The organism is Pantoea sp. S61 (assembly GCF_016625145.1).
In the GTDB taxonomy this organism is placed as follows: Bacteria; Pseudomonadota; Gammaproteobacteria; order Enterobacterales; family Enterobacteriaceae; genus Pantoea; species Pantoea rwandensis_B.
Genome location: NZ_JACVUO010000014.1, coordinates 114,813 through 165,209, shown reverse-complemented (window position 1 = coordinate 165,209; position 50,397 = coordinate 114,813). Strand labels below are relative to the sequence as shown.

Annotated in this window: 32 protein-coding genes; 6 read left to right on the top strand and 26 right to left on the bottom strand. The window is 56.4% G+C overall.

Annotated elements, in window-relative coordinates; genetic code table 11:
* Window positions 1-126: 126 nt before the first annotated feature.
* Window positions 127-1,362, bottom strand: coding sequence for an N-acetylmuramoyl-L-alanine amidase AmiC (gene amiC / locus IAE30_RS22320; RefSeq protein WP_200681040.1), 1,236 nt, complete (start codon window positions 1,360-1,362; stop codon window positions 127-129).
* 232 nt (window positions 1,363-1,594) lie between these two features.
* On the opposite strand from amiC, the gene argA reads away from it, so the two are divergent.
* The gene (gene argA, locus IAE30_RS22315; RefSeq protein WP_034823094.1) at window positions 1,595-2,923 is read left to right on the top strand and encodes an amino-acid N-acetyltransferase; all 1,329 of its coding nucleotides are present in this window, start codon (window positions 1,595-1,597) and stop codon (window positions 2,921-2,923) included.
* 166 nt (window positions 2,924-3,089) lie between these two features.
* On the opposite strand, the gene recD is transcribed toward argA, so the two are convergent.
* The 13 genes from recD to IAE30_RS22250 all read right to left on the bottom strand — a co-directional run bounded on the left by recD (window position 3,090) and on the right by IAE30_RS22250 (window position 22,084).
* On the bottom strand, window positions 3,090-4,940 hold the full coding sequence (gene recD / locus IAE30_RS22310; RefSeq protein WP_200681039.1) for an exodeoxyribonuclease V subunit alpha: 1,851 nt from the start codon (window positions 4,938-4,940) through the stop codon (window positions 3,090-3,092).
* Window positions 4,937-8,482, bottom strand: a complete 3,546-nt coding sequence (gene recB / locus IAE30_RS22305; RefSeq protein WP_200681038.1) for an exodeoxyribonuclease V subunit beta — start codon at window positions 8,480-8,482, stop codon at window positions 4,937-4,939. Before recB ends, recD begins: the two co-directional genes overlap by 4 nt.
* The gene (gene ptrA, locus IAE30_RS22300) at window positions 8,479-11,376 is read right to left on the bottom strand and encodes a pitrilysin (RefSeq protein ID WP_200681037.1); all 2,898 of its coding nucleotides are present in this window, start codon (window positions 11,374-11,376) and stop codon (window positions 8,479-8,481) included. Before ptrA ends, recB begins: the two co-directional genes overlap by 4 nt.
* 104 nt (window positions 11,377-11,480) lie before the next feature.
* Window positions 11,481-14,861 carry an exodeoxyribonuclease V subunit gamma gene (gene recC, locus IAE30_RS22295; protein WP_038645095.1) on the bottom strand — a complete coding sequence of 1,127 codons (3,381 nt, stop codon included), beginning with the start codon at window positions 14,859-14,861 and terminating at the stop codon, window positions 11,481-11,483.
* 79 nt (window positions 14,862-14,940) lie between these two features.
* Window positions 14,941-15,279 (bottom strand): prepilin-type N-terminal cleavage/methylation domain-containing protein, encoded by a 339-nt coding sequence (locus IAE30_RS22290; RefSeq protein WP_346421441.1) that lies wholly within the window; start codon window positions 15,277-15,279, stop codon window positions 14,941-14,943.
* A complete protein-coding gene (locus IAE30_RS22285) occupies window positions 15,215-15,643 on the bottom strand; it encodes a DUF2509 family protein (protein ID WP_038645093.1) in 429 nt (142 codons plus the stop codon). The genes IAE30_RS22290 and IAE30_RS22285 overlap by 65 nt, the downstream gene beginning before the upstream one ends.
* Window positions 15,640-16,179, bottom strand: a complete 540-nt coding sequence (locus tag IAE30_RS22280) for a prepilin peptidase-dependent protein (protein WP_038645092.1) — start codon at window positions 16,177-16,179, stop codon at window positions 15,640-15,642. Before IAE30_RS22280 ends, IAE30_RS22285 begins: the two co-directional genes overlap by 4 nt.
* Complete coding sequence (locus tag IAE30_RS22275; RefSeq protein WP_370585631.1) at window positions 16,170-16,703, bottom strand: prepilin-type N-terminal cleavage/methylation domain-containing protein; 534 nt, start codon at window positions 16,701-16,703, stop codon at window positions 16,170-16,172. Before IAE30_RS22275 ends, IAE30_RS22280 begins: the two co-directional genes overlap by 10 nt.
* Window positions 16,704-16,820: 117 nt before the next feature.
* The gene (gene thyA, locus IAE30_RS22270) at window positions 16,821-17,615 is read right to left on the bottom strand and encodes a thymidylate synthase (RefSeq protein WP_038645091.1); all 795 of its coding nucleotides are present in this window, start codon (window positions 17,613-17,615) and stop codon (window positions 16,821-16,823) included.
* Window positions 17,612-18,493, bottom strand: coding sequence for a prolipoprotein diacylglyceryl transferase (gene lgt, locus IAE30_RS22265; protein WP_034823111.1), 882 nt, complete (start codon window positions 18,491-18,493; stop codon window positions 17,612-17,614). Before lgt ends, thyA begins: the two co-directional genes overlap by 4 nt.
* Window positions 18,494-18,608: 115 nt before the next feature.
* Entirely contained in the window at window positions 18,609-20,855 is a 2,247-nt protein-coding gene (gene ptsP / locus IAE30_RS22260) for a phosphoenolpyruvate--protein phosphotransferase (RefSeq protein ID WP_038645088.1), read from the bottom strand.
* 12 nt (window positions 20,856-20,867) lie between these two features.
* Entirely contained in the window at window positions 20,868-21,398 is a 531-nt protein-coding gene (gene rppH, locus IAE30_RS22255) for an RNA pyrophosphohydrolase (protein WP_034823115.1), read from the bottom strand.
* Between the two features lie 512 nt (window positions 21,399-21,910).
* Window positions 21,911-22,084 carry a hypothetical protein gene (locus tag IAE30_RS22250; RefSeq protein WP_156102778.1) on the bottom strand — a complete coding sequence of 58 codons (174 nt, stop codon included), beginning with the start codon at window positions 22,082-22,084 and terminating at the stop codon, window positions 21,911-21,913.
* On the opposite strand from IAE30_RS22250, the gene mutH reads away from it, so the two are divergent.
* From mutH to IAE30_RS22230, 4 genes are all read left to right on the top strand, one after another.
* Window positions 22,083-22,769 carry a DNA mismatch repair endonuclease MutH gene (gene mutH / locus IAE30_RS22245; RefSeq protein WP_038645086.1) on the top strand — a complete coding sequence of 229 codons (687 nt, stop codon included), beginning with the start codon at window positions 22,083-22,085 and terminating at the stop codon, window positions 22,767-22,769. The two genes, IAE30_RS22250 and mutH, sit on opposite strands and share 2 nt — an antisense overlap.
* Before the next feature lie 59 nt (window positions 22,770-22,828).
* Window positions 22,829-23,539, top strand: a complete 711-nt coding sequence (locus IAE30_RS22240) for a TerC family protein (protein ID WP_034823125.1) — start codon at window positions 22,829-22,831, stop codon at window positions 23,537-23,539.
* A gap of 117 nt (window positions 23,540-23,656) precedes the next feature.
* The gene (locus tag IAE30_RS22235; RefSeq protein ID WP_034823127.1) at window positions 23,657-23,875 is read left to right on the top strand and encodes a YgdI/YgdR family lipoprotein; all 219 of its coding nucleotides are present in this window, start codon (window positions 23,657-23,659) and stop codon (window positions 23,873-23,875) included.
* A gap of 143 nt (window positions 23,876-24,018) precedes the next feature.
* The gene (locus IAE30_RS22230; protein WP_045816396.1) at window positions 24,019-25,059 is read left to right on the top strand and encodes an NADP(H)-dependent aldo-keto reductase; all 1,041 of its coding nucleotides are present in this window, start codon (window positions 24,019-24,021) and stop codon (window positions 25,057-25,059) included.
* A 201-nt stretch (window positions 25,060-25,260) separates the two neighbouring features.
* On the opposite strand, the gene lplT is transcribed toward IAE30_RS22230, so the two are convergent.
* The 12 genes from lplT to IAE30_RS22170 form a co-directional block, all read right to left on the bottom strand.
* Window positions 25,261-26,451 carry a lysophospholipid transporter LplT gene (gene lplT, locus IAE30_RS22225; protein ID WP_038645081.1) on the bottom strand — a complete coding sequence of 397 codons (1,191 nt, stop codon included), beginning with the start codon at window positions 26,449-26,451 and terminating at the stop codon, window positions 25,261-25,263.
* On the bottom strand, window positions 26,448-28,598 hold the full coding sequence (gene aas / locus IAE30_RS22220; RefSeq protein ID WP_200536774.1) for a bifunctional acyl-ACP--phospholipid O-acyltransferase/long-chain-fatty-acid--ACP ligase: 2,151 nt from the start codon (window positions 28,596-28,598) through the stop codon (window positions 26,448-26,450). The genes lplT and aas overlap by 4 nt, the downstream gene beginning before the upstream one ends.
* 527 nt (window positions 28,599-29,125) lie before the next feature.
* Entirely contained in the window at window positions 29,126-30,520 is a 1,395-nt protein-coding gene (locus IAE30_RS22215; RefSeq protein WP_038645077.1) for an efflux transporter outer membrane subunit, read from the bottom strand.
* Between the two features lie 3 nt (window positions 30,521-30,523).
* A complete protein-coding gene (locus IAE30_RS22210; RefSeq protein ID WP_200681036.1) occupies window positions 30,524-33,625 on the bottom strand; it encodes an efflux RND transporter permease subunit in 3,102 nt (1,033 codons plus the stop codon).
* Complete coding sequence (locus tag IAE30_RS22205; protein ID WP_200681035.1) at window positions 33,625-36,798, bottom strand: multidrug efflux RND transporter permease subunit; 3,174 nt, start codon at window positions 36,796-36,798, stop codon at window positions 33,625-33,627. The genes IAE30_RS22210 and IAE30_RS22205 overlap by 1 nt, the downstream gene beginning before the upstream one ends.
* Window positions 36,795-38,039: an MdtA/MuxA family multidrug efflux RND transporter periplasmic adaptor subunit gene (locus tag IAE30_RS22200; protein WP_038645071.1), complete on the bottom strand. Its 1,245-nt coding sequence runs from the start codon at window positions 38,037-38,039 to the stop codon at window positions 36,795-36,797. Before IAE30_RS22200 ends, IAE30_RS22205 begins: the two co-directional genes overlap by 4 nt.
* Window positions 38,040-38,181: 142 nt before the next feature.
* Window positions 38,182-39,582, bottom strand: a complete 1,401-nt coding sequence (locus IAE30_RS22195) for an efflux transporter outer membrane subunit (protein ID WP_038645069.1) — start codon at window positions 39,580-39,582, stop codon at window positions 38,182-38,184.
* Complete coding sequence (locus IAE30_RS22190; RefSeq protein ID WP_200681034.1) at window positions 39,572-42,706, bottom strand: efflux RND transporter permease subunit; 3,135 nt, start codon at window positions 42,704-42,706, stop codon at window positions 39,572-39,574. Before IAE30_RS22190 ends, IAE30_RS22195 begins: the two co-directional genes overlap by 11 nt.
* Before the next feature lie 9 nt (window positions 42,707-42,715).
* Window positions 42,716-43,852 carry an efflux RND transporter periplasmic adaptor subunit gene (locus IAE30_RS22185; RefSeq protein WP_200681033.1) on the bottom strand — a complete coding sequence of 379 codons (1,137 nt, stop codon included), beginning with the start codon at window positions 43,850-43,852 and terminating at the stop codon, window positions 42,716-42,718.
* Between the two features lie 303 nt (window positions 43,853-44,155).
* Complete coding sequence (locus IAE30_RS22180) at window positions 44,156-44,344, bottom strand: hypothetical protein (protein WP_038645063.1); 189 nt, start codon at window positions 44,342-44,344, stop codon at window positions 44,156-44,158.
* Between the two features lie 425 nt (window positions 44,345-44,769).
* Complete coding sequence (locus tag IAE30_RS22175) at window positions 44,770-46,500, bottom strand: penicillin-binding transpeptidase domain-containing protein (RefSeq protein ID WP_038645061.1); 1,731 nt, start codon at window positions 46,498-46,500, stop codon at window positions 44,770-44,772.
* Window positions 46,501-46,786: 286 nt separating this feature from the next.
* Window positions 46,787-49,048, bottom strand: a complete 2,262-nt coding sequence (locus IAE30_RS22170) for a molybdopterin-dependent oxidoreductase (protein ID WP_200681032.1) — start codon at window positions 49,046-49,048, stop codon at window positions 46,787-46,789.
* Between the two features lie 197 nt (window positions 49,049-49,245).
* Between IAE30_RS22170 and galR the strand changes: the two genes are divergently transcribed.
* Window positions 49,246-50,247, top strand: coding sequence for an HTH-type transcriptional regulator GalR (gene galR / locus IAE30_RS22165; RefSeq protein WP_038645057.1), 1,002 nt, complete (start codon window positions 49,246-49,248; stop codon window positions 50,245-50,247).
* Window positions 50,248-50,397 lie beyond the last annotated feature (150 nt).

Below are 50,397 nucleotides of genomic sequence, written 5' to 3'. Positions count from 1 at the left end.
GGGCTCATAACCCGAAGGTCGTCGGTTCGAATCCGGCCCCCGCAACCAATTACAGATAAGCACCTTAACGGGTGTTTTTTTGTTTTTGGCTTCCCGTAAAAAAGCGGCACAGCGGCCGCCCTCTTCTTAGCGACGCGCCAGCACCGCACCCTTATCAAAATACGCTTTAATCCCATGCAGAATCGCCTCAGCCACCTGATGCTGATAACGCGGTGTGCGCAGCTTTCGCTCCTCCTCGACGTTGCTGATAAACGCAGTCTCCACCAGAATCGATGGAATATCCGGGGCTTTGAGCACCGCAAACCCCGCCTGATCCACCGTGCGTTTATGCAGATGATTGATGTGACCCATACGCGATAACACCTCTTTGCCGAATTTCAGGCTATCGCTAATGGTCTGCCGCTGCACCATGTCGAACATGGTGTGATCCAGATAGCGGTCACCGCTCATGCTTACACCACCAATCAGATCTGATTCGTTCTGGGTCTGCGCCAGGAACCGTGCAGCCGTAGACGTTGCACCGCTGGTCGAGAGCGCAAACACCGACGAACCCCGCGCCGCACGGCTGGTAAAGGCATCGGCATGAATCGAGACAAACAGATCGGCACGCTGTTTACGCGCTTTCGCTACCCGCACGCGTAGCGGGATAAACACATCCTCGTTACGCGTCATATACGCTTTCATGTTGCGCTCTTTGTCGATCAACGCCTTCAGGTAGCGACCAATCTTCAGCACAATGTCTTTCTCACGCGTTTTGTATTTGCCATGCGCGCCGGGATCTTCGCCGCCGTGGCCAGGATCGATCATGATGATGATCGGACGATCGCGCCCCGCTTTGCCCGGTAAAGGCGCTTGCGCCGGCTGATCGCGCTCAAGGTCGCCCTGGTTGTAATCGTTCAGTAACGCCAGTAGCGGATCCTCTTCCGGCGAGGGCTGGCTCGGATAGAGATCGACCACTAAGCGATGTTTGATGCCCGCAACCGGTGCCAGCGTGAAGATCTTCGGTGCAACGTTGCGCTTCAGTTCCAGCACCACGCGCACCGTATTGGCATCAAACTGGCCAACTCGCGCATGTTTGATATAGGGATCGTCAACGCGCACTTGCTTATCCACCCCTTTCAGAACCGGATTGATATGCAGGTTATCGATGTCGATCACCAGGCGATCGGGATTGCTCAAAGTGAACTGTTTGTATTTGAGGGGAACATTCGATTCCAGCGTCACGCGGGAGTATGTTGACGAAGGCCAGATGCGCACCGCCACAATATGCTGACTGGTCGCCAGCCCGGTTCGCGTTACGCTTAATAACATGAGCGCACCCGCGCCCTGCAATAATCGTCGTCGTGTAAAAGCCTGAGACATGCCGCTCCAACTGCCGTGTAGTGTCTAAAATATCGTCAATTGACGAGAGGAAGGCGAAAACTTTGCTTAGCAAGCCGTGGGTTGTTTTGCCAGAAAAACCAGATAATGCAGGCTGTTAGCATGGGTTGCATCAGGAAAATCGTAAAGTAACGTCAGGCCCGGCGCTTGCAATAGCCGGCAAAAGAGCATAAAAATACACAAATTACGAATAAACATTCACAGAGGGTTTGCCGTGAAGGAACGTAGTACTGAACTGGTTCAGGGTTTTCGCCATACCGTTCCCTATATAAATGCCCACCGTGACAAGACCTTTGTCATTATGCTTGGCGGCGAAGCTATCGAGCATGAGAACTTTTCCAACATCGTTAACGACATTGGCTTGTTGCATAGTCTCGGCATTCGCCTGGTGGTTGTCTATGGTGCCAGACCGCAGATTGATGCCAGCATGGCGCAACAGCAGCTGGAACCGATTTACCACAAACATACGCGCGTTACTGATGCTCAATCACTGGAACTGGTGAAGCAGGCCGCCGGACGTTTGCAACTCGACATTACCGCGCGACTGTCGATGAGCCTGAATAACACCCCACTGCAAGGCGCGCACATCAACGTGGTGAGCGGTAACTTTATTATTGCCCAGCCGCTGGGCGTCGATGATGGCGTGGACTACTGCCACAGCGGCCGTATTCGTCGTATTGATGAAGAAGCCATCCATCGTCAGCTGGATAATGATGCCATTGTGCTGCTCGGCCCAGTCGCGGTGTCGGTGACGGGTGAAAGCTTTAACCTGACATCCGAAGAAGTGGCCACGCAGTTGGCGATCAAGCTAAAAGCCGAGAAAATGATTGGCTTCTGCTCTGAACAAGGCGTCACCAACCGCGAAGGCACCATTATCTCTGAGCTGTTCCCCAACGAAGCGCAGGCGCGTATTGATGAGATGGAAAACGACGGTGATTTCCTGTCGGGCACCGTGCGTTTCCTGCGTGGCGCGGTGAAAGCCTGCCGCAGCGGCGTACGTCGTAGCCACCTGATCAGTTATCAGGAAGATGGCGCATTGATTCAGGAACTGTTCTCGCGTGACGGTATTGGTACGCAGATTGTGATGGAGTCCGCTGAGCAGATTCGTCGCGCCACCATCAACGATATTGGCGGCATTCTCGAATTGATTCGCCCGCTGGAGCAACAAGGCATCCTGGTGCGTCGTTCGCGCGAGCAGTTGGAAATGGAGATCGACAAATTCACCATTATTCAGCGCGACAATCTGACCATCGCTTGTGCCGCGCTCTATCCTTTCCCGGATGAGCAGATTGGTGAAATGGCCTGCGTGGCGGTGCATCCCGATTACCGCAGCTCTTCACGCGGCGAGCTGTTGCTGGAGCGTGTGGCGCTGCAGGCACGCCAGATGGGACTGAAGAAGCTGTTTGTGCTGACCACCCGCAGTATTCACTGGTTCCAGGAACGCGGCTTTACGCCGGTTGATATTGAATCACTGCCGGAGAGTAAGAAGCAGATGTATAACTATCAGCGCCGTTCGAAAGTGCTGATGGCGGATTTGCGCTAATGGCGGTGAATGCGGCAGAAGAGCAGAGAATGTCAGACTGCGCTCGAAGGTCTGGAATTGCCCAACGCATTTGACTGATAACGTTATTAGGATGCGCATCCACGCGCATCCAATAAAACACCCGCACTGAGCTGAGGTCGGTTTCTATACCGGCCTCAACCCCGGCTCAGAATGACTCCCCGCCCAATCGATCCAGCAATCCGCTCCGGCGCTGGGTGCGTAACTGCACCGCACGGCGAAACACGCTTTCATCGCTGTAGAGCGTTAACTGCTTACGCGCACGGGTAATGGCGGTGTAAATCAGTTCGCGAGTGAGCACCGGTAAAAACTGTGCCGGCATCACCAGTGCAGTATGGTCGAACTCCGACCCCTGCGATTTATGCACCGTCATCGACCAGGCCGTATCATGCGCCGGTAACCGGCTCGGCTGCACCGCTTTAATGCTGCCATCGGGTAACGGGAAGAAAACCTTCAGTAGCCCTTCATCATCTAACAAAGTCATCCCGATATCGCCGTTAAACAGCCCAAGTGCACTGTCATTGCGTGTCACCATCACCGGGCGCCCCTGATACCAGCGGCTGCCACCCTGTGGACGACGAATCAGCTGCAGCTGCATCAGTTTTTGCTCAATACGCTGATTCAATCCCTGCACGCCAAACGGCCCTTCTCGCAGTGCGCACAGCAGTTGATATCGCCCAAATGCGTGCAGAATCTCTGCGGGCTGTGCTCGCTGGCTCACCAGCCGCAGGAACGGACGGTAGCCTTCCGCGATATCATTCAGCATTGCCTGATAGGCCTCGCCATCATTGAGTGGCTGGCGTGATATATCGCTGAAGCCCGCGTTAAATGCGGCCTCAACCGCCTTTGGCTCGCCTGCATTGACCGCAGTCGCCAGCTTGCCGATGCCCGAGTTAGCATCGAAGCGATAGCTCTTGCGTAATAAGCAGATGGCGTCGCGCACGGCTGGCGCGCTGTCATCATCGTGGCCTTCAACCTGGCAACCGGTTAACGCACTCAACTGGGCGGCACGCGCGACGCTGTATCCCGCTTCCGCGCAGCGGCAAATATCGCCCAGTACCGCACCGGCTTCTACTGACGCCAACTGGTCGCGGTCACCAAGAAAAATCACGCGCGCCTGAGGTGGCAGTGCGGCGATGAGATTGGCCATCATGCCCAAATCAACCATTGAGGCTTCATCCACCACCAGCACATCCAGATGCAGCAGGTTACCGGCGTGATAGCGCAAGCGCTGGGTTTCGGGCTGGGCACCGAGCAAACGGTGCAGCGTGGTAGCTTCCGCAGGGAAGCGTTGGCGCTCAATGTCGCTGACCGGCAGTTTTTGCAACGCTTTACCGAGCGATTCGGTTAAACGCGCCGCCGCTTTTCCGGTCGGGGCGGCCAGCTGAATGCGCAGCGCGCCGTGGCTCAGGCGAATCAAGGACGCCAGCAGTTTTGCCACGGTGGTGGTTTTCCCGGTGCCGGGGCCGCCCGAGATCACCGCTGTTTTCTGCGTTAGCGCCACCGCCGCCGCGATTTTTTGCCAGTCATCTGGCTCAGTACCAAACAGGTTATCCAGTACAGTACGCACCTCTCCATCAGGAAATGCCTGCGGAGCAGACTGCGCCTGAAAGAAACGCGCCACCTGCCCTTCGTGGTGCCAGAGACGATGCAGATAAAGACGGCCTTCGGTTAGTACAATCGGTGCTGCCTGCTCGTTTTTGCTGTTGCTCAGAGCAGGCCAGCCAGCCAGAATTTGCGTCCAGTCCTGCGGTTCGCCCGCCGCCAGCCAGATGGCCTGCGCCAGTTCAGGGTGACGGCCCTTGAATAACCCTTCACGGCTCAACTGTGACAGCGGTAAACAGACGTGCCCCTCACCCGCTTCCGCACTGAGACAGGCAGCCGCAAGGAGGCGTGCTGGCTGCGTGTCATCCGCCAGTAACAGTGCGAACTGAACATCCAGTGAACGCAGTAAACGTAGCTCAACCGCCTGTTGCAATAGCGCTGCAATGCCATTCATGCCGTGGCTCCCTGCCCGCGAAACAGGCTATCCAGTTGTGAAACAAAATCCAGAGTTGGCCGTGTGTGGAATACGCCGTTGGCCGGTGAAGTGCCATCCATGCCACGCAGGAACAGATAAAACACGCCGCCAAAGTGCTGCTCATAGTCATAATCTGCCAGGCGATGTTGCAGATAGCGATGCAGCGCCAGCGTGTAGAGCTGATATTGCAAATCATAGCGGTGGTCGATCATCGCCTGTCTCATCGCTGCTGGCGTATAAGCTTCGTGGCTGTCGCCCAGCCAGTTAGATTTGTAATCCAGCAGGTAGTATTTGCCTTGCCAGCGGAACACCAGGTCAATGAAGCCTTTCAACATCCCCTGCACCTGACGAAAATCGAGCGGCGGCGCATCGGACGATAAAGCATCCTGACGGATCAGCGCATCCAGATCATTCGCGGTCAGCAAACCGTCAATCGGCAAGTAGAAGCCCATCTCCACGAGTCGATCGCTGGCCTGTACCTGACCGAGCTGTATCCCCTGATCGTTGAGCGGCGTGCTCACCACGCGCGCGATCCAATCAGTCAGCATCGGTTGCCAGTACAATGGATACCCATTCTGCTGCAGATGCTGCTCCAGCAATGCCGCCGTTGGGGGCTGAGGGAAATCGAGTGATTCGAACAGTTCATGCAGGAAAGTCCCTGGTGCGGCGCCGCGTGGAAAATGGTGCGGCGTCAGTGCGGCTTCAGCGATCTCTTCCTGCTGCTTTTCGCCTGCGGCTTCCAGATCGAAACGCGGCATCACATCAAGTAGTCGCTGGCTACCGTGCTGCTGCAAGCCGGAGTAGCTGGTGACGCGCCAGGGTTCCACCAGCGTGCGGCTAACGGTGCGGGCAGCCAATCTGTCATGAGCGGGATCAGGCGCTTGCCAGCGTTCGGCCCCCAGATCCTGCACGTACATCACCTCGGTACCCGCGACATTGTGCTGATTGAGTAAAGCGCCCAGTTGTTCCGCTGTCGCCGCTTCACCGCGCTGTAATAGATGGCCCAGAGCGCTTTTGTGCAGATCGCTCTCACCTTCTTTTTTACGCGTACCGCGAAACAGCGGCGCCACGCCGACGCTGCAGTGATACACCGAACGGGTGAGTGCCACGTACAGCAAGCGCAGATCTTCGGCCAAACGCTCCTGCTCGGCCATCGCCAGGCTTGCATCATCGGCCTGCAGATCCAGCACCGCTTCAAAGTTGTCGCGATCGTGATACAGCGCGGTATCCGCCTCGCGGAATCCGGCGGCGAACGGCAGCCACACTAGCGGATATTGCAGTCCTTTGGATTTATGGATGGTGACGATCTGCACCAAATGGCGATCGCTTTCCAGACGCAACTGCTGGCTGGACGATTGACTGTCCGGGCTGGCTATCTGCTGCGCCAGATAACGCACCAATGCATGCGGGCTATCGAGCTGTGCCGCCGCCTCCTGCATCAATTCGCCCAGATGCAGCAAATCGGTCAGGCGGCGTTCGCCATTTTCTGAGGCAAGCAGATTTTCTGCCAACTGACGTTCCTGCATCAGCTGGCGCAGCATCGGTAATACGCCACGCTGTTGCCACAGCAGTTGCCAGCGGGCAAAGGTCTCTACCAGTTCATCCCAGCCGCGCGCATCTTGATCCAATGCATCCAACTGTGCCGCATCAAAGGCAAACAGCGAGGTGGCGAGCGCCGTGCGCAGCATGCGCTCCTGTTCGGGTGCCAGCACCGCCTGCAATAACCACAGCAACTCGCGCGCTTCTGGCGTGGTGTACACGCTGTCGCGATTCGATAAATAGACCGAGGGGATGCCAAGCTGGTTGAGTGCTTCACGGATGAGATTGGCTTCGTTGCGGCTTCGCACCAGCACCGTAATATCCGATGCCTGCACTGGGCGCTGCGCGGCCGCTTTACCCAGCAATGCACGCTGTTGCTGCCCTGCCTGTAACCAGTGGCTGATATCAGCCGCACACTGTCGTGCTAACGCCTGCTGATAATCGCCTACACTGCACCCGTCTCCCGGCAACAGCCAAAAACGCAGTGCCGCTTGCGCCTGGTGATCAAGGGTTAGTGAGAGCGTCTGATTCGGTTCAGCGAAGCGCACCGGCAAGAAAGGGATGGCATCAAAGACAAAGGGCGAACCGAGCCGAGTGAACAGCTGATTGACGCTCTCCACCATCGCTGGCGAAGAGCGCCAGTTTGTGTCCAGGGTGTAATGTGCGCTCACTTCATTGCGCGCGCGAATATAGGTAAAGATGTCTGCGCCACGAAAGGCGTAAATAGCCTGTTTTGGATCGCCAATTAAAAGCAATGCATGGTCAGGCTGATTGCCGTAGAGCGTACGGAAAATGCGGTATTGCTGCGGATCGGTATCCTGAAACTCATCAATTAACGCCACCGGGAAACGCTGACGAATCGCCTGCGCCAGCATATCTCCTGCTGGCTGCTGTAAAGCATCATCCAGCCGACTCAGAAGATCATCAAAACCCAGCAGCGCCTGTTGGCGTTTCTCTTTCCGCACGGCGGCGCGGATGTCCACCAGCGCGCGCGCAATCAGCAAATCGCGCAGTGAAATGGGCTGGGACAGAAACAGGTCGATGGCCGCAAACAGGGCATGGTGCGGAGGATGGCCTTTTTTGGTTTTCTCCTCCAGCACCCGTTGACCAAAGCGCGCCAGCTCTGCGGGTACCTGGTAATCCAGGGTTTCACTCTGTGCCCAGAAACTGATTTTACTCACCCACACCGGCAGATTTTTACTGCTGTAGCTGCGTTTGTCCGCGTCGGACTGCCCCACCAGCGTCAGCACCTCTTCACCCACCGCGCGCCACTCGGCTTTCATCGCGTTAATGCGCGCCAGGTTTTCGTTGTGGCGCGTCGTCAGCGTTTCGTCGTCAGCGGGCGCTAAACGTAGGTGAGGTGATTCGCCTTGCAGCCATGGCCGCAACGTCGCCAGCAATTGCTCCGGGCCACTCCACTCACTGACAATCACGCGGGCGATATCCAGCGAGAGTGGATAACAGTGGCGACGCCAGAAATCGGCAGTGGCCTGACGCAGCAGTTGCTGTTCATCTTCAATCAGCTGCTGTTCAAACAGCATGCCGGATTCAAAGGCGTTGAGATTGAGCATGCGCTGACAAAAGCCGTGGATGGTAAAGATCGCCGCTTCATCCATCTGCCGCTCTGCAGCCAGCAGCAGCGACGCCGCTTCTGCAGGTTGCGGCATCTCCTGTAGCAACTGCATCAGCATCGGATTGAGGCTGGTACCGCGAATGCAGGCCAGCCGCAGCTCATGGATGTTGGCACGGATACGTCCGCGCAACTCTGCGGTGGCCGCCTCGGTAAAGGTCACGACCAGAATTTCTTCGACCGACAGTGGCCGGGCATAGGCATTTTGCCCGCCCAGCCCCAACAAAAGCCGCAGATAAAGCAGACCAATAGTGAAGGTTTTGCCGGTTCCGGCAGACGCCTCAATCAGCCGCTCGCCACGCAACGGCAGCGTCAGCGGATTAAGCGGTTCTGGCGGCTGAATCAGGCTCATTGCGCGTCACTCTTAACCGGCAGGGATTGCTGTAGCTTCTCCACCTGATCCCAGGTCGTGAAGCTTGGCAGAGGTGCATAATCATCTTCGGTGGCGCCATCGTGGCTGCCGCCAATCTGCGAAATCATCGCCATGCCCTGCTGTTCCAGCACCGCTTTATGGAAGAAATCGGCCACGCCCTGCGGCGTGAGCTTTTGAATCTGCTCGATGGCTTTTTCACGCGTATCGAAAGCAAAATTCTGCCGGTTGAAGTCACGGCTATAGCGATTCGCTTCTTCATCCAGAGTTTGCGGGCGCTGTTTTAAGTCGTTGATCAGCGCCTGCTGATACTGGGAAAAATCTTCCGGTTTCATGTCGCGCAGGCGTTGTTCAGCCTGCGGATAAAACGCCTCAAAACGCTGCATCAGATAGGCCGGCTGCTTGCTGTTGCTTTGCAGCAGGAAGCCAATCCCCCACTGGCGACCAATCGGCATCTGATACGAGAACACCGCATAGCCTAGCTGTTCCTGGGTGCGCAGTTGGTTATAGAACCAGGGTTGGACAATCTGGCTCAACATGGTGCTGTTGGCCATGCTTTGATACTCGTCGTAACCCAGTGGCACGTAGAGGGCTGCCAGTGCAGAATCCGTGCTGCTTCCTGCGGTTTGCAGGTTGGCCTTCATGGCTTTATCGATCACCACGTAATCGCTGTGCCAGTAACTGTGACCATCACTGTGCAACTGATGTTGCAGATCGGTGCCCAGCTGTTTAACGCGATCGGCGGAGAGGTTGCCCACCACCATCATTTCCGGCGTGGCGTTGCGCAGTAAGGCATCACGGTAATCCGTCACGTCTTTCAGCGTCAGGTCTTTCACCAACTTGCGGCGCGTCTCACGCTGGGTATACGGCAGCTGTGACAGCATCTGCATCGGCTGAATCGCCTGCTCGAAGGCTTTGCCCTTCTCGGCTGCTTCCAGTCGATCCAGATACCAGGATTTCGCCTGTTCCAGTTGCTGTGCGTCCGGCTGGAAGCTGGCATAGCCCTCAACCAGTTTTTTCAGTAACTCCGGCAGACGCTGGGTAAAACCACTGGCGCTGAACACAATGCCGTCATCTTCACCGGTAGAAAAACTGATCCCCCCCACTGACGCTTGCGAGTTCAACTCATCCAGCGCCACGCTGGAGAGATAATCATTCAGACCAAACAATACCTGCTGACGCGCGTCGCTTATTGCCGCTTTGTTGCGCAGTGCCAGAGTAATGGCTGCCTTTGGTTCACTGGCGTAGAACTGGCTTGGCATCCAGTAGATGCGCATGCTGTCACCGTCGGTCAGCGCCACCGGATGCGTATACGTTTTGCCATCGCCAGGCATAATGGAGAAATCAGAAGGGATGTACGGATTCAGCGTCGGCATCGACAGTTGGATCTGCGCGCCGCGCTGCTGCCAGTCACTGAACTGTGCATCACTGATTTTATCGACCTGATAAGGCGCATTCACAAAATAGGCTTCTTTGTTGTGCGGCTCATTTGGGCTGATATACCAGATGCGGGCATTTTGCGGTGTCATCTCATCCAGACGAGATTTGATCGCCGCCGGATCAAAGTTATCCGCGAGATAAGGGGCATCCAGCGTATGATCCACCGGCACGCGCAGCATGGTATCCACTAACCATTCAATGTAATCCATGTCACGGGTGATCGACGGATAGCGGAAATCCAGCGCCAGCACATGCGATACCTCATCGAAATAGTCCTTATCGATGCCTTTACTACGCAGCATGTCGAGGTAGCTAAAGATCGCCGCCACCACTTCATCACGCTGTGCCAGGCCTTTGTCGGTCAGGGAGACCGTGATGGCAAACACGCCACTATTGCGGTCCGTCATCGGATCGGCACCGGCATTCACACCGTCGGCCAGCCCCTGCTTTTGCAGCCAGTCGTTAAGGGTGTTTTTACTGCGGTTGCCCAGGATGTAACTGATCAACGTATCGGTTTTGCTGCGGAACTGGTCGCTGTTGTTGGCGATGCGGAATTCAACTTTCAGCTGTTTACGCGGTTGGGCGGGCACGTAGTGGATGATGATGCCTTTCTGCGCATCGGTTACCACCGGCACTTCGATTTTCGGCACGATGGCCTGATGGTTAGCCACTCGTCCAAAAGTCTGGACCGCAATGTCGGCCATTTCTGGCAGCGATTTGTTGCTGTATATCACCGCTTTCATCAGATTGGCGGAATAGTGGCTGTGATAAAAATCCGTCAAGGCCTGATGCAAATTGCTGTCTGGCTTATCGCGCAGCGTATCAAGGTTGCCGCCTGAGTAGCGGGAAGCTGGATGCGCTGGGTTCAGGGTTTCCGCCCCAACCTGCGCCATACGCAGGCCATCGCGCGAACGCGCCATAGTGAGTTCTGCATTCACTGCATGACGCTCTCTATCAGCGTTGACCGGATCGAGCAAAGGCTCTGCAATAGCATCGGCCAGGCGATCCACCGCCGGTTGCAGTGCATCATTCTCCACTTCCAGATAGAACGCGGTGCGATAAGACGCGGTACTGGCATTGTGACTGCCGCCGTGCTTTTTCAGGAATTCGGCCAGATTATCTGGTTGCGGATAACGTTTTGAGCCCATTAACACCATATGTTCGGTATAGTGCGCCAGCCCAAGCTGCTGATTGGGATCGTCCAGCGAGCCGATAGGCAACGTCAGTGCGGCCAGTGATTTAGGCGCTTCTTTGTCAGACACCAGCAACACCGTCATACCGTTAGTCAGCGTGATGGCCTGATAACTGCGCGGATCGTGATCGCTTTTTCGAATCGTTTCATTGATGGGCTGCCAGCCGCGATCGCTATCAGCAAAGGCATTCAGCGCCAGCATGCTCAGCAGCAGCGCTCCAATCCAGCGTGCGTAAATCCGCATTTAAACCCCTTTCTTTACCCTTTACCGCTGGCTGTGTGCCCAGCGGCGCAATAGACAACTTTTATGATTTTGAGAACACCCGCAAAAGCGGCGTTACCCGATTGCTATTCATCATCTTGATGCGCAAGGCGCACCGGTAAATACCACTGGCGAGCGGCGGCAACAATCAGCTGCACCGCCTCATCATCCAGCGTACGGCTCAGGCGCTGCAAATAAGGATCGCTGCCTTCGCCCTCCACCTGAAAACCACCCTGCCAGGCTTGCAGCAATTTGTTAAATGCCTTTTTCTGCGTGGCGTCATCATCCAGCAACTGTCCGGATTTTCGATCAAAACTGGCATCCAGCCAGGCACCACCCGATTTGTTCAACAACATCAGCGGTTCCATCATCCCCGCCTGATAAGCCGCCACGTATTCACTCAACAGGGAGAGCGCGGGTTCAGCGTCGATGGCTTTAAAACGCCAGCGGCTCTGTTTGCGCCCGTACATGCGGCTTTCTCCTTTGCCGCCTAACGCGCAGTACACCAGATGCTCCAGCCACAATAGCAGGCCATCGTTCATGTTCAGCACACCCGGACGCCAGCGTAACAACCCATCAGCTTGTACCTGGGTTAACCAGCCGGTCAACTGCACCCCATTCAGCGGCAGATTGATTTCCCAACTCTCTGCGGGCTGGCGCTGTCCACTCACTTCGGCGGCCACTTCCTGCATCTCTTCGGTCTGGCTCTGCCAGAAAAGTTCCCCAAAAGCACCATATGGCAGATTGCCTGCTGCACGATGACGTGCATAAAGCTGCGCGGGATCCTCACCGTTGACCAGGGTATTCAGTAGCTGAGCATTGATTTGATAACGCTCCAGACTATCTGGGGCAAACGGCTCGCTGTCCGGCAATTCGCTCTCTTCCATCCAGAAAGCCACGCCCAGCCGCTGCTGGAACCAGGCCCGTACCGGATGACGCCAGAAGCGCAGCAATTGCTCCAGCGAGAGCGTTTCCAGCGGCAGTGGCGGCAACCGTTGCACAAAGTCTGGCTGCGCCACGCCACTGCCGGTGGCAGCGGGCAACCATTCTGCCGCGAAGCTCTGGCCGTAAGCGTCAGGGCGGAAGTTCTCCGCTGCAAAGGGCATGCGGCTGTGGAGCTTCTGTAAATGTTCACGAACACGCTGCTCGCTGACGTCGGGTTCGTACGCTTCGTCGCCTGGCAGACAAAAACTCTGACCTAGATAATCCACCAACTCCGTCACCAACACGGAGGGATAACGCTCGGTGTTGTCCTGAATCGCACGACCGATATAGCTGATGTAGAGCTGATGCTGTGCAGAAATCAGGGCTTCCAGGAACAGGTAGCGGTCATCATCACGGCGGCTACGATCGCCTTTGCGTGCCTGCTGCTGCATCAGGTCAAAACCGAGCGGCGCTAACGTGCGTGGATAGACGCCATCGTTCATCCCCAGCAAACAGACGACTTTGAATGGAATTGAACGCATTGGCATCAGGGTACAGAAGTTAATCGGCCCGGCAAGGAAGCGCTGGCTAATACGTTGCTGATCGAGGCGCGAGCGCAACTCGTCACGTAATAAGGTCACAGGAATCGGCTGCTGATAGTCAGCCTGCATGCCCTGTTCGATAATTTGTTTCCACTGGGTTTCAACCAGCAGTAACGCCGCGTCACTTTCAGCATCGCCGTTGAAAAAGTTGTCAATCAGCTCGCGGCACAGCGGCAGCCATTCTGGCAGCGTACGCTCACCGGCTAATCGGGTGCGCCATGCTTCGAGGCGAGAGAGTAATTCGGCCAGATGTCCGGCAAGTTCGGCAATCAATCCACTGGATTCGTCGTAAGGCAGAATGCCCTGCCAGTCACCGTTACGACTTTCCAGTGCATAGCCCAATAGCATGCGCTGCAGACCAAAGCGCCAGGTATGTTGGCCGGTGGCGGGCAGTGCCAATGCTTCGACGCTGGCATCATCCAGCCCCCAGCGAATACCGGATTCCATCACCCAGCGACGCAGCAGGCGCAGACCGCTTTCATCCACCGAAAAGCGCTGCGCCAGCGCAGGGACTTCCAGCAGCGCCAGTACCTCTTCAGAAGCGAAACGGCTGTCCGGTAATGCCAGCACGCTCAGCAGGGCCAGAATCGCCGGATGTGCCTGGCTGGCGCGGCGATCCGAGATGGCAAACGGCAGATAACGATCCGCAGGCGCACTGGCAAACGCCGCCTGAATGAATGGCGCGTAGCTATCGATATCCGCCACCATCACGATGATGTCGCGCGGTTTAAGATCGGGATCGGCCTCCATCAGCGCCAGCAGATGATCCTGTAACACTTCCACTTCACGCTGAGCGCTATGACACACCTGCAGCGTGATGGTGCGATCGTCAGGATCGAGCACTCGTTTTTTGTGGCTGTTACCCAGTTCATCGGCGTGCAAACCGATCACGGCGTGGTCATCCAGGTTGAGCAGATCGGCTTGCAGACTGTGTAGCAGGCTGTCCTGCGGCATCTCAACAAAGGCATCAATATCGTTGGCGGCGGATTCCATCTGACTGAGCAGGAACAGGTTATCGCGCCCGAGTTTGCCCCAGGAGGCCAATAACGGATTGGTGAGTTGTTGCTCGCCGAGTTCGTTGAACAGCGTCGGTGCTGCTTCGGGATCGCGGAACAGCGGCTGTGCCTCTTCAGACTGCATGCGGCGACGCTTGCGGCTCTGCAATTTCGCGAGGAACGCGTAATCCTGAATATCGCCCCAGTAGTGGCGGCAGGGATTGGTAAACAGCAGATGAATATCGATATGGCGGCCGAGCGCTTCCAGCGCCTGCAAATACACGGGCGGCAACGCAGAGATACCACAAATAAACACGCGCTGCGGCAACCCCGCTGGTGCCGTCGTTGCCTGCTCCAGCGCGTGGATAAAGCGCGCATACAGGTTGGCACGGTGCCACATCGGCTGGCCCAATTGTTCGGTGAACGCCACCAGATCGCGCCACAGCGGGGCCTGCCACTGCTGGGCATCGCTCAAGCCGTCGATGAGTTCTCCGCGCTCCCAACTGTTGAGCCAATCAGAACGATACACCAGATACTGGTCAAACAGATCGGCAACGCGGGCGCTGAGTTGATACAGCTTGCGCTTGTCATCGTCTTCATTGAGGTAGTGACGCAACGGCTGAAACGCCTCCTGCTCCAGCAAGGTGGGCAAGCGATGCATCAATTTCCAGCTCATGCTGGCTTTGGTGAAAGCGCTCTCCTCTGGAATGCCGGGCAGCACTTTGACAAACATGTTCCAGATAAAGGTCGCAGGGAGCGGAAAGTCGATGTTCGCTGCAATACCAAAACTGTTTGCCAGTTCCATCTGCAGCCACTGCGCCATGCCGGGGCTCTGCACCAGCACCTGTTCGGCCGCGAACGCATCGTTCAGCGGCTGGTTTTCAATCAGAATACCTGCCAGATTTTTCAACAGATCAAGCTGATTGGAGTGGTAAACCCGGAACATAAATCTCCTTGAGAGGGAAAACAGCGCAGCCTGGTCACTCTACCCTGTATCGCTAACGATGCCTATCGCCGAGGTCACCTTAGTGACAATTGAGCTGAGCCAGGCTGGCGCTGCGCTGTTGCGAGCCCGTCACCGTGATGCGCTCCAGCACGCATCCTATGCCCACACTCTGCTGCTGACGCTCGATGTGCCAGCCCGCCACCTCACGCCCCAGCAAGGCTTGCCCGGCAACCTGCCACGCCTGGCGCTGCTGCCACTGTTGACTAAACCCTAAGGCCAGCGCTTGATGGTATTGCAACAGCGTGCTGATGGTCATCGCCAGCAGCAGCATCGCCACCAACGTTTCAGCCAGGCTAAAGCCCTGCTGATCCTTCCTGCGGCTGGCAGTGCTCCGGTTTAGACAATGGACAGTAGTCAATCCAGCCGTGCGCCTGGGGATGCAGCCGATGGCTGCGTGGCGAGACCCATTGCCAGAGGCGGAGTTCACTCTTTTCATCCTGACCCGATAACAGCGCATTACCCTCCTCCGTATATAATAAGCAGCTTAACCACTGGTGTAGGGACTGTTGCTGACATTGCCAACCGGACGCTGCAGGCCAACTCTGCATCAGCCCCCATTGCAGCGCAGCCTGTGCTTGCGCAAAATCTTGATGATACTGCTGTGTATCGGCCACCAGCACCATGCCCTGTGACAACTGCGTGCGCGTGGCATGAAGCGTCAGGCTGCCGAGCAGTAACAGCATCAACACCATGCCCAACGTACTGTTGCCGTACTGACTCATAAATTTCGTCCTTCAACCCAGTGCTCAACCTGCAGGCTTTGCGCACCCGCTCGACCCGTCAGATGGAGAACTAACCGGGTTCCCTGCCGCACCACGTTGAAATGCTCAATCGTGAGAAAAGCGGGATCGGTCAGGCGCTCCCAACCGTTGCCGTTGCAGCTATCCACCGCGCGCTGCATTTCCAGTTGCCCACTGCGCAATCGATAGCCGTAAAAGTCACTGTCACTGCTGCCCACATCTTCCCAGCGTCCATTGCTGTTTTCATCCCAGCGCAGCAGGACACAGCTGCCACCAGCAGCGAGCGTGAGCGCCGGTCCACTGCATTGCCCGCGACAATATCCCGCGCGCTGTAACGCCTTTTGCAGCGTATGGGAAAGCTGCTGTAGCTCCTGTTGCAACTGCACACGCTGCTGCAGGCGCAGATTTTGTTCCAGCAGCAGCGGCAAGAACCGGCCCACGCTGACCATTAATATTGCCCCTACCGCCAGCGCAATCAGCATCTCCAGCAGGCTGAAGCCGGCCTCCGCTATTCGCACCCTTTTTCTCCCGCCTGACAGGCGCGAAGGCGTGCTCGTGAAGAGATAATCACCCGCCAGCGACCGACCGCGCTTTCAACCTCAATGCTGCCAGGCCGCGCCACGTCACGCCGCCCAAAGAAACCCGGCTCACCGATGATCGCGCTGAAGCGCACCCCGGTGTGCGGCGGCGCTAACCTCCAGCGTGAAGGCAGCTCACAGCCCTCCGGCGGTTTTACCCCCACGCCGAGGCAGCCGCGTTCGCCGGGAATCAACCACAAATTGAGATCGCTATTATGCCAGTTCGCATGGGCGCGCAGCCGTAACAGAAAACCCTGTAATTGCTGCACGCTATCGCGCAGCTGCTGATGCTGCTGCCAGCGCTGCCAACTGTGCAGGGCGCCGAGGCTGAGTATGCCAGCGATCACCATCACCAATAGCAGTTCCGGCAAGGTGAAACCGAGGTTTGCGTGTTTGTTCATGGCGATAAAGATGCGCATCTTCACGGCGGGTAACAAGGCAACATCAAGCAGGATGGAAAGCATTGCGCAGGCTATTTTCGCGCGGTACATGAAGAGACAAATTTTTGTGAGGCGGAGGCAGATAACAGAGATAAAAAAGCCCCGCACAGTGGCAGGGCTTCAGGGTTGATGCGAGTCAGTTTACACCGCGACTGGCGCTTTAATGGCCGGATACGGGTCGTAACCTTCGATCTCAAAATCTTCGAAGTTGTAGTCGAAGATAGAAGCAGGCTTACGCTTGATCACCAGCTTCGGCAGCGGGCGCGGCTCGCGCGTTAGCTGTAACTGCGCCTGCTCCAGGTGGTTGCTGTACAGATGAGTATCGCCACCGGTCCAGACAAAATCACCCACTTCCAGATCGCATTGCTGCGCCACCATATGCACCAGCAGCGCATAGCTAGCGATATTAAACGGCAGGCCGAGAAAGATATCGCAGGAGCGCTGATAGAGCTGGCAAGAGAGCTTGCCGTTCGCCACGTAGAACTGGAAGAACGCATGGCACGGTGCCAGCGCCATCTGGTCCAGCTCGCCCACGTTCCATGCCGATACAATGATGCGGCGTGAATCGGGATCGCGCTTCAGCTGCTCAATCACTTTGCTAATCTGGTCGATCTCTTCACCTGACGCACTGCCCCAGCTGCGCCACTGCTTGCCGTAAACCGGACCTAAATCGCCATTCTCATCAGCCCACTCGTCCCAAATCGTCACCTTGTTATCTTTCAGGTAGCTGATGTTGGTTTCGCCTTTCAGGAACCACAGCAGCTCATGAATGATGGAACGCAGGTGCACTTTCTTGGTGGTGACCAGGGGAAAACCGTCCTGCAAATTGAAACGCATCTGGTGGCCGAAAATCGACAGGGTGCCCGTACCGGTTCGGTCGGCTTTCTCTGCGCCTTCATTCAGCACATGTTGCATTAAATCCAGATACTGTTTCATTTTACCTCACGAGTTTGTTGCTGCGGACGACGACGGAACGCCCAGATCATCATAATCACACCGGCCAGAATCATCGGGATGGAGAGAATCTGCCCCATGCTGATGCCACCTTCAAACAGGCCCAGTTGGGCATCCGGCTGGCGGAAGAACTCAACGATGATGCGGAAAGCGCCATAGCCAATCAGGAACAGGCCAGAGACGCTGCCCATCGGGCGCGGCTTGCGAATAAACAGGTTGAGAATGATGAACAGCACGATGCCTTCGAGGAACAGCTCATACAGCTGCGAAGGATGACGCGGCAACACACCGTAAGTGCTCAGCAGCTGCTGATATTGCGGATTGTTCGCCGCCAGCGCGATATCTTCACTGCGCGACCCCGGGAACAGCATGGCGAATTTGAAGTTGGGATCGACACGGCCCCACAGCTCGCCGTTGATGAAGTTGCCGAGACGACCGGCACCCAAACCAAACGGAATCAGCGGAGCAATGAAATCGGACACCTGGAAGAACGTGCGTTTGGTACGGCGCGCAAACACCAGCATCACCACGATCACCCCGATCAAGCCACCGTGGAACGACATACCGCCATCCCAGACTTTGAACAGATAGAGTGGATTATCGAGGAACAGCGGCAAGTTATAGAACAGCACGTAACCAATACGGCCACCAAGGAACACGCCAAGGAAGCCCGCATACAGCAGGTTTTCCACTTCTTCTTTTTTCCAGCCGCTGCCGGGTTTGTTGGCACGGCGCACCGCCAGCCACATAGCAAATACAAAGCCCACCAGATACATCAAACCGTACCAGTGAAGCGAAATCGGTCCGATGGAGAAAATTACCGGATCGAATTGGGGAAACGAAATGTAGCCGTTAGTCATCTTTCACCATCGTTTTTTCTGCCCTGAAACGGGTCTGGCTAAGGGGTCATACCATAAAAGGCTGCGCATGATAGCACAGCCGCATTTCACAATTGCCGCGGAAATGTAAACGCTGTTAACGACCGCCGCGAATCAAACCGCCCAGTCCACGTCGCTCCATGAACGCGGATACCAGATGGCGCACTTCAGAAGCGGTATGCGCCGCCACGCCATTTTCACTGAGCTTTTGCGTTTCCTCGTGATCGAGGTGACGCAACAGATACTTCACGCGCGGAATGTTTTTGCCGTTCATGCTGAGATGGTGATAACCCATGCCCACCAGCAGCGCCACGCACATTGGATCACCCGCCATTTCACCACACAGGCAGAGTTCCAGTTTGGCCTGGCGGGCTTCATGGGCAATGCTTTGCAGCGCGCGCAGCATCGCCGGATGCAGAGGATCGTAGAGATTCGCCACCCGGGTATTGTTGCGATCCACCGCCAGCAAATACTGCGTCAGATCGTTGGTGCCAACGGAGATAAAGTCCACACGATCCGCCAGATGCGGGATCATAAATAGCATGGAAGGCACTTCGATCATCACGCCAATACGCGGCTTCGGGATCACATAACCCAGCATCTCTTCCACTTCACGACCGGCACGATCGATCAGACGACGCGCATCGTCGATCTCATCGATATGGCTGATCATCGGCAGCAGAATGCTGAGATTGCCTGATGCCACGTTCGCACGCAGCATGGCGCGCACCTGCACCAGGAAGATTTCTGGCTGGTCGAGCGTCAAACGAATGCCACGCCAGCCGAGGCAAGGATTCTCTTCACTGATCGGCATGTAAGGCAGCTGTTTATCCGCGCCGACATCCAGCGTACGCAGCGTCACCGGCTTATCGTAGAACAGTTGCAGCATGCCTTGATATTGCGCGACCTGCTCCTCTTCCGACGGGAAGCCGTTGTGCAGCATAAACGGAATCTCTGTGCGGTACAGGCCGATGCCATCCACCCAGTTATCCAGCTTCTGTTCATGCTCAGGGCTCAGGCCCGCGTTCAGCATCACCTGCACCCGTTCGCCGCTTTTCAGCTCGCCGGGTTGCTCCACCACACCTTCAGCCATTTTGCTCAGCGCGTTTTCTTCGCTGATCAAACGCTGATACTCCTGCACCAACACAGGTTCAGGATCGATTAACAGCTCGCCGCGGTAGCCATCGACAATCAGCAGGCGTTTGTTGAGCTGTGCAGGGATGATATCCGCACCCATGACGGTGGGAATGCCCATCGCGCGCGTCAGAATGGCCGCATGGGAATTGGCCGCACCGTCGCGTACCACCACACCGGCTAAACGCTCTGGTGGCAGCTCTGCCAGCGTGGTCGCGGTGAGTTCATCCGCCACCAGCACGAAGCGTTCAGGCCAGGCATTCGTCCCCACCAGCGTATCGTCGAGGTGAAACAGCAGACGTTGCCCGAGCACGCGCAAATCACCCGCGCGCTCACGTAAATATTGATCCTGCAGGCTGGCAAACTGTTCAGCGAACTTCTCGATCACCGTTTTGACCGCCCACTCGGCAACCGATCCGCGATCGATCTCGGCAAACAGATCTTTTTTCAAACGGGCATCGGTTAACAGGTGTGAGTAGAGATCGAAGATCGCCGCACTCTCTTTTTGCACACTGGCAGTAAAGCGTTTGCTGAAGCGGCGAAATTCATTGCCGGCCTCGCCCATCGCCAGCACCAGACGCTCGCGTTCACGCTGCACATCCAGCGTCGAGGCCGCAGAGACCTGATCCAGCAACGGCTGAGTTTCATCAACCCAACCGGGGGCGACCGCCACGCCAGGCGCCGCTGCGATGGCTTTGACCCGAGTCTGACGGAACTGACCAAACAGTTGGCCAAGTTGCGATTGCGATAACAAGCCCGCCATTTGCGTGGCCAGCGTCACCAGGAATGATTCTTCACTCTCGTCGAACTGACGATGTTCGCGCTGTTGTACCACCAGCACGCCAAGCAGTTGGCGGCGGCTGATGATCGGCACGCCGAGGAAGGAGCGATAGCGCTCTTCTTTGACCGAGGGAATGTATTTAAAGCTGGGATGGCTTTGCGCGTCGGCAAGGTTGATCGGCTCGGCTAAACGTCCGACGAGCCCGACAATCCCTTCATCAAACGCCAGCGTGACAGTGCGACCGCGCGGCTTTTTCAGCCCGCGCGTCGCCATCAGGTAGTAGCAACGACGATCGTGATCTGCGAGATAAACCGAGCAGACCTCGGTTTCCATCGCAAGGCAAATTTCGTTTACCAGAATGTCGAGTGCTTCATTCAGACGCGGAGCACTCGCCACTTTCTCTACTATTTCGCGCAACTGAGTGAGCATAAAGGGCGTGGCCTATCCTCTTTTACGTCGATGAGCGGCATTGTTGTTACGCTGCCCCGCACTCTCCTGCATAGACATCACCACGCCAGCGAATTCTTTCATCACGCGGCGATAGACATCGCGCTTGAAAGAGACGACCTGACGCACCGGATACCAAAAGCTGACCCAGCGCCAACCATCAAACTCAGGTGTGCTGCTGTGTTGCACATTGATTTCCGCGTCACTACACATCAACTGCAGAAGAAACCACTTTTGTTTCTGGCCGATACACACCGGCTTTGTGTCCCAACGCACCAAACGTTTTGGCAACTTGTAACGTAACCAGTTACGGGTTGAAGCAAGTATTCGAACATCTTTGCGGTGTAAACCCACCTCTTCGAACAGTTCGCGATACATCGCCTGTTCAGCGGTTTCACCCGGATTGATGCCTCCCTGAGGAAATTGCCAGGAGTGCTGTCCAAAGCGCCTGGCCCATAACACTTGTCCTTGCCTGTTACAGATTACGATACCAACATTCGGGCGGTAGCCATCATCATCGATCACTGGACTACCTCAAAGCTAAATTTGAATAGCCTGATTGTTTCACACTCCTTACAGGCGGTAAACCACTGGATATCCGGGGTGATAGCAGTATAAAAACAGGATAACTCACAGAGTTTAGCCAAGTTATAAACAGCAGAGTGGTTTTCAGGGCGATCTTATTCACCTTTTCTGTGGATAGCTTTGTGCAGAACACGGGAATGAGTTGAATAACCACTTCAGAAAATTCTCATAAGGCAGACAAAGGATAGCACTAAAAACACCATTAATCATAGTGATAGGAAAAAATGACAGTGCTGTTTCAACGCGGATCACTTTCTAATTAACCTCAGGTTCCATTCGCTGCTCAAAGATCCACCAGCGTCGCTTTTATCCACAGAGAATGCCCTAAACCTGGTCAAAGAAAGGAAAAAAAGCGTTCAAATCGTTAAAGTCAAGGCTGTAAATGGAAACAGGGGTGCTCAGCAAGGGGGGTTATCCCACCTTTCTGTGGATAAGTAGGCTGGAGATCCTGTTCATTGTCGATAACAAACTGGGATAACCTTGCCATAGCATTCACTGTCGTCCGGCAATGCAAATAAAAAAGCACGCTTAATCATGCTATTATCACGGTTATTCACGCTGCGCACATGTGGAAAACTCACACCCGCCAGCGCTGTACATCCTTTAACCAATATGAGTTTTGCCATGAATTCCCCCGTTTTATTGCCGACGCCACCACAAGATGAAGCTGAATTACTGCAGCGCGCACAACAACTGGCAGGCCAGACGTTTGCAGCACTGGCAGCACAGCTGAGTTTACCGGTGCCGGCTGATTTGCGGCGGGATAAAGGCTGGGTTGGCATGCTGATTGAGCAGCACCTGGGTGCCAGCGCGGGTAGCAAAGCGGAGCAGGATTTCGCCCATCTCGGTATAGAACTCAAGACCATCCCCGTGGATGCGCTGGGCAAACCGCTGGAAACCACCTTTGTCTGCGTTGCGCCCCTGACTGGCAACAGCGGCGTAACCTGGGAGACCAGCCATGTGCGCCACAAGCTGGCGCGGGTGTTATGGATCCCGATTGAGGGCGACCGTGCTTTGCCCCTCGCGGATCGTCGTGTGGGATCGCCGCTGTTATGGCAACCGAGCGAGGAAGAAGATCAGCAGTTGCGTGAAGACTGGGAAGAGTTGATGGATATGATCGTGCTGGGCCAGGTGGAACGCATTACCGCCCGTCACGGCGCCTGGCTGCAGATCCGCCCGAAAGCGGCCAACAGCAAAGCGCTGACGGAAGCCATCGGTGAGCGTGGAGAACCTATAATGACGCTACCGCGCGGTTTTTATCTCAAGAAAAGCTTCACCGGACCGCTGCTGGCACGCCATTTTCTACTGTAAGTCAGGCGTATCGGGTGCGTATAATCGCCGTTTAATTTTCGTTTAGGATTGAATGATTCATGTTTGACTGGATTGCTGATCCCAATGCCTGGCTGGCACTGGGAACATTGACCATTCTGGAAGTGGTTTTGGGTATCGACAACATTATCTTCCTGTCGCTGGTTGTCGCTAAGTTGCCGAAACACCAACAAAACAAAGCTCGCCGCCTCGGTTTAATGGGCGCCATGCTGATGCGACTGGGCTTGCTGGCGTCCATCGCCTGGGTAGTCCGCCTCACCAATCCGCTGTTTACCCTGATGGATCACAGCTTCTCGGCGCGCGACCTGATACTGCTGTTTGGTGGTCTGTTCCTGCTGTGGAAATCCAGTATGGAGATTCATGAAACCATTGAAGGCGCCGAAGGTGAACACAAAACCAACGTCCACTCCTTCTTCGGCGCAATCGTACAGATCATGTTGCTGGACATTATTTTCAGCCTCGATTCGGTGATCACCGCTGTCGGCTTGTCCGATCATCTGTTCATCATGATGGCTGCCGTGGTCATTGCCGTGTTGATGATGATGTTTGCCGCACGCGCCATTGGTGAATTTGTTGAGCGTCATCCATCGGTGAAAATGCTGGCGCTGGCATTCCTGATTCTGGTCGGCTTTACCCTGATTCTGGAGAGTTTCGGCATCCATGTACCAAAAGGTTACATTTATTTTGCCATGTTCTTCTCCATGGCCGTGGAGTGCCTGAACCTGATGCGCAGCAAGAAAAGCGCGGCTTAACGATGTCAAGGGCGAGCGCATCTCGCCCTTTAATTTTAGGAATGATGCGATTACGTCAGCCAGCGAAAGCATTTATTACTACACTTTTGCAGTTGAAGTAGGTTGAGGGAGATAAGAATGAAAGGGTTGGTGAGTGTCGTGGGTATTATGCTGGTCGCGCTGACGTTGAGTGGTTGCAGCAGTGATTACGTGATGGCGACCAAAGATGGCCGTATGATTAAGACTGATGGCAAACCGTCCATCGATAAAGAGACAGGTTTGGTGCAGTACACTGACGATCAAGGTCATGTGATGCAGATCAATGGTGACGAGGTCTCCACCATCATTGAGCGTTAAGTGCCAAATTCGATTGCCTGCACGATTTTTTCCCCAGTGCAGGCGATTTCCCGAACTTTCCCCCCTTCCTTCCGCGCCGCTTCACAGGATATAGTCCCAGAGGACACAACATTCCCTTTCATAATGAAAAAAGGAAGCCGGCAATGCATTATCACCGCATCCCCCACAGTACGCTGGAAGTCAGCCAACTGGGGTTAGGAACCATGACGTTTGGTGAGCAAAACAGCGAAGCCGACGCCCACGCGCAACTCGATTACGCGATTAGCAGTGGCATCAACCTGATTGATACCGCTGAAATGTATCCGGTGCCGCCACGCCCGGAAACCCAGGGATTAACCGAACAGTACATTGGCAGCTGGCTGAAGAAGCGCGGCAGCCGTGACAAGATCATTCTGGCCAGCAAAATTGCCGGTCCGGTGCGCGGCGCAGATGCGTCGATTCGCCCTAATCAGGCGCTGGATCGCAAAAACATTCGCGAAGCGCTGGATGCCAGCCTGAAGCGTCTGAACACCGACTATCTCGATCTCTACCAGCTGCACTGGCCGCAGCGTCAAACCAACTATTTCGGCAAACTGGGCTACCAGTACAGCGAAACCACCGCCAACGTGACGCTGCTGGAAACGCTGGAAGCCCTGAATGAGCAGGTGCGCGCAGGTAAGATTCGCTACATCGGCGTGTCTAACGAAACTGCATGGGGCGTGATGCGCTATCTGCAACTGGCTGAGAAGCACGAGTTGCCGCGTATTGTGACCATTCAGAACCCTTACAGCCTACTGAACCGCAGCTTTGAAGTCGGTCTGGCGGAAATCAGCCAGCATGAAGGGGTTGAACTACTGGCCTACTCAAGCCTGGCGTTTGGGACTCTGAGCGGCAAATATCTGAATGGTGCTAAACCTGCCGGTGCGCGTAACACCCTGTTTAGCCGCTTCACCCGCTACAGTGGTGAACAGTCGAATCAGGCGATTGCCGCTTATGTTGGTCTGGCGAAGAAGCACAATCTGGATCCATCACAGATGGCGCTGGCTTACGTGCGTCAACAGCCGTTTGTGGCGAGTACACTGCTGGGCGCCACCACACTGGAACAGCTGAAGATTAACGTGGAGAGTTTCAACCTGACGCTGAATGCCGATGTGTTAGAGGAACTGGAAGCGATTCATCGTCAGTATACTTACCCGGCACCTTAACGGGATGTCATCGTTGCGGCGCAACGGTTTGCGTTGCAACGACCTGCAGCATGGATGGCCTGGTGGTTAAGACTTTGGCCCGATGAGCCTGGATGCGCACTCTATTGGCGTATGACGCGGTTTTTGCCTGAGTACCGTGAAGGCGCACATTTCGGATCTCTGGTCGCCATGACTGGCGACCTGGTTTTTCTACACACCGCCTTAACGGCGCGATTTCCACCACAGCACCGCAATCGCCACAGCAAAAATCCCACCGAACCCAATACCGGTTGCCACCGCAGGTGCACCCAACTTCACCGCGATGGTGTACAGCGCCAGCATCACCAACATCGCGATGTTTTCACCGAAGTTTTGCACCGCAATCGCGTTACCTGCGCCCACCGACTCTTTGCCGCGTTCCTGCAGCAGCGCATTGAGTGGCACCACAAAGAAGCCTCCCAGCGCACCAATCACCATCAGCACCAGATAGGCATTCAGCAAGCTGGTTTGCAGTGAGAACACCACCACCATTACGCCAATCAATATCCCGGCGGGCATGCAACGGCGCACGGTTTGTAGCGTCACCAGTTTCGCCGCTGCGGCGGCGCCAATCACAATCCCGATCGCCACCATGGCATTTAACGTGGTCGGCGTTTTATTGTCGGTGATACCCAGCGCGACGGGCACCCACAGCACCAGCAGGAAACGCAGCGTTACCCCCGCGCCCCAAAACATGCTGGTGCCGAGCAGGGAAAAACGCGTCTCGCCGTTACGCCACAGCAGCAGCGCAGAGTCCCTGAAACTGCGGAACATGGCACCAAACTGCCAACTCTGGCCCGGGCGTGCCGCCATAAGTTTAGGGATAAAGATATTCGCCACCACCGCCAGCGCGTAAGTGAGTGCACACACAACCAGCGCGGCCAGCAGATTCCAGTCAGCCAGAATACCGCCCGCCACCGAACCCAGCAGAATGGCAGCAATCGTCGATGACTCCATCAAGCCGTTGGCTTTGACCAGCCTTTCACCGCGTGTAATCTCCGTCAGGATGCCGTATTTCGCCGGCGAGTAGGATGCCGCACCAATGCCCACCAGCGTATAGCCAAGGAATGGATTGAAGCCGAAGCAGATAATCAGCGCGCCCAGCAGCTTGAGGCTGTTGGCGAACATCATCACCCGGCCTTTGGCAAAACTGTCAGCCATCTGCCCGACAAACGGTGCCAGAAGAATGTAAGTGGCCACAAACATCATCTGCAGAATCGGCTGGCTCCAGTCAGGATAGAGCTGACTTTTCAGCACCGCCAGCGTGGCAAACAGGAGCGCGTTGTCGCCAAACGCGGAAAAAAACTGCGCCACGATCACCGCCATCATATTGCGTGACAGTAACGGTGAATCGGGATTAACCGCCTGACTCATGCCTGCTCCTCTTCGGCCAGCTGTTTCAGGCTGACGTAATCTGGTTTACCGCTACCCAGCTGCGGCAGCTGTTTCATAAAGCGAATGTCGCGCGGCACCGCCAGCTCTGGCGCGCCGATGTCACGCGCGGCTTTAAGCAGTTGCTCGCGGTTCAGTGCGCTGTCTGTAGTAAACAGCACTAAGGCTTCACCGCGATGACCATCAGGACGCAGAGAGGCGGCATGTTGCTTCTCACCCGAGGCTTTCAGCGCGATCTGCTCGACGCTTTCCAGTGACACCATCTCACCGGCGATTTTGGCGAAGCGTTTGGCACGGCCCTGAATCTGGCAGAAGCCACCTTCATCGAAGCTAACAATGTCGCCGGTATCATACCAACCGGCTTCCATCTCACCTTCGCCGTTGTCCGCCACGGGCTTCTCTAAAACACCCGGATTTTCCACGCGCAGGTAACCGTTCATCACATTCGGACCACGCAGTTGCAGACGACCGCCCTGCTCGATACCTGGCACGGAGATCAAACGTGAATCCATGCCGGGCAGAATACGACCCACGGTGTGAGGTTTCGCCGCCATCGGCACATTGATGGCCACCACTGGCGCACACTCGGTGACGCCATAGCCTTCGAGAATGCGGATGCCGTATTTCTCGGCGTAGATTTGACGCGTGCCTTCCTGCAACTTCTCTGCACCCGCCACCACATAGCGCAGGCGTGCAAAATCATACGGATTGGCAAAGCGCGCGTAGTTACCGAGGAAGGTTGAGGTGCCAAACAGCACGGTGCAGTTACGGTCATACACCAGTTCCGGCACGATGCGGTAATGCAGCGGACTCGGATAAAGGAACACCTGCGCGCCGGTGAGCAGCGGCGTAAACAAGCCCACCGTGAGGCCGAAAGCATGGAACAGCGGCAGCGCCGACATAAAGCGATCGCGCGGGGTGAAATCCGCCACAGTACGAATTTGCTCGACGTTAGCCAACAGGCTTTTATGTGAGTGCACCACGCCTTTGGGGTTGCCTTCGGAACCCGAGGTGAACAGCACCATGGCCGCCTCTTCCGGCTGCTGCGGAACCTGGGCACGGCGCGGCATCAGCAGGTGAGTCAGAATCCACAACTTGTCTTTCAGGGTAACGGTGTCTTTGAGGTCTTCGAGGTAGATCCACTGGACTTCGGTTAAGCCCTGCGGCAGATGCCCCAGATTGCCCTTCTCCAGGAACTGGCGCGAAGTGAAGACGGTTTTGACCTGCGAAGCAGTGAGCGCCGCGCGCATGCCGTTGACGCCCGCGGTGTAATTGAGCATCGCCGGGATACGCCCGCGCAGTGATGCCCCGAGGATCGCCGCCGCCGTGACAGTGGCATTCGGCAGCAGCAGGCCAACGTATTCACCCTGCTGGCTGTAGCGCTCAAGAATACGCCCCACGCCCAGCGATTTTTTCAGCAGCCCGGTGTAGCTGTCCGGTTTGAAGTTGATATCTTCAATACAGGGTTTAGTCAGGCCATAACGCTGGCGCGCATTGAGAAAGGCTTCGAACAAGGTTTCGCGCGGACGTACCGCCATACGTGCTTCCATCATCACATGATGTAAGTGCTCACCCGCCAGTATGCGACGATCACGCGCACGTTTCGCTTCCGGCATCGGGATGACGGTAGCAGGCAATACGCTCAGGGTAATACGCGGGAACAGGCGGCGCTTAAATACCCCTGCCAAACGCCCAAACGGCGTGTACTCCGCACCTTCAATACGCATGGGGACTACGGTCGCACCCGATTTCGCCGCGACAAAGCCCGCTCCGCTGTAGATTTTCATCAGCGATCCCGTCACCGTGATGCGCCCTTCAGGGAAGATCACCACCGGACGACCTTCATTGATCATGCGCACCAGATGTTTGATCGACATCGGTTTCGTGGGATCGAGCGGCACGAAGTCGATAATCGGCTTGAGGAGCCGCATAAACCATTGATCGCTGATCGAGGAATAGACGGCGAACACCGGTTTAATCGGCAAAAACAGCGCCACCAAAATGCCATCAAGGAAAGACATATGGTTAGGGGTGATCAGCACTTTTTCTTTGTGCAGTGCGGTGAGATCGCCACGCAGTTCCACCCGCCATAACAGGCGAAACAGGAAACGCAGAACAGTGAAAAGCATGCCAGCTCCTTAGCAGCGTTTAAATATGGCGCTTACCTTGCAGGATCTGGCGATTTTCGACAAGTGGCGCGGTGATTTATGGTGAGGAATTGAGGTGGCTGTGGTGTGCAACATGAAAGAATGTACCGTTGGGGTGCTGATAATTGTGAAATGCTGCTCAGTGCTAATGCCGTCATGGCTGCACTGGCTTAAAGGTGAGAGCGCAATCTGGGGTGGTAAACAGGTGCTGACGCAGACTGGGGGCGCTTCGCCAAAGAGAACAGGCTGCACATTGGCTTATGTGAGTTTAGGTAGAAGGGAACCTGATCGTGCATATGCTCGGTGTTTGGTTCAAAAAGGGCACGATGCTTGAGGCCAAAGCCCCTCTGCGGTGGCCGGGCAGTCCACTGAACAAAGACGCTATAGCCCACCACTCCGCACCCAAAAAGCCCACAACAGAATCAACAGCCTCATACTTAGCTGCTGTAAACTGCAAAACAATCCTCATCTATGCTGCTAAAACTCATCCCTGCCAGAACGAATAACACTTACCCCTGCCAACCCCCGCCCAGCGCGGCAATCAGCTCAACGCTGCTTACCCACTGCGTGCTCTGCAGTGACAGTAAACTCTGCTGCTCGCTCAGACTGCTGTTTTCGGTGGTGGCCACATCAAGGTAATCAATCATCCCGGCATCATACTGATTACGCGTCACGCGGGCTGACTCCTGCGCGGCACTGGTCGCCAGCTGCTGTGAAGCAATTTCGCCTTGCAGCGTATTCAGCTGCACCAGATAATCTTCCACTTCCCCCATCGCCGTCAGCACCGACTGGCGATAATCCGCCACGCTGGCGTCATAGGCGGCGCGTGCCTGTTCCACTTTGGCCGAGGTCGCACCGAAGTCCAGCAGCGTGCCGCTCAACTCCGGCCCTAATGACCAGACGCGATTGGGTAGTGAGAACAGGCTATTAATGGCCGACGAACTCACGCCACCGCTGGCGCTCAGGGTCAAATCCGGATAGTAACCGGCGATGGCGACACCCACCGCCGCATTGGCTGCTGCCACATTACGCTCGGCATAGGCAATATCCGGACGACGCTGTAACAGCGCAGAAGGCAGGCTATGAGGGATGGCTGGTAACTTAGCCTCCAGCTTCGCCACTGGCAGCGAGAAATCAGCCGGCGCACGGCCCAGCAACAGCGCAATGGCGTGTTCCGATTGGGCACGCTGCCACTGATAATCCTGTGCCGAGGCGCGTGCGCTCTCCAGCTGCATCTGCGCCTGTGCCAGGGTGGCGCGGGATTCGCTGCCCGCCGAGTACTTGTTCTGAATCACCGTCAGATAACGCTGATAGGCGTCGATACTGCGCTGATACAGGGCAATCTTCTCGTCGAGGATGCGCAGCTGGAAGTAATCCTGTGCCAGCTCTGACTGCGCACTCAGCGTGATATTCGCCAACTCGGCCTTACTCGCCTGCGCACTGGCTTTGTTCTCTTCCAGTGTGCGGCGCAGTTTGCCCCACACATCCAGCTCCCAGCTGGCGCTGAGATCGGCGGCATGCGCATTGCTGACGCTGCGCTGGCCAGTGGTGCTGGCCCGACTGCCGCTGCGCGTGCTGCTGGCGTCGTAGCTCACCGAAGGAAATAACGCCGCGCGAGATTGTGAGGTCAGCGCCTGCGCTTCACGGTACTGCGCGGCATAGCTCGCCACGTTCTGGTTGGAGATGCTCACCTGACGCAACAGGCTATCCAGCGTGGCATCGTGATACACCAACCACCAGTCGCCTTTGCTCTCTGCATCCTGCGGCGTGGCCTGCTGCCAGCCTTTGGCTTCTTTAAAATGCGTCGGCATCGCCATGGTCGGGCGCTGATAATCAGGACCCACCGCGCAGCCCGCCAGCAACAGTGCCATCACCATCGGGGTAAATTTCAGGACATTTTTCATCGATCAGGATTCCACAAGACGCAAACGCTGCCACTGACGTTTAGTGGCGCGACTCAAACTATCAAGCCAGAGATAAACAACCGGCGTGGTAAACAGGGTTAACAGCTGGCTCAGCGCCAGACCACCGGCAATCGCAATGCCGAGCGGACTGCGTAAATCCGCATCACCGCCGCTGCCCAATGCCAGCGGCAAAGCACCAAAGAAGGCCGCCAGCGTGGTCATCATGATGGGGCGGAAGCGCATCAAACAGGCCTGCGTGATCGCCTGCTTCGGCGACATCCCCTGCGTGCGCTCGGCGTGGATCGCAAAATCGATCATCATGATGGCGTTCTTCTTCACGATGCCGATCAGCAAAATGATGCCGATCAGGGCAATCACCGTCAGTTGCGTATTGGTGAGCAATAGCAGGAGTAGCGCGCCAACCCCCGCAGAAGGCAGCGTAGAGAGGATGGTGATGGGATGGATATAACTCTCATACAGCACGCCGAGCACGATATACACCGCCGCCAGTGCCGCAATAATCAGCCACGGCATGGTGGCGGTCAGCTGCGCAAAGGCGGCTGCGGTGCCAGCAAAACCGGCCTGGATGGTGGACGGCAGGCCGAGCTGCGCCATTGCCTGCTTAATCAGCGCCTGCGCCTGCTCCAGTGACACGCCATCATTCAGGTTAAAGGCCACGGTGCTGGTGGCCGATTGCCCCTGATGCGCCACGGAGAGCGGTGCATTACCGCCCTTGAAGCTGGCGAAAGCAGAGAGCGGCACACGGTCGCCGCTATCGTTAATCACATACAGCTCTTTCAGAATCTCCGGATCGCGCGTGTAGCTGTCCTGCAATGACATCACCACATGATACTGATTCAACGTGTGATAGAGCGTGGCGACCTGGCGCTGGCTGAAGGCATTATTCAGCATGGTATCCAGCATCTGCACGTTAACGCCCAGCCGTTGCGCACGATCGCGATCGATATTGATCACCACTTCCTGGCCGCCGGTTTGCGAATCAGAGTCCACGCTGTTGAGCTGCGGGATCGCCGCCAGCGCGGCCTGGACTTTCGGCGTCCACTCTCGCAGCACATCCAGATCGTCCGCCTGCAGGCTGTATTGATAAGTGGCGTTAGCACTGCGCCCACCGATATGCAGATCCTGCGCCGCCATCAGGAACATCTGCGCCCCGGCGATATGGCTGGTCTTCAGGCTCAGCCGGTTGGCGACCTCGGTGGCCGTGGCATCGCGATCGCTAAAGTCTTTAAGACGCACAAAGAAGTTGGCGCTGTTGCGCGAGCCAAACATTCCGCTGCCCATCGACGACATCACGCTGTCCACCGCCGGATCGGACTGGATGATTTTAGTGAACTCCAGCATCTTCGGTTTCATCGCCTGGAACGAGATGTTTTGATCGGCACGCAGTGCGCCCATCAACAGCCCGGTGTCCTGATTGGGGAAGAACCCCTTCTGCACCACGGTGAACAAGAACAGGTTCAGTAATACCGTTAGCACAAGGCTGAACATGGTGATCTTCTGGTGCGCCATCACCCACGCCAGGCCACGCGAATAGGCCGCCAGCAAGCCATTGAGCTGATTTTCAATAAACTGATACAGCGGATGGGGGCGCTTGCTGACTTTCGGTTTAGGCTTCAGCAGGCGCGCGCATAGCATCGGTGTTAGGCTCAACGAGACGAACATCGAGATCAACAGCGAGACGGTGAGCGTCACGGCAAACTCGCGGAACAGACGCCCGACAATACTGCCCATCAGCAGGATTGGGATAAACACCGCGATCAGCGACATGGTCATCGACAGCACGGTGAAACTCACTTCCTGCGCGCCTTTCAGTGCCGCACGCAGCGGACTCAAACCTTCTTCGATATGGCGGGTGATGTTTTCCAGCACCACGATGGCATCATCAACCACAAAGCCGGTGGCGATGATCAGTGCCATCAGCGACAGGTTATCAAGGCTGTAGCCCAGCAGATACATCACCGCACAGGTACCAATCAACGACACCGGCAGCGCCAGCGCCGGGATCACCACCGCCTGCACGTTGCGCAGGAACACAAACACCACGGCTATCACCAATAGCATGGCGATCAGCAGCGTTTCTTCGGTGTCGTAAAGGGATTCACGCACCGTCGGGGAACGGTCCACCACCACTTTTAGTTGGGTATCCGCAGGCAGATCTTTTTCCAGCGCGGGCAACTGCGCCTTGATGGCATCAATGGTGTCGAGCATGTTGGCACCAGCCTGGCGCTTAATGCCCACCATGACTGACGGCTGCGAATTGAGGAAACCGGCCTGATACTGATCTTCCACCGAATCGTACACGGTGGCGACATCGTGCAGACGTACCGCTTTACCGTCTTTATAACTGACGATCAGATCCTGATACTGCGCCGCTTTATCCAACTGACCATTGCTGTCCACTACCCATGATTGCTGGCGGCCCTGCAGAATGCCTTTGGGTTTGTTGGTGGTGCTGTTGGCGATGGCTTCCCGCACCGTGTCCAGCGAGATGCCGTATTGCGCCAGCTTGAGCGGTTGCAGATCGATACGCACGGCGGGCAACGCACTCCCCATCAGCGACACTTCACCCACGCCCTTGACCTGCCCCATCGCCTGCTCGATTTTACTTTCCGCCAGGTCGTAGAGTTCACCTGGCGTGCGCGTGGCAGAGGTCAGCGCCAGCATCACAATCGGTGCATCGGACGGGTTGGCTTTGCGATAGGTCGGCAGCGATTCCATCGCGCTCGGCAGCAGGCTGCGTGCGGCATTGATCGCCGCCTGCACATCACGCGCCGCACCGTTGATATCGCGGTCGAGATCAAACTGCAAAATCACGCTGGTGGAGCCCTGCGAGCTGGTCGAGGTCATCTCAGTGACGCCCGCGATCTGTCCGAGCGAACGCTCCAGCGGCGTAGCCACCGTGGCCGCCATGGTTTTCGGGCTGGCACCGGCTAAGCTGGCGCTGACCATAATGGTCGGGAAATCCACCTGCGGCAGCGGGGCCACCGGCAACAGCCGATAGCCCAGCAGACCCAGCAGCATGATCGACAACGTTAATAGCAACGTGGTGACCGGGCGGAAGATAAAAAGTCTGGTGAGGTTCATTACTCGCTCCGCGCCTGCTGCTGTTTACGCTGCATATAGCGCTTGCCGCGCTGCGCGATGCCATCGAACCACAGATAAATCACCGGCGTAGAGAACAGCGTCAGCACCTGGCTGACAATCAAACCACCGACAATCACCAGACCAAGCGGCTGACGCAGTTCGGCACCGGATCCTGAGGCCAGCATCAGCGGCAGTGCACCGAGCAGTGCCGCCATGGTGGTCATCAGGATCGGACGGAAACGCAGCAGACAAGCCTGATGAATCGCATCACGCGCACTCATGCCCTGCTTGTTTTCGGCTTCCAGCGCGAAGTCGATCATCATAATTGCATTCTTTTTCACGATGCCGATCAGCAGGATCACCCCGATCAGGGCGATCAAACTGAATTCACTGCCCGCCAGCAACAGCGTCAACAGTGCGCCCACCGCAGCTGATGGCAGCGTCGAGAGAATGGTCACCGGATGAATAAAGCTCTCATACAGGATGCCCAACACCACATACATGGTGATCAGCGCGGCCAGAATCAGCCACAGCGTGTTGCCAGTGGCGCTCTGGAAGGCCGAGGTTTCCCCCTGATAGCGCAGCGTAATGCTGGACGGCAGATTCAACTGCTGTGTCACTTCCGCAATCGCTTTCTGCCCATCTTCCAGCGAGTAGCCGCTGTTGAGGTTGAACGACACCATCACCGCCGGGAACTGATTCAGACGCATATGCATCAGTGAACCGGTACGCTGATGGATAGTGGCGATCGAGGTCAGTTTCACCATTCCGGTGGTGGTGTCGCTATCGGTACTGGTGGTTGAGCTGCTGCTCGAACTGCTGCTGGTTGAGGTACCTGAATTACTGCTCACCGGCAGATAGACATCATCAAACGACGCTGGCGACTGCTGATATTGCGGCGCCACTTCCAGCACTACGCGATATTGATTGGCCTGGGTAAAAATGGTGGAAACCAGACGCTGACCGAAACTATTGTACAGGGCGGTATCCACATCCGAAGCAGTGATGCCGTAACGCGCCGCTTTGTCGCGGTTTAGCTCGACGTAGGCAACACGGCCCTGATCCTGCAGATTGCTGACCACGCCGTTAAATTCCGGACGCTGCTGCAGGGCCGCCACCATCTTCGGCGTCCAGCTCACCAGATTTTCACTGTCAGCATCGTCGAGGGTAAATTGATACTGGCTCGGCGTGACCTGATCGTTGACCGTCAAATCCTGCGCTGGTTGCAGGTAGAGTTGAATGCCCGCCACCTGTTGTGCCGCCTGTTGCAGCTGCTTGATCACCACATTGGCTTTATCATCACGCTCATCAAATGACTTGAGGTTAATCTGGATGCGACCGCTGTTGAGGCTGGTGTTGCTGCCGTCGATGCCGATAGTCGAAGAGAGTCTATCCACTGACGGATTCTGCAGAATCACTTTTGCCAGTGCCTGCTGACGCTTCGACATCTCGCTAAACGACACATCCTGCGACGCTACGGTGACGCCCTGAATCAGCCCGGTATCCTGCGTCGGGAAGAAGCCTTTCGGGATGGCGATATACAGCAGCGCCGTCAGCGCAAAGGTTGCCAGCGCCACCAGCAGCGTCAACTTCTGATGGTTCAGCACCACGGTCAGAAGACGGTCATAGCCGCGCACCAGCTTATCGAAAATTTGCCCGCCCTTACGCGAGAAGCGCGACTGCTTCTCTTCCGGGATATGCTGCAACAGGTAAGCGCACAGCATTGGCGTTAGCGTCAGGGACACCACCATCGACACTAAAATCGACACCGCCAGTGTGATGGCAAATTCGCGGAACAAGCGCCCCACCACATCGCCCATAAACAGCAACGGGATCAACACCGCAATCAGCGACAAGGTCAGTGAGATGATGGTGAAGCCAATCTGCTGCGAGCCTTTCAGCGCCGCCTGCATCGGCGTTTCGCCCTCTTCCAGCCGACGAGAGATGTTCTCCACCACCACAATCGCATCGTCAATCACGAAGCCAGTGGCGATAGTCAGCGCCATCAGTGACAGGTTGTTCAGACTGAAATCGGCCAGGTACATCACGCCGAAAGTGCCAATCAGTGACAGCGGCACTGCCACGCTCGGGATCAACGTCGCCGCCACATTGCGCAGGAACAGGAAGGTCACCATCACCACCAGCGCCACCGACAGCATCAGCTCAAATTGTACGTCGCTGATGGAAGCACGAATGGTTTGGGTGCGATCCGACAATATGCTCATCTTCACGCCATCGGGTAACGCGGCCTGCAAGGTTGGCAGTTGCGCTTTAATGCTGTCCACCACCTGAATCACGTTAGCACCCGGCTGGCGCTGCACGCTGATCACAATCGCCGGACTGTTATTGGCCCACGCTGACTGGAAGCTGTTCTCCGGCCCCTGTTCGATGTGCGCGATATCTTTCAGGCGCAGTGCAGCACCGTTCTGATAGGTGATGATCAGATTGCCATACTCATCGGCGGTGCGCAGCTGATCGTTGGCGTCGATGGTCACCGAGTGATATTTGCCGTCGAAGCCGCCTTTTGAGCCATTGACGTTGCTGTTACTGATCAACGTATTGACGTCTTCCAGCGACAGCTTGTGCGCCGCCAGCGCTTTCGGGTCCATCTGCACGCGGATTGCCGGTTGATGGCCGCCCGCCAGCGTCACCATACCGACGCCGTTTATCTGCGACAGCTTCAGCGCCACGCGGGTGTTCACCAGATCCTGCACCTGGGTCAGCGGCAGGTTATCCGAGCTGGCCGCCAGCGTAATCACCGCCGTATCAGCCGGGTTGACCTTTTTATAGGTCGGCGGATTGGGCAGATCGCTCGGCAGCAGGTTGTTGGCGGCATTGATCGCCGCCTGCACTTCCTGCTCGGCGACATCCAGCGACAGATCGAGGCTGAACTTCAGGGTGATGATCGAGGAACCCCCCGAACTGGTTGACGTCATCTGGCTCAGACCCGCCATCTGCCCGAGTTGGCGCTCCAGCGGCGAGGTAACGGACGACGCCATCACATCCGGACTGGCGCCAGGATACAAGGTGGTGACCTGAATGGTCGGGTAATCCACCTGCGGCAGCGCCGAGGTGGAGAGGAACTTATAGGCAAAGATCCCGGAAATCAGTACGCCGACCATCAGCAGGATGGTGGCGACGGGACGCTGGATAAACAGACGAGACGGATTCATTTTTTGGCCACTGTGGCAGTTTTGCTGTCATCGGCCAGAGAGACTTTACTGCCGTTGGTCAGGCGATCGATGCCTTCGGTGACCAGACGATCGCCCGGCTCAACGCCTTTCAGAATCGACTGCTGATCTTCGCCAAACGCCGGGCCAGTGGTCACGGCTTTACGCGTCACGGTGTTGTCTTTATTGATGACAAACACAAAGCTGCCGTCGCTGCTCAGTTGCAGCGCCTGCGCCGGGATCACCGTGGCGTTATTCAGGATGTTGGTTTGCAGACGCAGGTTGACGAACTGATTAGCAAACAGCGATTCATCTTCATTCGGGAAAGTGGCTTTCAGCTCAATGGTGCCAGTGCTGGTATCGATCTGGTTGCTGATGAACTGCACGCTGCCTTCAGCCAGCTGGGTGCTGTTGTCCTGATCAAAAGCCACTGCGGGCAAACTCTGCCCATTGTGCAGCGCTTTGGTGAGTTGCGCGATATTGCTCTGCGGGACGCTGAAGGTCACGGCTGCGGGCTGCATCTGCGTCACCACCACAATGCCGGTGGTATCGGTGGTTTGCACCATATTGCCCGGATCAACCAAACGCAGGCCAACACGACCGCTAACTGGCGAGGTGATGCGCGCGTACTCAATATCCAGCTTTGCACTGGCGATCTGCGCCTGATCGGCTGCCACTGCACCTTTGTACTGCCCAACGGTGGCCGTTTGCGTGTCGAGATCCTGGCGTGACAACGAGTCCTGGGCCGCCAGCTTTTTATAGCGAGCCAAGGTCAGCTCAGCGCTTTTCAATAACGCCTGGTTTTGATTGAGATCGCCCTGATACTGCGCCAGTGTCGCCTGATAGCTGCGCGGATCGATCTGCGCCAGCAGCTGTCCGGCCTCGACTTTTTGCCCTTCGGTAAAGAAGACTTTTTCCAGTTGGCCCGCCACACGACTGGTGACGGTGACGCTGGCATTCGGGATCACCGTGCCCAGCGCATTGAGATACACCGGCACATTGGCCGTGGTGGCCACACCGCTATGCACCAGCGTGGCACCGCCGCCCATCATCGCCATACCCGGCGGGCCGCCTGCGCCCCCGCGATGACCACCCTTTCCTCCCCCTGGAGGCATACCACCCGGCGCACCGCCGTGTCCGCCCACTACGCGCCAAATCACGCCAGCCACGATCAACACAACAAGTAAAATGAGTAGCCATTTCAGCCAGTGGAAACGCGATCTGCGAGGGGAATTAATTGTCATCGGACTCTTCAGATAAACAGGAAAATGGAAAATCCCCTGCAATGTCAGGGGATTATTTCAAAAGAAATCATCACTGCTTGTATTATCAGCTGAAGTGCCATGGAATTTCCATGGAGAAACCGTAAGGGTAACGTTAAGGCACTCAGGCCTTCCAGCCGCCTCCCAACGCCTTATACAAGGTGATTTTCTCGCTCAACTGGCCCAGATGCGCACTGATTAACGACTGCTGCGAACTGTAAAGCGATCGCTGGGCCACTAATACATTGAGATAATTGTCTACGCCTTGCTTAAAGCGCATTTCGGAATAGTCGTAATCGCGCTGGTTGGCGCCGACCTCCTGTTGCAGCGCTGTCAGCTGATCCTGCCAGGTATCCTGACCGGCCAGCGCATCATTGACCTCTTTGAAGGCGGTTTGAATCGCTTTCTCATAGTCAGCAATTTCAATGCGTTTCTCAATGTGCGCGATGTTGAGATTTGCCTCGTTTTTGCCGCCGTCAAAGATGGGGAGATTTATCGATGGCACGAACGACCAGGCACCGGTTCCGCCGCCCAGCAAACTGCCGAGCGAGCTGCTGGTTGAGCCGCCAGAGGCCGTCAGGGTGATGCTCGGGAAGAAGGCCGCGCGCGCTGCGCCAATGTTGGCATTCGCCGCTTTCAGGCTATGTTCCGCCGCCATAATGTCCGGGCGACGCGTCAGCAGATCAGATGGCAAGCCCGCCGGCGTGGCCGGGAACTGCCAGTTGGCGTCCAGCGTCGCGTGGGACAGCAAGGTGGCGGGCAGATCGGTACCCACCAGCAAGCGCAGCGCATCCACATCCTGACGTACCTGACGCGTATAGCTTGCCACATCCGCCTGGGCAGCCCGCACGGTGCTCTCTGCCTGCGCCAGATCCTGATCGCTACTGGCCCCGCCGTTATAGCTGAGTTGCGTCAGACGATACGACTCCTGCTGACTTTTGGCGGTATTTTGCGCCAGATGCAGCAGATCGTTATCCGAACTCAAGGTCAGCCAGGCGGTTGCCACCTCAGAAATTAGCGAGATGCGCGTGGCGCGTTCGGTCGCGGCGGTGGACAGATACGTTTCCTGCGCCTCATCCCGCAGGCTCTGCAAACGACCAAAGAAGTCCAGCTCCCACGAAGTGACGCTCAGTCCGGCGTTAAGCTCGTGATAGGTCACCGCTCCGGTGGTCTTGGTGTTGTAGAGGTTGGCCGGTTCATGCGCCGAGGTCTGGCTGGCGGTAGCATTGATTGACGGCATTAACGCCGCGCGCTGCACCGTAACGCTCTGCTGCGCCTCTTCGACATTGAGCGCCGCGACCCGCAGGTCACGGTTGTTGTCGAGTGACAGCTGAATCAGGTTGCGCATCGTGGCGTCAGTGAAGAAGTTCTGCCACGGCAGATCCGCCACGTTGCCCACCGACGTGGGCTGATCGTACTTCGCGTCTACCGGCATTGCGGGGCGCTGATAATGGGGCGCCAGCGTACATCCAGCCAGCGCCATGGCCAGCGGCAGCAGCGCCATACGGAAAGTTTTAGTGTTCATGCGTTGTCACCTCTGCGGATGCTTTTTTCTTGCGGGCGAAGAACTGCGATACCACCACGTAGAACATCGGAACAAAGAAGATGGCGAGGAATGTAGCGGTGATCATCCCACCCGCTACCGCCGTACCAATCGAGTGCTGGCTACCTGCGCCTGCGCCGTTAGAGATAGTCAGCGGCAGCACGCCGAGAATAAACGCCATCGACGTCATGATAATCGGTCGGATACGCAGCCTCGCGGCTTCCACCGCTGCCTCGACCAGCGTTTTGCCTTCCCGTTCGTGCAACTCTTTGGCGAATTCCACAATCAGAATGGCGTTTTTCGCCGCCAGTCCCACCGTGGTGAGTAAGCCCACCTGGAAGAAGACGTCGTTCTGCAAGCCGCGCAGCAGCACGGCACTGATAGTGCCGAGAATGCCGAGCGGCACCACCATGATCACCGAGAAGGGAATGGACCAGCTCTCATAGAGCGCGGCCAGACATAGGAACACCACCAGAATCGAGATGATATACAGCTGCGTGGTCTGGTTGCCGGAAGCCTGCTCTTCATAGGAAATGCCGTACCACTGCACGCGGAAGCCTTTTGGCAACTGCTTCGCCAGCTGTTCCACCGCTTTCATAGCTTCACCGGTACTCTGCCCTGCCGCAGGCGATCCGAGGATCTCTTCAGAGGTCAGGCCGTTAAAGCGTTCGAAGTGTGGCGATCCGTAAACCCATTTGCCGCTGGCGAAGGCGGAGAAGGGCACCATGGTGCCGCTGCTGTTGCGGAAGTACCATTTATTAAGATCGGATGGCGTGACGCGCGAATCGGCTTTCCCCATCAGGTAGACCTCTTTCACACGACCGTTATACATAAACTGATCGATATAGCTCGAACCCCACGCCACTGACAGCGTGTTGTTGATGTCGGTCATGCTCAGGCCCAACGCGCTGGCCTTCTCGTCATTGATCTCCAGCTGATACTGCGGCTCATCTTCCAGCCCGTTCATGCGCACCTGCGCCAGATGTGGATCTTTGTTGGCCAGATCGATTAACTGGTGCGTGGCATCCATCATCTGCTGATGAGTATGCGCGCCCGTATCCTGCAGATAAAGATCGAAGCCGGTGGCGTTACCCAACTCCATGACCGCAGGCGGCACCATGGCGAAGATTTTGGCGTTTTTGTAGTTGGCAAAATGCGCCATCACACGGTTCGCCAGATCCTGCACGCTTTGCCCGCTATGGGTACGATCGCTCCAGTCCTTCAGGCGCACAAACGCCATGGCATTACTCTGACCACGACCAGCAAAGTTAAAGCCCGCCACGCCAAAGGTAGTGGTGACCACCGAAGCCTCATTCTTCTGCAGGTAGTCATTGAGATCGTTGATCACCTGCTGCGTACGCTGTGAAGAGGCGTTAACCGGCAGCGTCATCTGCACCATCATCAAGCCCTGATCTTCTGCGGGCAAGAAAGTGGTGGGCACACGCGTGAACAAAAAGCCCGTCACGCCGACGATCACCAGGTAGATCACCAGGAACAGGCCGCGACGGGAAATAACGTTGTTAACGCCGCGCGTATAATGCATCGCGCCGCTGTCGAACTTACGGTTAAACCAGCCAGCAAAACCGGTGGTCTTGTGCTCCGCCGCCGAAGGTTTGAGCAGTGTGGCACAGAGTGCAGGGGTGAAGATCAGCGCCATGATCACCGACAGCGCCATCGCCGACACAATGGTGATCGAGAACTGGCGGTAAATCACCCCGGTCGAGCCGGAGAAGAACGCCATTGGCAGCAGCACCGCTGACAGCACCAGCGCAATACCAAACAGTGCGCCCTGTATCTGCTGCATCGACTTGATGGTGGCGGTCTTCGGATCGAGATGTTCTTCGTGCATCACACGCTCGACGTTCTCCACCACCACGATGGCATCATCCACCAACAGCCCTATCGCCAGCACCATACCGAACATGGTCAGGGTGTTGATGCTGTAACCGAAGGCCGACAGGATGCCGAAGGTACCGAGCAGCACCACGGGCACCACCAGGGTGGTAATCAGAGTGGCACGCAGGTTTTGCAGGAACAGCAGCATCACGAAGAACACCAGCACCACCGCTTCGATCAGCGTTTTCACCACTTCTTCAATCGAGGCGCTGACCACCGGGGAAGTGTCATACGGATACTGAATTTCAACATTATCCGGCAGCGAGTCTTTCAGATCGGCAATGGTCTGGCGCACCGCTTTAGCGGTATCCAACTCGTTCGCGCCGGTGGCCAGGCGCAGCGCAATACCTGCCGCTGGTTTGCCATTCATGGTGGCATCAATGCCGTAGCTCTGCGGACCGAGCGCCACGCTGGCGACGTCTTTCAAACGCACCTGCGAACCGTCACTGTTCACTTTCAACAGCACGTTTTCAAACTGCTGCACGGTGGTGAAGCGGGTTTTACCCAGCACCGTAGCCTGCGTTTTGGCGCCCTGAATGGTCGGTAACCCGCCGAGTGAACCTGACGACACCTGCACGTTCTGATTATCAATGGCGGTGGTGACATCGCTCGGCATCAGGTTGTACTTGTACAATTTGGCGGGATCGAGCCAGATGCGCATGGCATATTCCGAACCCAGCACCATAAAGTCACCTACGCCTGGCGTACGCGAGATCGGATCTTCCAGCTTCGACACCAGCATATCCGCGAGATCGCCGTTGCTCAGCTTGCCGTCTTTAGAGATCAGCCCGATGACCATCATAAAGTTCTTTTGGTACTTACGGATGCGGATCCCTTGCTGGGTCACATCGGTTGGCAACTGCGATTCCGCCAGCGAGACGCGGTCCTGCACCTGCACCTGGGCGATATCCGGATTGATGCCCTGGTTAAAGGTGGCGATGATCTGCGCACTGCCGTCCGAGGCACTGCTGGATTCCAGATAGCGCAAACCATCCAGGCCGTTCAGCTGTTGCTCAATCACCTGCACCACGGTGTTCTGCGTGCTTTCCGCGCTGGCGCCCGGATAGGTCACCGAGATCGACACTGCTGGCGGCGAGATATTGGGATACTGATTGACGGGCAAACTGATGGCCGCAATCCCGCCCACCAGCATCACGATAATCGCGATAACCCAGGCAAATATGGGACGTTCAATAAAAAACTTCGACATGCCGCCCCCTTATTGCGCCGCTGCGTCGGTCATCGACAGACTGACGGCATTGGCGGATGGCGTGTCATTGGTGCTGGCGGCAGTGGTAGTGACTTTTGCCCCAGCACGCACGCTTTGCAGATTGTTCACCACGACCTGTTCACCTTCACTCAGCCCGGACGTCACCAGCCATTCACCTTTGATCATCTCGCCGGTGTGAATACTGCGCTGCTCAATGGTGTTATCGCCTTTCACCACGTAGACATACGGCTGGCCTTTGGTGTCATGCATGATCGACTCCTGCGGCACCAGAATCCCCTGCTGCTGAATACCCTGCGGGAAGCTGGCGTGCACATACATGCCCGGGAGTAGCTCGTTATGGGGATTCGGGAATACGGCGCGCAGCACCACGGTACCGGTGGCGGTATCGACGTTCACTTCCGAGAACGCCAGTTTGCCTTGCTGCCCGTACTGACTGTTGTCTTCCAGAGAGAGGCCAACCGCAGCGGTATTGTCATCCACTTTGGCAATTTTGCCGTCGGCTAAGGCACGACGCAGACGCAGCAAGTCGGTGGATGACTCACTGACATCGACATAGATCGGATCAAGTTGAGTGATGGTGGCGAGATAGTCGGTCTGGCCGTTAGTCACCAGGGCACCGGCGGTATACAGCGAACGGCTGATATGACCCGAGATCGGCGCTTTCACCAGTGTGTAATCAAGATTGACCTTAGCGGTTTCCACATCGGCTTGTGCTTCACGTTCTGCCGCGACAGCATCGTCGTAAGTCTGCTGGCTGATGGCGTGGGCAGAAGCCAGCGGCTGATAGCGTTTTGCCACCATGGCATCGTTTTGCCAGGTCGCCATAGCTTTGTCGTAAGCGGCTTTATAGGTCGCCGGATCGATCTGATAGAGCGGCTGGCCCGCTTTCACTTCTCCGCCTTCGGTAAACAGGATTTTCTGGATCACGCCGCTGATCTGTGGGCGCACCTGCGCGGTGCGGACCGCCGTGGTGCGGCCAGGCAGTTGTGTCACCAGCGTGACGGGCTCAGATTTTAGGGCGATGACACCCACCTGGGGTGTCGCGGATGCAGCGGGCTTTGCTCCGCCCTGGTCACAGGCTGCCAGTAAAAACACCACGCTGGCAGAAAGAAGTTTCAGGCGCATAATTTTTCTCTGGATGAAAGGAGGGATAGTCACTGATGTGATGACATGCAAAAAATCATTGTAGGGAGGGAGTGATAAGGCGGTTGTTAAGGTTGCGTAAAATATATTTTCCAAAGGAAAATGGTAAACCTTTCGTGCCATAAATGGCTGTGAAATTTAGCTTTTTGCGGGTTTTCTTCGACATGGCGGTGCAATTTATTGTGCGTTTTGCCCTGGCAACATGACTTCAACTTCCGCGATGAATCGCGCCGCGACCCGATAGTGCAAAGTGGTTCATTACGCTCCCCCTTCATCTCGACCGCGCTAACCTTTCGGCTCAATCCCGCGACGACGCAGTTCGCGGCGCGCCAAATCTTTCAACCAGCACGATAGCGTGATGTTTTCATCCTCGGTGACTTCGCGCAGTTGGTCATGCAACTCCGGATGAATGCGTAACTGAAACGCCGAGGAGCGGCCCTCGCCTTTTGGCGTTCGGTCTTTGGTTTTTGGCATCGGGACACACCTCAACGAATGGCAATATAAAACGCCCCAAAGCCGCGCTACCAACACGGCAAGGGGCTGGCGAACCGAAATGGAATGCGGCATCGCGGCGCGTTACGCATAGGTTACACAGCAAGATATTTTTATGTTGGCGGGGAAGTGTTAAGACTCAGACAAGAGGTGTGAGCGAGTTCGCTCAGCGGTAAATTTCAGGTAAAAAAAACCCACGCATCCGCGTGGGTCGGTGCAACCGAACAGGGTGAATACCTGAGGACAGGTATTGCTGCCGCAGCAGCCGATCTTCACACCAATCAATACCTCTGGGACTTTTATCGTCGCCGAAAGTGGTGTGAGAAAACAGCCGCAAATCGCAACGGAGTTCGGCGAAATGCAACGAGGTGTGAAAAGCACCTCGCGGCAGTTACATCCTGATTTTACTAAGATTTATCCGAATTCGGTTTACTGTAGATGGCGTCAGGCGCAATGTTCATATGCTTCAGCACCGGCCCCATAATGCTGCCGAAAATCGGCGCCGCTACCGAACCACCAAAGTGATCGCCCGCTGTCGGATGGTTGACCATCACCACCAGCGCCACCTCAGGATGGCTGGCAGGGGCAATACCGGCGGTGTAGTTGACGTAACCGCCATCGTACTTCCCACTGGTGCCCATTTTCTCTGCGGTACCGGTTTTGGTCGCCAGGCGGTAACCCGGCACAGCGGCTTTGACGCCGGTACCGCCAGGCAATACGTCACTCTCCAGCATGTGCACCACGGTTTGCACGATTTGCGGATCGGCCACCTGCTTGCCCAACACCGGCGGTGTGACTTTGGTAATCGACAGTGGACGATATACGCCGTAAGAACCGAGCGTGGCGTATTCACGGGCTATTTGCAGCGGTGTGACGCGCAGGCCGTAGCCAAAGGCAAAGGTGGCGCGTTCAATATCCGCCCAGCGTTCACGGTGCAGCGGGAAGTAGCCCACGCTCTCGCCGGTTAACCCGAGCCCCGTCGGCTTACCCAGGCCAAACGCCTGATAGGTGTTCACCAGCGCTTCAGCAGGCATCGCCAGCGCAATATGCGAGACGCCGATATCACTCGATTTCTGCAAAATACCGGTCATGGTCAGGCGTGGCCAGTGGCCGACGTCACGAATCAAGTGGCCGTTGACGCTGTAGGGTGTGGTATCGATCACCGAGTCGGCACGCACCAGATGACGCTCCAGCCCCTCCATCACCACCAGCGGTTTCACCGTGGAGCCGGGTTCGTAGCTGTCATTGATCGCCGTGTTGCGCATCTGTGCTGGCGTGGCGTTATCGAAGTTGTTGGGGTTGAACGAAGGATAGGAAGCCATCGCCAGGATCTCGCCCGTATCGATTTTGATCAGCACTGCCGCACCGGAATCCGCTTTATTCAGCAACACGCCATCGCGCAGCTTGCTGTAGAGGGTGAACTGATCAAACTTATCAATACTCAGCTGTACCGTTGGCGGCTGCTTCGGCGGCTCGTAATCAAGCATGGCAACGATGTTGCCCTCTTTGTCCTGACGATAAACCTCTTTGCCCGGCTCGCCTTGCAGCACGTGGTCGAAACCTTTCTCCAGACCGTTCAGGCCATTGCTGTCTGCACCGACAATGCCAATCAACGGCGCAGCGGCTTCACTCATTGGATAGAAGCGGCTGTCGTTGTATACCGAGCTGATGCCCTTCAGGTGCAGTTCGGCGATGTCTTTGGCGATGCCCAGTTCGATTTTACGGCCAAGATAGAGGAAGCGTTTTTTCGGGTTCGCGGTGATCTGCTCACGCAACTCTTCCGGACGTAAGTTCAGCGCCGAGGCAAGATATGTCCATTTGGCGTTGGTGAAGTCGGGATTGGCTTCCAGCACGCGCATCGGGTCGGCGATGATATCGCGCGCCGGTACGCTCAGTGCCAGCGCCTGGCCATCACGATCCAGTAAGGTGCCACGGTTGGTGGGCAAGGTGACGGTGCGCAGTGAACGCTGATCGGCCTCGTGCTCCAGCATCGGATGCTTAATCAGCTGCAGGTCGCCGACGAAGATCAGCAGCAACACCATGCAGCTGAAGACACCCAGACAAATCAGGCGAAAACGAAACGGGTTAAATGGGGCTTTGATCTGGTCTTTTCCCAGAAGTTTTTTTATACGGGGCATAGCATTCCGCTGCAATAAACAGTTTTTTCAAGCTTGTTATCCGCAGTTATAAAGAAAGGTAAAGCGAGTTGACAGGAAAACTGTGTTTCAGTTCGTTAGCGCGAGCGACAGGCAAAAAAAACCTGCGCATCTGCGCAGGTCGGTGTAATCAAGAAAACTTTTTGATGTTCACCCATCAATACCTCTGGGACCCTGACTGTAGCAAGGTGGCATGACGGTTCTCCATCTCTCAAACGCAACAGTTACCCGCAAAATGTAACCAGCGGTGAGATTGTTAGCACCCCATTCACATCAGGTGTTTTTTGATTTCCACCAGGCAACTCATGGCGTTAGGGCCTTGCGTCAGTGACGAGGTGCCAATGTCCAGCGTCAGCACATTGGGGTTACCGGCACGGTCCCACGGCTGCCAGGCACGGCCGAATCCGGGATCAAACCAGGCGCCGGTGGAGATAATCACCACACCTGGCATTAAGCCATCGGTCATACGCACACCGGCCAGCATACGGCCACGCGCATTACTGACTTCGATTTCGTCGCCATCCACAATCCCACGCGCACTGGCGTCCTGCGGATGCATATATAAGGTTTCACGTCCGGCAGTTTTATTCGCCTGCACCGTGGCAGTCGCGTCCATCTGGCTGTGCAGCCGATCCGAGGGCTGAATCGAGATCATATGCAGCGGGAAATCCTCGCTCAGCGGTGCGCCCAACCACTCCTGCGGCTCACGCCATTCAGGATGTCCGGCAAAATCTTCCAGTTGATAATCGGCGATGGTCTGGCAGAACAGCTCGATTTTGCCACTGGCGGTCTGGATCAGATGGGCCTGCGGGTTGGCGCGGAAATCATCCATAAACACGTACGGCTTGCCGCCTTCCGGGATCTCAACAAAGCCGCGCTGCCAGAATTCACCAAACTCCGGGAAGTGAATATCTTTGCGCGCGTGCGCCACCGCACACTGCTGATACAGGTGTTCAATCCACTGCATCTCATTGCGCCCTTCGGTGAAGACATCGCGATAACCGAGGCGATCGGCGATATCTGCAAAGATATCGAAATCGTTACGCGCCTGATGTTGCGGTTTCACCGCCTGATGCATCGCAAACACAAAGCGATCGCGTGAAGATCCGCCGATGTCGTTGCGCTCCAGCGTGGTGGTGGCAGGCAACACGATATCCGCCATCTGCGCCGCCGGGGTCCAGACGATATCCTGCACGATCACGGTATCCGGGCGCTGCCAGCCTTCCACCAGGCGGTTGAGCTGCTGATGGTGGTGGAACGGATTGCCACCCGCCCAGTGCACCAGATGGATATCGGGATAGTGCAGGGTTTCGCCCTGGAAATTGTAAGGCTGGCCGGGATTAAGCAGCATATCGCTGATGCGCGCGACCGGAATCGAGAAGTTGCCGGGATTCGGCCCGGTGCTCATCATCGGCGCGGGCCCTTCCTGACGCGGATTACCGACGCTGTTCATCGAACCGTGACCAAAGGAGAAACCGCCGCCCGGCAAGCCTGGCTGACCCAGCATCGAGGAGAGTGCGATCATCATCCAGTACGGCTGCTCACCGCGATGAGCACGCTGTACCGAGTAAGAACAGGTGATAAAGCTGCGTTTGCCAATCAGCTGCTGTGCCAGCAACGCGATACGCGCCGCCGGAATCCCGGTGATGGCACTCGCCCACGCCGGCGTTTTGGCGATACCGTCGCTCTCGCCTAACAGATATTCTCGCAGTTGCGGCCAGCCGGTGCAGTGGCTGGCAAGGAAGCTTTCGTCCAGCGCATTGCGGCGCGTAATCTCATAACCGAGCGCCAGCATCAGCGCCACATCGGTATTCGGGCGAATCGGAATCCACTCAGCATTGACGAAGGCTGGGCAGTCATCGCGCATCGGGCTGATGTTGATGATCGGTGTGCCTTTGGCGGTGAGCTGCTCCAGTGCCGGTTTCAGGCTGTGCTGTCCGGCCCCGCCCGACGCCACTTGGGCATTTTTCAGCGCCAGGCCACCGAAGGCGATAAAGATGTCGGCATGTTCCACTACGCTCGGCCAGTCGGTGACGCGGCCGGTGAGCGGCATATAGGTGCCAATCACATACGGCAGGAAGAACTGCGCTGCGCCCCAGCTGTAGTTGCCCTGCTGGTCCACCCCGCCGCCGCCCTGGAAGTAGAAACGACGGATCAGGGTGCGCGCATGGTTAACGCGTCCCGCCGAGGACCAGCCGTAGGAGCCGTTGAAAATACCCGATGCGCCGTAGCGATCGCGCACGCGGCGATTCTCTTCAGCCACCAGATCCAGTGCGGTATCCCAATCCACGGCGACAAAATCTTCACGACCACGCAGCGTGCGATCGCTGTTCTCACGCGACTTTAGCCATGAACGACGTACCATTGGCTGGCGGATACGCTTATCCGAGTAGACCAGTTCCGGGATGGTGTTGAGCATCGGCGAGGGATCGGCGTCAGCAAAAAAGGGTTCACAGCCAATCAGGCGGTCGTTTTCCGTGACGGCAGTAAATGCGCCCCAGTGCGCCAGGTGTGGCACGCGTGTTTTCATGGTTATTGGGTCCGGCAGGCAGGTGTGAATCGTGCTGGTAGCATACCATGAGGCGATAGCAGGGCTAAAGCCAGTCTGTGACCGCCTGATTTTCCGCACTTTTGCGACAGCGCTGGCATTCTCGCGGGTTGCTACAGGTACTGTTTTCCGTAACACTGATGGGATGTGTAAACGTTTTCCCGGATGCAAGTAACCGCATGGCTACCATTAAGGATGTTGCCCGCATGGCCGGGGTATCGGTCGCGACCGTTTCCCGCGTCATCAATAATTCGCCCAAAGCCAGCGAGAGTTCACGCCTCGCCGTGACCCAGGCAATGGAGCAGTTGCAGTATCACCCGAACGCCAATGCACGCGCGCTGGCGCAGCAATCCACCGAAACCCTTGGTCTGGTGGTGGGTGATGTTTCCGACCCCTTTTTTGGCGCTATGGTCAAAGCGGTTGATGAAGTCGCAGGCGCAACCGGTAACTTTCTGCTGATTGGTAACGGTTACCATGTCGAGCAAAAAGAACGTCAGGCGATTGAGCAACTGATGCGCCATCGCTGTGATGCGTTGGTGGTGCACGCCAAAAAAATTCCTGACGCCGATCTGGAAGTGCTGATGAAGCAGGTGCCGGGTATGGTGCTGCTGAATCGCCTGCTGAAAGGCTTTGAGTCGCGCTGTATCGCGCTGGATGACCGTTACGGTGCCTGGCTGGCGACACGCCATCTGATCCAACAAGGCCATACGCAAATCGCCTTTATCTGCTCGACCCACCCGATTTCTGACTCCGAAGACCGCCTGCAGGGCTATTACGATGCGCTAAAAGAGCACGGTTTACCGTCTAACGACCGCTTAGTGGCGTGGGGCGAGCCGGATGAAGTCGGGGGTGAACAAGCGATGACGGAATTGCTGGGGCGCGGTAAGCAGTTCACGGCGGTGGCCTGTTACAACGATTCAATGGCCGCCGGTGCGCTGGCAGTGCTGAGCGACAACGGTATTCGCGTGCCGGAAGAGATGTCACTGATTGGTTTTGATGATGTGCTGGTCTCACGCTATGTGCGTCCACGTTTAACTACGGTGCGTTACCCGATTGTCACCATGGCGCAGCAGGCGGCACAGCTGGCACTGGCGTTAGCCAACGGCACGGAAATGCCGGAAGTGACCAATATGTTTAGCCCGACGCTGGTAAGAAGGCATTCGGTGAGCGGGCCAGGTTGATAGAGATAAAGCGCCGTACAATGTGTTGCGGCGCAATTTTTTGCGCATCGGCCAGTAACGCTATCGCTGCGAATGAGCGCGATAAATCCCGCCGCTAAGGTTCACAGCGAAAAGTTAAAGCACCGTGTGATGTGTAGCGGCGGTCGGTGA

What these genes read in the sequence shown, in the direction of transcription:
- amiC (WP_200681040.1), bottom strand. Translation starts at nt 1,362, where the DNA reads ATGTCTCAGGCTTTTACACGACGACGATTATTGCAGGGCGCGGGTGCG.
- recD (WP_200681039.1), bottom strand. Translation starts at nt 4,940, where the DNA reads ATGAATGGCATTGCAGCGCTATTGCAACAGGCGGTTGAGCTACGTTTA.
- recB (WP_200681038.1), bottom strand. Translation starts at nt 8,482, where the DNA reads ATGAGCCTGATTCAGCCGCCAGAACCGCTTAATCCGCTGACGCTGCCG.
- ptrA (WP_200681037.1), bottom strand. Translation starts at nt 11,376, where the DNA reads ATGCGGATTTACGCACGCTGGATTGGAGCGCTGCTGCTGAGCATGCTG.
- recC (WP_038645095.1), bottom strand. Translation starts at nt 14,861, where the DNA reads ATGTTCCGGGTTTACCACTCCAATCAGCTTGATCTGTTGAAAAATCTG.
- IAE30_RS22285 (WP_038645093.1), bottom strand. Translation starts at nt 15,643, where the DNA reads ATGAGTCAGTACGGCAACAGTACGTTGGGCATGGTGTTGATGCTGTTA.
- IAE30_RS22275 (WP_370585631.1), bottom strand. Translation starts at nt 16,703, where the DNA reads ATGCTTTCCATCCTGCTTGATGTTGCCTTGTTACCCGCCGTGAAGATG.
- thyA (WP_038645091.1), bottom strand. Translation starts at nt 17,615, where the DNA reads ATGAAACAGTATCTGGATTTAATGCAACATGTGCTGAATGAAGGCGCA.
- lgt (WP_034823111.1), bottom strand. Translation starts at nt 18,493, where the DNA reads ATGACTAACGGCTACATTTCGTTTCCCCAATTCGATCCGGTAATTTTC.
- ptsP (WP_038645088.1), bottom strand. Translation starts at nt 20,855, where the DNA reads ATGCTCACTCAGTTGCGCGAAATAGTAGAGAAAGTGGCGAGTGCTCCG.
- mutH (WP_038645086.1), top strand. Translation starts at nt 22,083, where the DNA reads ATGAATTCCCCCGTTTTATTGCCGACGCCACCACAAGATGAAGCTGAA.
- IAE30_RS22250 (WP_156102778.1), bottom strand. Translation starts at nt 22,084, where the DNA reads ATGGCAAAACTCATATTGGTTAAAGGATGTACAGCGCTGGCGGGTGTG.
- IAE30_RS22240 (WP_034823125.1), top strand. Translation starts at nt 22,829, where the DNA reads ATGTTTGACTGGATTGCTGATCCCAATGCCTGGCTGGCACTGGGAACA.
- IAE30_RS22235 (WP_034823127.1), top strand. Translation starts at nt 23,657, where the DNA reads ATGAAAGGGTTGGTGAGTGTCGTGGGTATTATGCTGGTCGCGCTGACG.
- IAE30_RS22230 (WP_045816396.1), top strand. Translation starts at nt 24,019, where the DNA reads ATGCATTATCACCGCATCCCCCACAGTACGCTGGAAGTCAGCCAACTG.
- lplT (WP_038645081.1), bottom strand. Translation starts at nt 26,451, where the DNA reads ATGAGTCAGGCGGTTAATCCCGATTCACCGTTACTGTCACGCAATATG.
- aas (WP_200536774.1), bottom strand. Translation starts at nt 28,598, where the DNA reads ATGCTTTTCACTGTTCTGCGTTTCCTGTTTCGCCTGTTATGGCGGGTG.
- IAE30_RS22215 (WP_038645077.1), bottom strand. Translation starts at nt 30,520, where the DNA reads ATGAAAAATGTCCTGAAATTTACCCCGATGGTGATGGCACTGTTGCTG.
- IAE30_RS22210 (WP_200681036.1), bottom strand. Translation starts at nt 33,625, where the DNA reads ATGAACCTCACCAGACTTTTTATCTTCCGCCCGGTCACCACGTTGCTA.
- IAE30_RS22205 (WP_200681035.1), bottom strand. Translation starts at nt 36,798, where the DNA reads ATGAATCCGTCTCGTCTGTTTATCCAGCGTCCCGTCGCCACCATCCTG.
- IAE30_RS22200 (WP_038645071.1), bottom strand. Translation starts at nt 38,039, where the DNA reads ATGACAATTAATTCCCCTCGCAGATCGCGTTTCCACTGGCTGAAATGG.
- IAE30_RS22195 (WP_038645069.1), bottom strand. Translation starts at nt 39,582, where the DNA reads ATGAACACTAAAACTTTCCGTATGGCGCTGCTGCCGCTGGCCATGGCG.
- IAE30_RS22190 (WP_200681034.1), bottom strand. Translation starts at nt 42,706, where the DNA reads ATGTCGAAGTTTTTTATTGAACGTCCCATATTTGCCTGGGTTATCGCG.
- IAE30_RS22185 (WP_200681033.1), bottom strand. Translation starts at nt 43,852, where the DNA reads ATGCGCCTGAAACTTCTTTCTGCCAGCGTGGTGTTTTTACTGGCAGCC.
- IAE30_RS22180 (WP_038645063.1), bottom strand. Translation starts at nt 44,344, where the DNA reads ATGCCAAAAACCAAAGACCGAACGCCAAAAGGCGAGGGCCGCTCCTCG.
- IAE30_RS22175 (WP_038645061.1), bottom strand. Translation starts at nt 46,500, where the DNA reads ATGCCCCGTATAAAAAAACTTCTGGGAAAAGACCAGATCAAAGCCCCA.
- IAE30_RS22170 (WP_200681032.1), bottom strand. Translation starts at nt 49,048, where the DNA reads ATGAAAACACGCGTGCCACACCTGGCGCACTGGGGCGCATTTACTGCC.
- galR (WP_038645057.1), top strand. Translation starts at nt 49,246, where the DNA reads ATGGCTACCATTAAGGATGTTGCCCGCATGGCCGGGGTATCGGTCGCG.